Genomic DNA, 57,671 nt, shown 5'->3' with positions numbered 1-57,671 from the left:
GTGCCTTTCCAATACACTTCACCTGTATCATAATATTCTATCGTTGGTCCATCTTGCGCACCTCCTCTCCATTTTCCAACAATTCTAGGCTTGCCATTTGGGTAGTATTCCGTACATTTTCCAAACATCTGATTGTTGATACGGCCACAACGGTCTAAACCGATCAAGGCCAATTTTGAGCCAGATTCTATAAAACCTCCAAATAATTTTGGTTTTAAATTGGCTTCCACAATTTTGTCCTCTTCCTTCACATCTACGAACTTCGACAGAAAATGATCACCGTTATAATTATACATGTACGATTCGTAAATTGGCGTAGATCCCATGTATCCGTACCCATTTGCGTAATGCGTTCTACCAACTTCTTTCAAGGCTGAAGCGGTGCCCACAAATTGAATGTTACACATAATTAAATACCTCCCCGGCTTCATTTGCTTAAAAGTGAAATTTCCATTTTCATCCGTAAGTGCTTCTAGTCGATAGCTAAATGCTTCTTCCGTCATCACAATGGCAAAATCGGGGTTCGCTTTCTTCATATCATGATAGCGCGAAACGTAATCCGTCACGGGAAAAAGCAAGACTTTTGTTCCCTTTTTAGGTTTGTATTTTGCGGCAGCAACGCCAGAATTTTCACGGGTAAATGCTTCACCAGTAATGGTGGTCTTCCCCAATTCTAATTTTTTAATGGCATCATTTTTATCGAACCAAAGTTGGGGGTACAAAGCATTTTGAGCCACCATATTTCCCGATAAAAATACAGTGATTGCAACTAAAAATACGGTATTCAATTTTTTCATCATTTAAATTTGTGTTTATTTTAAAGTATATTCATGAAGTAGGTGTTTTTTATCGCCTAACCAATCTCAATGACTTAAAGTAAAAATAGATAAATTTTGCAACACTCCCCATAATTAACGAAAAATTGAAACTATTATTTTTGAAACTAGGGGGAAATGTAAATATTTTGCAAATTATTATAAATGGTGTATAACCCTTTTCGAATGAAGTATTTTAATCGATTTCGTTCAAATAAATTCTCGCAAAAGTCGACTTTTTAAAAAATACTTTCTGATTAAAAAACAGCCTTTTATTTTCTGGAAATCCGCTTCTCAAGCGGAAATAGTTTTAGTCGAAGAAACCATCGGCAAAGTCTCCGTGTTTCAAACGGAACGAAAATGCAGAAGCATACACCAATTTCAAAGAAACCTACAACACCGATATTGAAATCCTTTCTCCGAAAAATTTTAGGCATTTTTTGGTGGAGTGAAAAATGGGTTGCGAAAGGAGAGTGTGCAAGGTTTTCATTTTAAATACGCTTCAAAAGTAGAATTTTTTCTTGATATTTTAATAATTAAAAAATGAAATAAATACAAGTACATATTTTGAATAATAAAAAACTATCTAAAATTTGAGTATTAAATGATTAGATTTTTTCATTTTGCAAAATGATTTTTAAATATACTTATTTATAAAATGTTTTCCCACAAAAAAACTCCCAAATTTCTTTGGGAGTTTCTATTTAAGCTCAGTTCTTTTTAGTTCTGATTATCTTCTTGGCGTGGGCCGTTGTTTTCCGGTCGGTCATCTCTTCGCTGAGGTCTGTCGCCTTGCGGACGGTCTCCTCTCGGTCGGTCGTTATTGTACTGTGGTCGGTCACCTTGTGGACGATCTCCCTGTGGTCTTTCTTCACGAGCCGGTCGGTCCAACAAAACTTTTCTCGAAAGTTTCATTTTCTTACGGTCATCAAATCCCATGAATTTCACTTCTACCATATCGCCTTCGTTGTAAGGCACTTTATCCAAACGTGCCCATTCGATTTCTGAGATGTGAAGCAAACCTTCGGTTCCTTTTGCAATTGCTACGAATGCGCCGAAATCCATTACTTTCACAACTTTACCGTTGTACACACTTCCAACTACAGGCACGAAACAAATTTCGTTAATTGCTGCAATGGTTGCGTCGATATTTTGTCTGTTCACCCCGGAAATTTCGATTCTTCCGATCTCGCCAATTTCTTCAATCGCGATAACCGTTTCGAAATCTTTCTGCATTTGCTGAATAATTTTTCCTCCAGGTCCGATGATCGCTCCGATGAAGTCTTTGGAGATTTCCAATACTTCCATTTTCGGTGCGTGTGGTTTTACATCCGGTCTTGGTGCGTCAAGGGTTTTCAACAATTCATTAAGGATATGCAATCTTCCGTCTTTCGCCTGGATTAATGCTTTTTCCATAATGTCCATGGAAAGGCCAGTTACTTTAATGTCCATTTGACACGCGGTGATTCCGTCTGCGGTTCCCGTTACTTTGAAGTCCATGTCTCCTAAGTGATCTTCGTCTCCTAAGATGTCAGAAAGTACGGTGAATTTACCTGATTTTGGATCAGTTACCAAGCCCATTGCAATCCCGGAAACTGGTTTTGAAATTTGTACACCAGCATCCATTAAGGCTAAAGTTCCCGCACAAACCGTCGCCATTGACGACGAACCGTTGGATTCTAAAATATCAGAAACGATACGGATGGTGTAAGGATTTTCGGTAGGGATCATTTTCTCTAAAGCTCTTTGCGCCAAATTTCCATGACCTACTTCTCTTCTTGAAGTTCCTCTTAAAGGTCTTGCTTCACCCGTTGAGAACGGTGGGAAGTTATAATGTAAGAAGAATTTTTGATCGTAGTTGATGGCCACCGTGTCCACCATGTTTGCATCTTTTACAGATCCTAAAGTTACTGCAGTCAAAGACTGAGTTTCTCCTCTTGTAAAGATGGCAGAACCGTGAGCTCCTGGTAAATAGTCAACTTCTGACCAGATTGGACGAATCGTTTCTGGAGTTCTTCCATCCAAACGGATTTTTTCGTTCAAAATCATCTGACGCATTGCTTCTTTTTCTACATCGTGGAAATAGATTTTTGCGTATGGAGTTACTGTTTCTAATTCTTCCTCAGAATACTGAGTTAAAAACTCCTCTAAAACAGCTTGGAAGTTTTCATGTCTTTCTTCTTTCGCAGAAGCAGTTTTTGCTACTTCGTAAACTTTATCATAAGTCGCTGCCCAAACTTTTTCGCGAATTTCTTCGTTGTGATCTTCGTGAGAATATTCTCTTTTTGGAAGAGATTTACCAACTCTCTCGGCTAATCTTTCTTGAGCTGCTACCTGAACTTTAATTTCTTCGTGTGCAAATTTAATGGCTTCGATCATTTCCTGTTCAGAAATTTCTTCCATTTCACCTTCTACCATTACGATAGAATCTTTTGTTGCACCAACCATAATATTCAAATCAGCTTTTGCTAGATTTTCCATACTTGGGTTAACTACTAATTGACCGTCGATTCTGGCAACAGTAACTTCAGACATTGGTCCGTTGAAAGGAATATCGGTAATTGCGATAGCTGCCGAAGCGGCTAATCCTGCCAAAGATTCTGGCATACACTCTTTATCATAAGAAATCAGGGAAATCATCACCTGAACTTCTGCATGGAAGTCGGATGGGAAAAGTGGACGCAAAACACGGTCAACCAATCTCATTGTTAAAATTTCTTCGTCAGAGGGCCTCGCCTCTCTTCTGAAAAAATTTCCCGGAATTTTTCCTGCGGAATAAAATTTCTCTCTGTAATCTACTGTTAATGGTAGAAAGTCAACACCTGGTTTGGCATCTTTACTGGCTACAACTGTTGCTAAAAGCATTGTTCCGCCCATTCTTACTACTACAGCACCATTAGCTTGTTTCGCTAATTTTCCTGTTTCGATGGTGATTTCTCTACCATCACTTAATTGAATTTTTTCAATAATTGCTTGTGGAGCATTCATAAAATTTGATCGTCTTTGGCACTCCGTATTGAGTGCGTTATTATTTAATGTATTTAAATTTTCGAGGGCAAATATACGGAAATTTCTTAAGTTTAAATGGTGACGAATTTGGCGGAAACATGATCGATAAGAATAGCCAATGGTTAGATTTTTTTTAAGAAAACAACGCTACGACTCCTTAAAAAGTTACTTATACCTTTGTAATAAAATTTCTAAATAAATAATTTCGGCATAAATTTGGTTCTGAAAATTAATGTAAACTATTTATTAACATTAAAATTTTAACATTATGGGAATTTTATGGACATTAATTATCGGTGCAATAGCAGGTTGGTTAGGTGCACAAATCTTTAAAGGCGGAAGTCTTGGATTAATCGGAAATATTATCGTTGGTATCGTAGGTGGTGCTATCGGATATTGGTTATTAGGAGGCAGACTTGGCGATGGCGTAGTCGGTGAAATCTTAACCGGAACCCTTGGTGCAATTGTTTTGTTGGCAGTGGTTAATTTATTTACGCGGGGAAAAGTATAATGTATTTTTACTCTTTGAATGAAGCTTTAAGCTTGAAAATAAAAAACGTTCTGAAATTTTTCAGAACGTTTTTAGGTTTACCAGCCACCGCCACCGCCACCGCCGCCGCCGCCGCCGGAGAATCCGCCACCACCAGAGCCACTTCCGGAACTGGAAGGCTGGGTTGATGAACTCGCAATGGATTGTGAGAGTGATGAGGTTAAGGTATTGGCGAAATTCATGTTCATCATCGAACCGCCTACATACCAGTTAGAATGGTACTGTTGGTTTGCCAGCGAAGAGGCTTTCAACATGCTTTGAAATTTTTCTCCCCAAATTTTATCAACGCCTAAAACCATGGCATACGGCAACATGGCCTCAAAAACCTGTGGAGTCATTTTGGGTGGATTGTGAAATTGCAAAGTTTTTTCTTCTGCGGTTCCTAAATACATTCTAAACCCTTCAATAAGTGATTGGGTTTCTAGTTTTTCTGGCGTTGGTTGTTTGATAAGATATTGGTAAAGAACCATCCCGATGGAGGATAAAATCAAAAAACTAAAACAGGCATAGAAATTAAGATTCTCTTGTATAGGGTTGTCTAAAGTGGCTATGGCAATAAAAAGTATGATTAATCCTATCGCAAAAAGGCCATATAACCATCTGATCCACTTGTACCTCGCAAATGCCAAAGAAAAGATAATTGACGTTACGGTAAGGACGATAAACAGACCGATCCCAATTCCAAAGTAGGTTTCGTTATAGGAAAGTTGATAACTTAAATACAATCCACCGATATAAAGCAATAAAATAATTAAAATTGGAAGAATGAGTTTGGTGGAATTATTTCCCTTTTTCAAGAAACCATCGTGCTGAAATCTTAAACTTGCCTTGAAATCATTAACTGCATATTCAATTTTTGAATTGTATTTTCCATCAAAAGAAACCGTGGTTGATTGGTTTGAAAACAATTTATTCATCAGGTTAATTTCTTCTTTGGGCAAAGTTTGATCTTGCTCTTTGATTTTTTCTAAAGTATATTCTTTACCACCGAAAATTCCTAAAATTCGTTTGTCATCTTCAATGATTTTAATAAAACCTTTAACAGCCAAACTGACAATCGCTGCGGTAATCATCTTTTCAGAATAATACTCATTGTCTAAATACCCCAAAGAAGCCGGTGATAAATCCTTCGGTGAATTAAACTGCGGATAAACCACTGGTTTTTGTGGATCAATCCCGTATTTCTGCCAACTAGAATAAAAATAACCGAACAAACCGAGAATTGCGGTGATTAATACCGCCAAAATTCCGTATTTTTCTAAGAGTCCCGGTGGCGGTGGCGGAGTGAAAATTCCTTTTTTAAAACCAACAGCGATGGTTAGTCCTTCATTAGACCCTAAATTTTTTGCAGCCCATTCAATCGTGTTTTTAGACAAGGCCGTACCGGTACAATTGGAGGTGTTTGCGCCGTAACTGCCGGTATAGCAAGATTTCTGCGTGATTTCTGCGTTTTCGGGTAAGGTTACTTTCGCTGAAATCTGATCGACCGGAAAATTCCATAAGGTTCCGTTGACATTCCAGTAAAATTCATCATAATCTTTAAAAAATCCAATTTGATCAGATGTTTTATAAGTCAGTTCATATTCATAAACACCAGGATTAAGAATAAGATCCTTACTCCCGAAATAAATGGCGTAATCAGCATTGGTGTTTTCGGTATGATATTCTTCTTTAGCGCCATTTTTCAGCACCGAAATTACCTCGTACTTAATTCTTATTTTCTTTCCATTAACATTCCGCCACAGAGGAAGTGAGCGAAAAATTCCTCTTTTGATATTCAAGCCTTCTGCATACACCTTGATTTTTTCGGTAATCGTCGTTTCAGCATCTTTCGAAATGACGATATCTGAATGGAAAGATAAAATATGTTCATAATTGGGCATTTCAGAACCGCTAGAATTCACATCCTGTGTAAATCCAATACTGAAAACCAGCAGGAAAAACCCTATCAACAGCCGTTTCATTCGGTTAGAATTTTATACTCGGAACCGCTCGCTCAGCGATGTTATCCAATTCGAAAAATGCAGATTTAGTAAATTTGAACATGTTTGCAAGGATATTGCTGGGGAATGTTTCCACCAAAATATTATTTTCGCGAACGGTGCCATTATAGTACCTTCTCGATTTTTCAATATCGCCTTCCAGCGCTGAAAGCTCTCCCTGCAGTTGTAGGAAATTGGTATTGGCTTTTAAATCAGGATATTGCTCGGCAACAGCATTTAGATTCATCATTGCTTGATTCAGATTTTTTTCTGCTGCTTCTTTTTCCTGAATACCATCTGCATTCATGGCGGCAGCTCTAGCTCTGGTCACGCTTTCAAAAGTTTCTCGCTCGTGAGTTGCATACCCTTTTACTGTTTCTACTAAATTTGGAATTAAGTCGTGTCTTTTTTTCAACATTACATCGATGCTGCTCCATGCTTCCTGTACCATCGTTCGTAATTTTACCAAGCGATTGTAGATTGAAATTCCGTAAAAAAATAAGACGGCAATTACTGCCAGGATAATTAATGAAACCATAATTTTAGATTTTGATTGTTAGTTTTTAAATGGGCTTAATTTAATGTACTATAATAAGTGATTAAACCAACTGGAAAGTTACAAATATTAGGATGAATAATCAAAGAGGAAAATAAACTATCTTTGCAAAAAATTTTTGTGCTCGAAAAGTTCGAGTAACCCATTAATAATATCATTATTAAATAAAATTTTATGTCGAATATTGTCGCCATAGTAGGACGTCCCAATGTTGGGAAATCCACCCTTTTTAACCGTTTTCTCGAAAGAAGAGAAGCCATCGTAGATTCAACCGCCGGAGTTACCAGGGACCGTCACTACGGAAAATCTGATTGGAATGGAGTTGAATTTACCGTCATAGATACTGGGGGTTATGAGGTTGATACAGAAGATGCATTTCAAGGAGAAATTATCAAACAGGTTGAACTAGCCGTTGACGAAGCCACGTCAATCATCTTTATGCTTAATGTTGCTGAGGGTTTAACAGATACCGATATTGAAATTCACGAAATGTTACGTCGTTCGAATAAGCCAGTGTACATCGTAGTTAACAAAGCAGATTCTGCAAAAGAAGAATTGGCTGCAACTGAATTCTACCAGTTAGGAATTCCAAAATATTACACCATGTCTTCTGCAACAGGTTCCGGAACCGGAGAGTTGCTCGATGATATCGTTAAGGATTTCCCCACAACCGAGTACAAAGATCCTTTCGAAGGTTTACCAAAAATCACTATTGCAGGAAGACCAAACGTAGGAAAATCTACTTTAACCAACGCTCTTTTAGACAAGGAACAAAATATTGTAACCGATGTTGCTGGCACAACCCGCGATTCAATTCAAACTTTATACAATAAATTCGGTCACGAGTTTGTTTTAGTTGATACCGCAGGAATGCGTCGTAAAGCCAAAGTAAAAGAAGATTTAGAATTTTATTCGGTTATGCGATCTGTTCGTTCTATTGAGTACTCTGATATTGTGATTATCATGGTTGATGCTACGTTAGGATGGGAATCTCAGGATATGAATATTTTCGGACTGGCTCAGAAAAACAGAAAAGGAATTGTAATCGTGGTGAACAAGTGGGATTTGGTTGAGAAAGAAACCAATACAACCCGTGATTTTGAAGCGAGAATTAAAGAAAAAATTGGTCAGTTTACCGATATTCCAATTCTATTCATATCGGCTTTAACAAAACAGAGAATTCTGAAAACCGTAGAAGTTGCCATGGAGGTATACCAAAACAGAGCGAAGAAAATTAAAACTTCTAAGTTGAATGAGATTATGCTGCCTGTTTTTGAGCAGACGCCACCGCCAGCCTTGAAAGGGAAATATGTTAAAATAAAATATTGTGTACAATTGCCAACGCCAAGTCCACAGTTTGTATTCTTCTGTAATTTACCGCAATATGTGAAAGAAGCATACAAGAGATTTACGGAAAACCAACTTCGAAAGCATTTCGGATTTACCGGAGTTCCTATTGAAATTTATTTTAGACAAAAATAAGTTGATTTGATGAGGGGTCGATTTGTTAATTTGCTGATTTAATTATTAAACGAAGACAAATGGAAAAGAGAAAAGAAATTTTGGAGCGTAAAAGAAAATTTGTAATTGCAAATCAATTATTGAAATCTGGAACTTCTATAGGCCCAAATTTTTTTGAGTCTCAAAGTGCGGAAAGCAGAGCGGATTTATTCGTCAATTAAAAATTGCGCATAAGGTAGCTAAGAAGACTGAGTATAGGCTTTTGCGGTGTGAAAAATCATCAAGTTATCCTTTTAATTAAAATTTGAAAATCTCATTGTTGCGTATTCAGAAGCTTTTGTCAAAAATCATCACTCCTTCGAAAATTAATAAATAAGTTACAGATATTTAATATCGTCGCATCATCACATCTAAAATCATCACATCAATATTATGATTACAATTCTTTCCAACCAATTCTCTTTAGTTAACACTTGGATTAATGAACTACGAAATGTAGAGATTCAAACTGACCGATTAAGATTCCGCCGAAATATGGAACGTATCGGCGAAATTGCCGCCTTTGAAATCAGCAAAGGTTTTGAAACTGAAGAAATTGAAATCACCACGCCTTTAGATCAAATTAAAGTGAAAGAAGTTGCAATACAACCTGTAATTACGACGATTCTAAGAGCGGGAGTTCCTTTGTTTCAAGGGATTTTAAATTATCTCGACAAAGCGGATTGTGGTTTCGTCGCTGCCTACCGAAAGCATGATGCCAACGATTATTTCTCCATCAAACAGGAATATTTGACATGTCCAAGCATCGATGGAAGACCTTTAATCGTGGCGGATCCAATGTTGGCAACTGGTGCAAGTTTAATAGAAGCCATCAAAGATTTACTCAATCACGGAAAACCTACACAACTTCATATTGTCGCAGCGATTGCTTCGCAACAAGGTGTAGACACCATTCAAAAAGCATATCCAGAAGCAAAAATCTGGGTCGGCGTTATCGATGAGAAACTCACTTCAAAAGGCTACATCACACCAGGTTTAGGCGATGCCGGTGATTTGTCCTACGGCGAAAAATTGCAGAGATAGCGACAATTTTAAAATACAAAAATATCCTTCTTTTCAGAGGGATATTTTTTTTGTAGAAATTATTAACATCTAACATTTAACATCTAAAAATTAATCCATCGCCATGACCAAAACACTCACTTGGTTGTTTCCCGATTTTAAAATTTCCCAAGCAACGGCGTTCATGGTGTTGCCGGTGGTGAAAACATCATCAATCAATAGAATGTGCTGATTTGTAATTTCATTGGTGATGGAGAATAAATTTTCGTTAAAAATCCGTTGCGCTCTGCTTTTTTTTGCCTGGGCTTTTTTGTAGAAATTTCTTTTGATTAAAGTGTGGTCGCTTGGGATTTTAAGTTCTTTTGAAAGCGAATCTGCAAAAAGATGCAGTTGATTATAACCCCGTTCTTTCTCTTTTTTAGGATGAAGCGGAACAGTCACCAAAAGGTCGATATGTAAGGAGTTGAAATCTATTTTTTCCAAAGTCCACTTCGCTATAATTTTCCCGATTTTTTCCCGACTTCCGTATTTTAGTTGGTGAATAATCTTTTGACTGGTACTTTCTTCTTCAAACTGCATCAAAGCAAAAGCATACTGGAGTGGAAAAAGCAATCGGCATTTTTCGCTTAAAAGATTGCTTTCTGAATAATGGTGATGCGTAAAATGAATCTGATTAAAACACAGCTCACAAACCACTTCATCCGCCTGTATAATTCGGTTGCATTCTAAACAGCGATTCGGGAAAAGTAAATCCACCAAAAACATATTGCATTTGTTTAGTGAAAGTTACACATTAGTTTTCGTAAAACAACAAAGACATAAAAGTCTTTGTTGCTAAAAATTACAAATGAAAGACCGTAGTACTATTAATTTAAAAATCTGTAAATTTTCCTTTGTGAACAAAAAAATAGTTCTCCCGCAATCTTTTGTGACTTTATGCTAAAAAAATGACTCTAAATTCTAAAGCACTTCCTTCCGTATAATCTGAATTGAACGCTTCATATTCTCATTAAAGATCTGTTTTTCAAGTCGCGAAGGTGGTGCTTGTCGAACTTCACAGTCAGCAATACTGCAAAACTCACACGTTACGCCAACAGAAACCGTTTTAATTTGGTCGCTTTTCGCGAATTTAATTTTCTTTATTGCAGTTGAATTTAATAGAATTCCGATGCAATAACTACGGTTGGTTCCATCAGAAAATGGATTTTTCTGCGAGGTAGAAATGACCAAATAGGTTAATCCAGTATCTTTATAATGAGAAATTTGCGCTTCGGTGAGCTTTTCATTTTCCTTTAGATTGCTTAAGTTTTTCACCGCAATCCAACGTCGGCAATAATGTTCACTCGTTGAATTTGCGTGCGGAGCTTGTTGTTGATTAAGGTGTAATTCCTTTAAAATCTGAATTTTATCTGAATGTTTTTTCTTCGTAAAACAAAGATAAAACAAATCTTTAATTCCCAATTCTTGTGGTAAAATATTGGTCAATCGGTAATAAAATGTTTCCGGTGAATTGGTAAATTCTTCAATTAAATTTTCAAAAAGGATAGGATTCCACTGGTCATTTTGGAAAAAATCACTCAGCCTTTGTGTTAAAGTTTCCTTCCGAATCAACAACGATCCGGCAAAATAGGCCGCATAATAATTATTTAAAAGTTCCTCAAAACTTGTAAAATCTAACCAAGAATAGGTGTTCGGACGAGGATTAAGATTTAAATTTGTAAATGCAATTTCTTTCGCGAGGATAAAGGTTTTTTGATCTTCATCTAAAAGTTCATTTAATAAAAGCAGTTTCTTTTCTGGAATAAATAGCGAGCGTAATTTTCCGGACGCACCGTATTGTTCCAAATCCAAAGACCGAATTTTATACTGAAATTGATTTTCTAATATCTTCTGGAATTCCGCGGAATGAGGTTTTTCAGACAGCTTATTTTCTTCGATATAACGCTTTGCTTTCTCTTCGATTTCGGGAAAGTAATTATCATGCAATTCCTGAAAACTTCGGATCACCGCAAAATAAAACCGCTCTTTGCTCAGGTTATAATTCTTCGAAATTTCAATCAAAGTATTGATAAAAGCGGTCACCTTTTTCGGTGCCTCACTGATAATGCTGATCAGATTATTCTTGTTAATGCCAAAAAGATCAAGTGGGATTTCTTTAAAAAAATCAGACTGTAAAATCTCGGTAATGGGCGCTAAACTTTTGTCAAGTTTGGTGGAAACCAAATCATCATAAGAACAATTTAAAGCCGTTGCAAGTTGAGCGATTTTATCATGTTTCGGATACTTTTTACCATTTTCAATTTCATTCAAATAAGATTTTGAAACACCGGTAATCGTCGCCAAATCCTGCAGAGAGAAACTTTTCTTTTGCCGAAACTGCTTCATTTTCAATCCAAAAATGGTTTTTATAAAATCACTGTCGCTTGCCATTAATAAAAAATTAATTTATACTATTTCTAAATAAATCGTGAAATCCGATGAATACAAAGGTAAATAAAAATAAGCGATTGTTCGCATAATAATATTTAAAATAAATTTGCGAACGTTCGCTGGTAGTGAAAGTTTTTTGTTTATGTTTGCAATACCAAATCATTAAAGGTTATAGCATATGGAAACGGCAATTCAATTTCAAATTCTTCCGCAAGAGCAATACAGCGATATTTTTATTCCAGATTTAGTGACTTTTTTAACCGAACTTCATGCACGATTTAATCAGGATAGAATCGCACTTCTTCAATCCAGAACCATGAAACAAGTGGAATTTGATCACCGTCAACTCCCGAAATTCTCTCCGGAAACAGTAGAAATCAGAAACGGAAATTGGGTGTGCAACCCTTTGCCACAAGATTTGCTCGACCGCCGAGTAGAAATTACCGGACCGGTGGAAAGAAAAATGGTTATCAATGCTTTAAATTCTGGATCTTCAACTTTCATGGCAGATTTTGAGGATAGCAATTCGCCGACTTGGGTCAATTGCTTGGATGGGCAAAGAAACCTCTCAGACGCCATCAACAAAACCATCAGTTTTGAAAATGAAAAAGGTAAAAAATATGAATTGGGCGAAAACTTAGCCACGCTTTTAGTTCGTCCTCGAGGATTACATCTAGAAGAAAAAAATATTGAATTGAATGGTGAAAAAGCTTCTGCCTCTTTAATTGATTTTGGAATCTTTTTCTTCAGAAATGCTAAAAAGTTAGTTGAAAACGGAAGCGGACCTTATTTTTATTTACCAAAATTAGAATATTACCAAGAAGCAAAATGGTGGAATGAGGTTTTTAAATTCGCACAGGATTACGTTGGAATTCCGCAAGGAACCATTAAAGCAACCGTCCTGATCGAAACCATTACCGCTGCTTTTCAACTCGATGAAATTTTATTTGAATTAAAAGAACACAGTTCGGGTCTTAATTGCGGACGATGGGATTATATTTTTTCCTACATCAAAAAATTCAGAAATCTACCCGAGTTTTTAGTTCCAGACCGCGATCAAGTCACCATGACGACGCCGTTTATGAGTGCCTATTCGAAAAGAGTTATTCAGGTGTGTCACAAAAGAAATGTTCACGCAATGGGCGGAATGGCGGCTCAAATTCCCGTAAAAAATAACGAAGTAGAAAACGAAATTGCTTATGCAAAAGTTCGTGCCGACAAAGAACGCGAAGTGAAAAATGGCCACGATGGAACTTGGGTCGCTCATCCAGGTCTGGTTTCTGTAGCCAAAAAAATCTTCGATGAATTGATGCCGACTCCAAATCAAATTGATAAAAAATTTGAGGACTATCATATTTCTGAAGAAAATCTTCTTGAAATTCCAAAAGGAACCATCACCGAAAATGGCGTTCGAAAAAATATTAATGTCGGAATTCTCTACCTCGAATCGTGGTTAATGGGAGTTGGTGCTGCGGCTTTGTACAACTTAATGGAGGATGCAGCCACCGCAGAAATCTCTAGAACTCAAATCTGGCAATGGCTTAAAAATGAAGCAAAACTCGATGACAACAGAACATTAATGCCCGAAATGGTGTTGACGTGGCAGGAAGAAGAATTGGAAAAAATAAAAATTTATGTAGGCGAAGAACGCTTTAAAAATGGAAAATTCCAGTTGGCTACCGAACTCTTTGATGACCTCATTCTCAATGACAATTTTGCAGAATTTCTGACTTTAAAAGCGTATCAGTTTATTTAAGAGTCAGGGAAAAGAGCCAAGGAAAAAATAAAAAGAGCCAAGGACGTTGAATGGTCAATAGTGAATGGTGAATTTTCACTTTCATTAAATGACAAAGTAATAATATCAAATCCATTGCTGAGTGAAACGCCTTTGCGAACGTAATATTTGAAGAATATAATTTGAAAAATCTTTGCGTCCATTGCGTTAAATTATGTCCTATAATCTAAAATCTATAATCTAAAATCCACAATCTAAAACCTCAAAATATGAACAAGCAAGAACACCTCCAGCAACTGGAAAAAGAATGGTTAGAAAGCCCAAGATGGAAGGGAATTACAAGACCCTATTCCGCAGAAAAAGTATTGAAACTTCGAGGATCTTATAAACTCGATTATACCATCGCAAAACTGATGTCAGAAAAATTATGGAAGCAATTAAACGCCCAGGATTTCGTGGCAGGTTTGGGTGCATTGACCGGAAACCAAGCCGTACAGGAAGTTGATGCCGGCTTAGAAGCAATCTATCTTTCAGGTTGGCAAGTCGCTGCCGATGCTAATTTAAGTGGAGAAATGTATCCTGATCAAAGTTTGTATCCGGCGAATTCAGTGCCTTCCGTGGTGAAAAGAATCAATAATGCGTTGTTGCGTGCGGATCAAATTCAAACCGTCAATAATGTTGATGAAGCCAACCGAAAAGAATATTTGGTTCCGATTGTTGCCGATGCAGAAGCCGGTTTTGGTGGAAACTTAAACGCATTCGAATTGATGAAACAAATGATTGAAGCCGGTGCCGCCGGAGTTCACTTCGAGGATCAATTGTCTTCCGCTAAAAAATGCGGACATTTGGGTGGAAAAGTCTTGGTTCCGACTCAGGAAGCCATCAACAAATTAATTGCCGCACGTTTAGCAGCCGATGTTTGTGGCGTTCCAACACTTTTGGTCGCCAGAACTGATGCCGATGCGGCCGATTTGTTAACCTCAGATATCGACCCAAGAGATCATAAATTCGTGACTGGAAAAAGAACAAACGAAGGTTTTTATGAAGTGAAAAATGGAGTAGAGCAGGGCATCGACAGGGGTTTGGCTTATGCGCCGTACGCCGATTTGATTTGGATGGAAACTTCAAATCCGGATTTGGATTACGCCCGCAAATTCGCCGAAGGAATCCACGCGAAATTCCCCGGAAAAATGCTCGCTTACAACTGTTCGCCATCGTTTAATTGGGCTGCAAAATTATCAGTTCCCGAAATGGAAACCTTCCGCGAAGAATTAGCCGCGATGGGTTACAAATTCCAATTCATCACTTTGGCTGGCTTCCACGCTTTAAATACCTCCATGTTTGAGTTGGCTTTGGCCTACAAAAAACGCGGAATGGCAGGATATAGTGAATTACAGGAAAGAGAATTCGCCTTACAAAAAGAAGGTTTCCGCGCAGTGAAACACCAAAACTTTGTTGGAACCTCCTACTTTGATGAAGTACAAACCGTCGTAACCGACGGAACGTCTTCTACGAATGCCTTGGCTGGTTCTACCGAAGCGGAACAGTTTCATTGATTGAGATATTAGAGTTTTAGCCATTAGATAGTAGACTTTTTAATGCGAAAATTCTCAGAACTCCAATCTGAAAATCTCTAGTCTATTTTATAAATTGTTAGGAAGTCCTCTCCATTTTTTTGGGGAGGATTTTTTTTTGGGCGTGTCTTTCGCAGCCGCCTTTCCCACCAATGAAAGACCGCGCTTTCCGTTGCGATCTTTTTTTGGTTGCGGCGGCTTCGCCGCCGCAACCAAAAAAAGGATCTCCACTTCAATCGCTCACGCAAAGTCCCGCCTCTTACTGACCTCGAATTTCAAAAAAAACTTTATCACCCTTTGGCAAGCAATGTGACTTTGCACTCGTAATTTTATAAAAAATGAAGAGAAAATTTTCCGTGTTTACGTTAAAATAATTCTGCATTATAATTTCACAACAAAAATCAATCTCAAAAAAGTTTAAACTTTCCTTATCTTTGCCCCATGATACGCATTACCAAAATTTTTACTTTCGAAACTGCCCACGTTCTTTACAACTACGACGGCAAATGCAAAAATATGCATGGGCATTCCTACAAACTTTTTGTGACTGTAAAAGGAACTCCGATCAATGATTTAGATCATCCGAAAAATGGAATGGTCGTCGATTTTGGCGATATTAAAAATATTGTAAAATCAGAAATTATCGACCTTTGGGATCATGCTGTTTTGGTTAATGAACTTTCGCCACATCAAATACTCGGACGAGATTTAGAAGACAAAGGCCACAAAGTAATTTTTTGTAAATACCAGCCGACCTGCGAAAATATGCTCTACGAAATCGCAGAGAAAATTAAAAACCAACTTCCGGAAACGGTTTCATTGGCTTACCTGAAACTCCACGAAACTGAAAACTCTTACGGCGAATGGTTCGCAGAAGATCAAAATTAATTCCGAGATTAAATAATTTGAAAATATGTAAATTCACGTAATTCGAAAAATTCGTGTAATTCACAAAAAGAATATGAAAATCACTTTAGAAGAAAACAAAAAAGTCTATTTCGCTTCCGATCAGCATTTTGGAGCACCTACACCCAAAGAAAGTAAGGTTCGGGAAGAAAAATTCATCACTTGGCTCGATGAAATAAAAACCGATGCCCAAGTTTTATTTCTCATGGGCGATTTGTTTGATTTCTGGCATGAATGGAATCACGTTATTCCAAAAGGATACGTTCGCGTATTGGGAAAACTGGCGGAGTTAAAAGATTCCGGAGTTGAATTATTCATGTTCGTTGGGAATCATGATCTGTGGATGAAAAATTATTTCGAAGACGAAATTGGCTGCACGGTTTATTTTGATAAACAGTATTTTGAAATCAATGGAAAGAACTTTCTACTTGCTCACGGCGATGGTTTGGGTCCTGGTGATAAAGGCTATAAAAGAATGAAAAAACTGTTTACCAATCCTGTTGCGCAATGGGCTTTTAAATGGTTGCACCCCGATATTGCCATGAAAATAGCCATCTATTTTTCGACCAAAAATAAAATGATTTCCGGTGAAGAAGACAAAGCGTTTTTGGGTGAAGACAAAGAGTTTCTGATCATTTACTCCAAGGAAAAACTCAAAACTGAGCAGATTGATTATTTTATTTACGGCCATCGACATTTGCCAATGGTTTTGGATTTAGAAAACGGAAAAGCCAAGTACATCAACCTTGGCGACTGGATTTCTTACTTTACTTACGGGGAATTTCAAACTGAATTTAAATTGAAAAGTTATTCCAAGTAACTTTTAACGGCACTATTATTGACAAAAAAAATTAACAAAATGTTCATCTCAGTTGGTGACTTATTTTTTATCAATCAACTTTAATTACTCAATTAATTCTTATGAGAAATTTAACTTTCGCTTTCTTTTTTGCTTTAATCTCTTCTTTATCTTTTGGTCAGAAAAAAGAAGTAACCTATCAATTATCCAGTCACATTTTAGATGTGTCCAAGGGAATGCCTGCTCGTGGGGTTATTATTAAACTTGAAAAATTCGACGAAAAAACCAAAGTCTGGTCTTTCGTTGAAGATAAAGTTACGGACAAAAATGGTCGTGTTCCAGATTTTTTATCGAACGATAAATCCAACTTAGGAATTTATAAATTGACGTATATGACGAGCGATTATTTTAAAAAGATTAACGAGGAAAGTTTTTATCCTTGGATTGAAGTAGTGTTTCAATTGAAAGATAGCGAACATTATCACGTTCCGATTACGCTCTCTGCTTACGGTTATTCCACATACAGAGGGAACTAGAAAAAGTTTTTTCTGCAATTAAAATTTTTATGCGGAATTCTAAATTTAATTTTGAATCCCGCTTTTCTTTTGAGACTTTTACCTCATCAAAAATGAACGAACTATTTAACATAAAAACAGAAACCGATTTCCAGCAGAAATGCCTGGAAACCTTCAACTATCAATATCAAAATAGTGAGGTTTATCGGAAGTTTGTTGATTATTTAAACATCGATCCAAACGAAATTCAAGTTGTAGAAAAAATTCCTTTTCTGCCGATTGAAATGTTTAAAAACCATACAATTTTGGATCAGACAAAATCAACGGAATTATTTTTCGAAAGTTCCGGAACTACGCAATTGAATCTCTCCAAACATTGGATTGCCGATGAAAAATTGTATCAACACAGTATTCAGAAAAGCTTTGCACAGTTTATAGGAAATGCGGAAGATTATATTTTCCTTGGCTTATTGCCCAGTTATCTCGAAAAAAAACATTCGTCGTTAATTTATATGGTTGATTTTCTAATGACGAAATCTGCCAAACCAGAAAATGGTTATTTTCTGTATAATCATCAAGATTTGTTTGAATTGTTAACCCAACTTTCAACCGAAAATAAAAAAGTGATTCTGTTTGGGGTTTCTTTTGCGCTTTTAGATTTTTTGGATTTTGCTGAAAAAAATCGCCATATCATCGAATCATCAGAGCAACTCATCATCGTAGAAACTGGTGGAATGAAAGGCAGAAAAGACGAAATGACCAAAGATGAACTTTTAAATATATTTCAACAAGGTTTCCGAACCGACAAAATTTATTCTGAATATTCGATGACCGAATTACTTTCGCAAGCGTATTCTTTGGGTCAGAATATTTACGTAAGTCCTAACTGGATGCGCATTCTCATTAGAAATACCGAAGATCCTTTTTCCTATGTTGAAGATGGGAGAAATGGTGCCATCAATATTATCGATTTGGCGAATCGGCATTCCTGTAGTTTTATTGCCACGCAGGATTTGGGCCGGATGCTGGTAAATCCGGAGATTCCTCGCGAGGCTCGGAATGACAAAAGAGTTTTGTCGAATCCGTTTCAGGTTTTGGGAAGGATCGATCATTCCGATATTCGGGGTTGCAGTTTGTTGGTTTCTTAATTCATAATTTTTATGCTAAAAGTTGAAGAGTTAACCTATAATTATATTTCGAAATTTTGCGATTTTGAAAGGGATTTGGTTTTGACGAATCACTTTCATTCCGATTGGGAGGCCGACATTTTAATTATTGGTGAAGATGGATTTAGTCATGAGCTGGAAATTAAATTTTCTAAAGCCGACTTTAAAAATGATTTCAAAAAGCAATATGAAAATCAGAAAACCAAAGAGAAATTTCTGAAACATGATAAAATTTCTTGTGGTGATTATCCCTGTAATCAGTTTAGTTTTCTTTTACCACAAGGAATGATCGACGCTGAAACCATTCCCAAACATTGCGGCATTATCGAGTTTTATCACAATCCTGATTCTTGGATCACCACTTTTACTGAAATCAGAATACCTTCCAAAGTGCACGATGATTCGTTCTGGCAATTTTTTGATAAAGAGGCGATGTTGAAAATTATGGCTCGAAATCTTTATTTTAAAAAATTGGAATTGAAAGGCAAATTTGAAGAATTAATTTTACCACCAAAATTTTTGAGAAAAAATAAACCGCCTCAAATCTGAAGCGGTTTAGATTATATTTAATTAACCTACGTGTGGTTTTTCAATTAAGAAGTTGTGTACAATTGCTGCTGCTACACCACCTAAAACCGGTACGACTAAAAATAACCACAATTGAGAAAGTGCTGCTCCACCTGCGAAAATTGCTGGTCCGATACTTCTTGCTGGGTTTACAGAAACACCAGTTACTTTTATTCCCACAATATGGATCAGCACTAAAGTTAAACCAATCGCTAATCCTGCAAAACCACCATGAATATTTTTTGTAGAAGTAGATCCCAAAATAACCAATAGAAAGATAAAAGTAAATACAAATTCTGCTACAATTGCTGCAGTCATATTGTATTCTCCTAAATATCCTGCACCAAAACCATTAGATCCAAAAGCGTATTCTCCCAAAACTGGTGTATTTACTTGGTTTGTAAATATTAAATATAAAATTGCAGTTCCCAAAATTGCACCTGCAATTTGAGAAACAACATACATTCCCGCTTCTTTTGCTTTCATTCGTCCTGCAGCAAACATTGCGACAGAAATTGCGGGATTTATGTGACAACCAGAGATATGTCCAATTGCATAAGCCATTGCTACTACGCTTAATCCGAAAGCGAAAGCGATACCAAGAAGTCCAACTCCGGTAGTTCCGTCTGCACCAGCGATTACTGCCGCGCCACATCCCATAAGAACCAATACCATTGTTCCGAGCATTTCTGCTACCATTTTTGAAGTCATTGTTACATTCATATTTTTATAATTTACATTGTTAAATGCTGCAAATTAAGTATTTACTTGGAATTGCAGTATAGATATTTATCTACAACCACTGATAATAGAGAAAATATTACATTTGTACTAATATTACAAAATGAAGTTCAAAAAATATAAAATTATCTTCTGGTCGGTCGGTATTTTGGTTCTGCTTTTTCTGGCCTATTTTCTTTATCAGATGACTCAAAGTGAGTCCATTAATTCGATGATGACGCTACTGATGTTGGTATTGGGTTTATTTCTCGGTGGAATTATTGCCTTTTTGGCCTCTAATAAATTGAGTTCTGGTCCAGCTGTTATTCATGAAAGCTCCCATACCATCGCTGAAAGTATGCGAAAGGTTTTCAAGGTGGTTTCTGCAGAAGGGCACTTTAATGAAATTTATAATTACGAAGAAACCACCAAAATTTTTAATTTTATTCCCTCAAAAAAGAAAGCTTTAGTAATTGTTCAGGCAAAAGTTTTGGTGGGTTACGATTTTGAAAAATTCAAGTGGGAATTTGATGAGGTGAATAAAACAGTAAAATTGTTGAATTTTCCTGCGCCACAAATCCTTTCGACTGAAACTGATTATAAATATTATAACATCGAAGAACAATTTTTCAATCTTTTCAGTAAAGATGATTTGGCTAAAATTCAGCAAAACGGAAAACGGCAGGTGATTGAAGCAGCAAAAAAATCACACCTTCCAGAGGTTGCTGCAGAACAAATGCGAACCTTATTGACCGAGCTTTTGGCTGGAAAGAATTTTGTGCTGGAAAATGCAAATATCATTTCGGAAAGTAAAAATCAAATTGAATACAATCCTTTAAATAGAACTGATCGTTCGCAAGCTAAATCTACTTTATAATAAAGTTAAAACAAATAAGTTGAAGCTTTTTGACGAACTTTTACTAAATTTACGTTCTTAAAATAATTTAAAATGAAATATTTTTACACCCTTTTTCTCGCTTTACTACTGCCGTTTTTTGCAGTTGCACAGCAAACGATTACCTATGCTGTAAATCCAACAACCTTTGAAGAAACAGAAGCTATTACGGTAACTTTTACCGTCAATGAAAATAGTTTTGGGGTCGCTACTAGCCATGCTTTATATCTTTGGGCTTGGTCGGTTGATTCCAGTGCGATAAGTGCTGATTCGCCAACAAATGGAACCTGGACAGTATCAAATGCAGTAAATAAATTGACTTATGTGTCGAGTTCTGCTGGCATGGGAACCTACACCTATACCATGAACACTGTAAAATCTTTTTACGGAAACCGTGCAAATCCTCTTGCAAAAATTGGATTTCTAGTAAAAACACTGAGTGGAAGTGTTAAGTCTCAAGATATTTTACTGAATGTTGGTAAATTCCAATTTAATTTAACCAACCCTACACAAGGTAGCACCAATATTGTTTCTACAGGAACAGTTTTAAATATTACGGGAACCTCATCATTACCAGCAAACTTTGTCGTAAAAGCAAATGGGACACCGGTTTATACCAGTTCAGCTGCTTCTACTGCGCTGAATTTCCCGTATACTGTTACGCAAGATGCTGCAATGGAAGTGGTTGCAACAGATGCAGTTGGCGGAACGGTAGTGACTAAAAGTTTTACCGTTGCGCTTTCAATACCTGTACAAACCGCAGCTATTCCTGCGTACATGAGACAAGGGATCTCCTATGATCCAGCTGATCCAACCAAAGTAGGTTTGGCAATTTACGCGCCCTTAAAGCAATTTGTTCACGTGATCGGTAGTTTTAATAATTGGTCGGTCAATGGAAATTTTTTGATGAAAAGAGATACTGCAAATCCAGATTTGTATTGGTTAGAAGTCTCAGGACTTACGGCACAGCAAGTCTACACCTTCCAATATAGAATGTCTGATGGTGTTAAAGTTGCAGATCCTTTTTCAACCTTAGTTTTGTCGCCAGATGATGATCCGTGGATTAACCAATATGGAAATGTTTACCCGAATCTACCAGCTTATCCTGCGGGGCAAAGCTTTGATGTTTCTGTCATTCAAACCGCTAAACCAGCGTATAACTGGACGGTTACCAATTTCACTAAACCCGCTAAAGAAAACTTAATCGTCTACGAATTATTGGTAAGAGATTTTACCACTGAAAAAACATGGCAGTCACTGATTGATAAAATTTCTTATTTAAAATCTTTGAATATTAATGCGGTAGAACTTATGCCAGTAATGGAATTTGATGGAAATAATTCTTGGGGTTATAATACAGGATTCCACTACGCTTTAGATAAAACTTATGGAACGCCGGAGAAATTCAAAGAATTTATCGATGTATGCCATCAAAACGGAATTGCTGTTATTCTGGATATTGCTTTAAATCATGCCACCGGCCGAAGTCCGCTTGCTAGAATGTGGATGATTGATCCAGATGGCGATGGTTACGGTAACCCTGCGGCGAACAGCCCTTATTTTAATCAAGTTGCAAAACATTCTTACAGTGTATTTAATGATTTCAACCATTCAACCTCGGCTACTAAATATTATGTAGAAAGAGTTTTGGAGCAATGGATTAATGAATATAAAGTCGATGGTTTCCGTTGGGATTTAACCAAAGGTTTTACCCAGAATTGCACCTCTGGTAATGATTCCTGCACCAATGGATATCAGCAGGATCGTGTGGATATTCTAAAAGCATATGCTGATAAACAATGGAGTTATGATCCCACTTCTTATATTATTTTTGAACATTTAGGAACAGATGCAGAAGAAGCACAGTGGGCCAACTATAAAATTGCAGAAGGAAAAGGAGTGATGATGTGGGACAAACAAACCACACCGTACAACCAGAATACCATGGGTTACGCAACAGACAGTAACTTTAATAGAGTCAAATATAGTGCTCATGGTTTTACCGACAGAAGAGCGGTAAGTTATGGTGAAAGCCATGATGAAGAACGATTGATGTACAAAAACATCACCTTTGGAACTTCGAGTGGTGCTTATGATGTGAAAAATCTGGCAACTGCACTGGAACGACAAAAAGCATATGGCGCTGTTTTCTTAACTGTTCCAGGGCCGAAAATGATTTGGCAGTTTGCAGAATTAGGTTTTGATAAAAGTATTTATACCTGCGAAAATGGCACCGTAAATACGGAAAATGATACCATTCCAGGAGATTGTAAGTTGGATAAAAAACCCTCTGCCTTTGGACTCGCTTATGATGTTGATACGTCCAGGAAATCTGTTTATGAGGTCTGGGCAAAAATTTTAGCGTTAAGATTGTCCAATGATGTTTTCAATACCAAAACATTCACCGTTGAATCAGGAAACTTAATGCCCAGAATCTATATCAGCAATGCAGCTACTGCCAGCACGTTGAAAAATGTTGTGGTCTTGGCCAACTTTACCCTGACGGCTCAAAATATTGTTCCTGACTTTCCTTATACCGGAAATTGGGTAAATCTGATGGACAACAATTCACTTTCTGTCACAAGCACTACGGCACCGATTACGATCGAAGCGGGCGGATTTAGAATCTTTGGTAATGCAGCCGCTTTAGGAACAGATGAAATCGTTGGAAATAAAAATGCAGTTTCTTTACGATTAACCCAAAATCCGGTTAGTAATGGATCGGCAACAGTTCGGTATACCCACGCTAAAAATGGAACGCTCGCTATTTATGACCTAGCAGGTACTTTGGTGAAAACCGTAAAAGTATCGAAAGATAGTGGTGATGATACTATTTCTATCAACGGATTAAAAGCCGGAATTTATTTAATTCAATTGAAATCTGAAAAAGGAGTTGCAGTCACAAAAATGATTGTGAAATAATCTTCCTTTAACAAATAATGTAGAACGGTTCGCAGAATATGCGAACCGTTCTTTTGTTCCAGATTTTTATTTTGAAATACATTCAAACATTAATAGGAAAATACTTTAGCCCGTTTATAGATTGAGCACTTCTTTTGTTTTTAGCCAAAACTCAGCAGATCAATCAGCCTGATCTTTAATAATGAAAATCTTTCGGAGTATGTTCAATGTAATCTGCCAAGACTTTCTTCTGCTGCTCATTTCCCATTTCTACTAGTTTTTGATATTGGGACGTATTTCGCAAATAAATTTTTTGGGTTATTTTATTACTGTTCACTACTATTTTTGGAAAAACAGAAAATGGTTTTACAGGCTTTGGAATTTTAAGACGCATATTAATTTCCTCATCCAATAAAAACCAGTTCATACTTTGATGCAGATTTTTCAACATTTGTCTTTGAAAAGCATATTTATAGATGGTGTTTTCTAAATTCTCCTGCAGCAGGGCTTTTGCTAATTGGGCCGAATCTTCATCGCCTTCAGCCTGAATGGTGCTCCACCAATAAAATTGTTCCACCGCTTGTTGTCGGTTTTCTGGTAAAAAATGGGCGGGGATTCCTAAAAGATATCCAATATATTTCCAAAGGTGAAAAAGGCCTGTCTCTTCCTCGGCAGAAATAATTATTCCTAATTTTTTTAATCCTTGCATGAAGACTAAAGAAAAACCGGTGTAGGTGGCAATCATATCCCAATGATTAATCGGTTCGCCCCAGTTCTGATCATCCCAATGTTCTGTCTTTTCTTTAATTTTCAAACGGGCGTAGGAATGCATTAACCGGGTTCTTATAATTAACTGGTAGGCTTCTGAATTAATTTTTAAAGCATCTTGCCTGGTGACATTCACCCAGAATTCTAAGGTATCTTTTAGCCGTTTTACCGCTCCTTTTTTTAAGGCTCCTGTAAGAATGAGTGGTTTGCCAATGTAGGCGAAATCGTAGCCACCCATTAAACTGAAATCACGCAGAATCATGAGACCGTTTGCCCCAGTTCTCATACAGAATCTTGCTCCATCATTGGCTACTTTTTCATCAAACCAAGGCGGGATTTCTTGTAGTTGAAGAAATAGTTTTTTGACACTTTCTGGTGCAGGCTCATTTTCAGAAATCGCTTTTTTAGAATATTGTTGAATGATCGCACTCGCTTCTTTATAGTTAAGTTTCAGATAGGTTTCCAATACCGCGTTATCGCCCAATTGATCGATTTGATGGTAGAGTGGGGCGTAATGTTGAAAGGTTTTAAAATCTGGTTGAATGGCTGCCCAATCCATTAATTCTTTTCCGTTTCCTTTTTCCCAGAAATTTTTGAAATGGGTGGCGTTTTGAAATTTTGGTGTCATTGTTTCTTAATCTCTATAAATATGAAATAATTTTTAACCCAAGGGACGCTTTTTTTAATTACACTTTAAAATTACGGTCACAATGGCGCTCAGCGTCAATGAATCTTTGATTTTGCTTAGCAAAGGGAATCTTATTTGTTTTAAAAAAAATTTAAAGTTTCTTGTAGGTTAATTTACGGATTTCTTTCTACAATTTTCAAGCCGATTGTTTTTTTGTTATAACTGCCCCGCAATAGGGATAGAAGTGGAAATCCCGGAAAAGAGGCGCGAGCGAAGCGAGCGCCGAATCGAGGAATTGTAACGGAGAGCCCGACCCGAGCATCGCGGTTGCTAAGTCCCTCTCTTTTGGAGAGGGACTTAGGGTGAGGACAGCGAGGGAATTGCCCAAATTACCGGTATAAAAAAACCTCCCGAAAATTCGAGAGGTTCAATATTTTGATTACTGAGATTCTGACTACAATGAAGCTGAGTGTACCAACAAATCAGCTAATTTGTTAGAGTAACCCATTTCATTATCATACCAAGAAACGATTTTTACGAATTGTGGAGATAACATGATTCCCGCATCTTTGTCGAATACTGATGTTCTTTTTTCACCAACGAAATCCTGAGAAACAACTGCATCTTCCGTATATCCCAAAATTCCTTTTAGTTCGCCTTCGGAAGCCGCTTTCATTGCTTGGCAGATTTCTTCATAAGAAGTTGGTTTTTCTAATCTTACCGTTAAGTCAACTACAGAAACGTCTGCTGTTGGCACTCTGAAAGACATTCCAGTTAATTTTCCGTTCAAAGAAGGAATAACTTTTCCTACTGCTTTTGCAGCACCTGTAGAAGAAGGGATGATGTTGTTCAAGGCAGAACGCCCACCTCTCCAGTCTTTCATAGAAGGACCGTCAACTGTTTTTTGAGTCGCAGTTGTCGCGTGAACAGTGGTCATTAAACCTTCCACAATTCCGAAGTTATCATGCATTACTTTGGCAATCGGTGCCAAACAGTTGGTTGTACAAGATGCGTTAGAGAAAATTTTGATATCGTCTGTTAATTCTTTGTGGTTCACACCCATTACAAACATTGGCGTATCATCTTTGGAGGGAGCCGAAAGAACGACTTTCTTAGCACCAGCGTTGATGTGCGCTTGCGCAGTATCTTTAGAAAGGAATAAACCCGTAGATTCTACGATGTAATCTGCGCCTATTTCATTCCATTTTAGGTTGTTAGGATCTCTTTCAGCGGTAACTCTGATTTTTTTACCGTTTACAATAAGGTCATTTCCTTCTACAGAAATTTCTCCATTAAATTGCCCGTGTACAGAATCATACTTTAGCATATACGCCATATATTCGGCATTGATAAGGTCGTTGATTCCTACAACTTCGATGTTTTCTCTTTCGGCCATTGCTCTGAAAACAAGACGACCAATTCTACCGAATCCGTTGATTCCTACTTTGATTGTTGACATAATTTTTATTTTAAAATTAGATTTGTTATTGTATTTAAATGGACAGAATTTCTGATATTTTCAGTAAATCCTGATCGATTTCATTGTGTTTTTTTACGGCTTCTTCAATAAGTGTATAGACCATTCTGTTGGATTGCATTCCGACCATTACATTCGTTTTTCCGTCCATTAGGCCGATTACCGCGCCATAACCTAGTCGACTTGCCAGCACGCGGTCTGCGCAACTTGGCGAGCCACCTCGTTGGATATGACCTAAAACTGCTACCCGGATATCATAATCTGGGAAACCTGCTTTGGTCGCTTTGGCAATGTCGTAAATGCTTCCTAATTTCTCGCCTTCTGCAACCACGACAATACTCGAAGCTTTTCCAGCTTTTTCGGCTCTTTCAAAAGTAGCAAAAAGTTCTTCAATACTGTCTTTTTTTTCTGGAATTAAAATACCAATCGCACCGGTCGCCAAACCACTGTTTAGTGCGATAAATCCAGCATCACGTCCCATTACTTCCACAAAAAATATTCTGTTGTGAGAAGTGGCGGTATCTCTAATTTTATCGAGTGCTTCCATCGCCGTATTCAAAGCGGTATCGTATCCAATGGTATTATCGGTGCCGAAAATATCGTTATCAATAGTTCCTGGAACACCGATTACTTGTATTCCGTATTCTTCACAGAAAATCTTTGCTCCTTTGAAAGTACCGTCTCCACCAATGCAAACCATACCGTCGATACCGTATTTCTGACAGTTTTCAAAAGCTTTTTTTCTTCCTGCTGCTGTTTTAAATTCTAAGGAACGGGCCGACTTTAGAATCGTTCCACCTTCCGTAATAATATTTTTAACGGATCGAGGTCCCATTTTGGTAAAATCATCATTAATTAAACCATTAAAACCTTCTCTTACTCCGTAACATTCTATTTTGTAGTGACTTGCAGTTCTTACCACTGCTCGTAACGCTGCATTCATTCCAGGTGCATCTCCACCGGACGTGAGAACAACAATCTTTTTCACTGCGCTTTCTTCCATAGTTTAAAATTTCAGCACAAATTTACGAAATCTCTATCAATTATGTAAGGCTTTAGGTAATGAGATTTACCCGATTTCGAAATTATGATTAATTTCATTTTTCATCATTAATGAAGGAGTATTCATTTTTTTTCTTTCATTTTAAAAATCTTAAATTTGCACGATGTTGAGAAATAAGAAAAATCAGAATTTTTTAGCCTCGCTTTTTGCGTCGGTCTATATTTTCGTGGCTTTATTTTCTCAGAGTTTTCACGAGCACGGTAGTGGAGAGGTTTTCAAAGATTTCCATTTTACCAAAGCCGACAAAACGATTACAAGTTCATCTGAAGTCGCTCATTATGCAGATTGTTTGTCCTGTCATGTTTTGCACCAAGGAAAATATGTGACTTCTCCGGATTTCTCCTTTTCATTTTTTGCAACTAAAGATTTTCAGGTCGAAATTTTTAGGACAGAAAAAACTTTTATGCCGCTCGCACTTTTCAATTTTGCGGTTCGCGGTCCACCTTTACCTTTCATTTAAGTACACTTTTTTCGAATGAATATTAAAAAATTGATTTTCAGTTTTTTACTATTTCTATTTTTAATTATTCTTAAACTTAATTTAAATGAAATTTATTTTAAATAGCATCGTACTCTTTTTCGGATTGGTTTTTACGCAAGCACAAACCACTTTTACAATCAAAGGAAAAGTAATCGATTATCACGACAAAGTTCCCTTAAAACAAGCAAAAATAACCATCGGAACTGCTACACAGATTTCAGATGCCAAGGGAAACTTTATTTTTAAAGCCTTACCAAAAGGAAATTATACACTGGTCGCCAACCATATCGATTGTGACCCAATTACGCAGGAAATCAACATTAATAAAGATATGGAGATTACCCTTCAACTTGAGCACCATATTGAAGATATTGAAACCATCACGCTTCACGGAGCGCATAAAAACACCAATTCTTTGATTGTAAAATCTTTGGATCGAAGCGACATCGACCGAAATTCAACCGAGAATTTAGGAAATATTTTGTCCAATATTTCGGGTGTTGGTGCGTTGAAAAGTGGGAATAATATTGCAAAACCCATTATCCACGGACTGTATGGGAGCAGAGTTCCGATCATCAATAACGGCGTGAAAATGGCCGAACAAGAATGGGGTGTTGAACATGCACCAAATGTCGACGTCAACCAGTTTGATCACGTGGATGTGATTAAAGGAGCTTCCGCTTTAAAATACGGAAGCGATGCCATCGGTGGCGTAGTGGTCTTGGAACCTGCCGTTTACAAACGAAAAGATACGATTCAGGGAAATGTAAATCTTTCCGGAATTTCTAATGGTCAGGGAATAGGATTAGGAATTCATCTGTTGAAAACTTGGGAGAACGGCTGGGCGATAAAAACAACGGGTGGATTTAAAAAATTGGGTGATTTAAAAACGCCTGATTACCACTTGATGAATACTGGGCTCCAAACTCAATCCTTCAGTTTTACGGTGCAAAATAACACTTTCTTACAGGGGATTTCTTTTGATTATAGCGTGACTGATTCGGAAATCGGGATTTACAGAGGTTCTGATTTGGGAAATTTAGAAGATTTTTATAAAGCTTTAACTTCAGATTTTCCTATTTACGAAAGAGATTTTTCTTATCAAATTAATAATCCGAAACAAGAGGTACAACATCATATTGCCAAGATCTCGGCTTTTAAAAGATTTGAGAATTTAGGAAAAGTTTCCGTTGATTATAACTTTCAATACAATCACAGAAAAGAATATGATGTGCGAAGAGGGGAACTTGCGCAAATTCCATCGTTGGATTTAGAATTATTCACAAATCAATTGAACATCAACAATTTTATCGAGCGTGAATTTTGGAGTTTAGAAACGGGAATCGATTTGAAATACCAGTTTAATTATTCCACGCCAAAAACACAGGCGAGAAGACTGGTGCCAAATTATGCGCAATATGCGGGTGGGATATATTCGGTCATTAAATATAAGTTAAGTCCGAAGTTGACTGCAGAAGCGGGACTTCGTTATGATATTGCAAAATATGAAGTCAAAAAATGGTATGATTTAAGCACTTGGGAAAATCTGTACGCAGCGACTTTTCCGCAATTTTATGTGAAGACCGAGGGGAATCGTGTTTTTGCGAAACCCAATTTAACGTTCAAAAACCTATCATTTAATGCCGGTTTAGATTTTCAACCTACTTCCTCTTTTGATATAAAACTTAACTATGCAAAAGTGGGAAGAACACCAAATATCGCAGAACTTTTTGCAGATGGCTTGCATCATTCTGCCGCGATTATTGAAGTCGGAAATATGGGCATGAAAAATGAAGATGGAAATCAATTTAATTTGAATATCGAGGGAAAAGTAAATGTTTTGGATGGTTTGCGGGTTACGGTAAACCCTTATTTATTAATAACTAAAAACTTCATCACCGAAATCCCGACGGGAATTCAGAATACCATTCGTGGGGTCTTCCCGGTGTGGTCTTACCGCCAGATTAAGGCGAAAATGTACGGTTTTGATGCCGACGCTGCGCTGAAATTCAACCGTTATTTTGAGTATAGAGGTACTTTTTCTTATGTAAATGGTCAGGATGAAACCAATGATCAACCTTTAATAATGATGGTTCCAACCAATTTGACCAATAGTCTGGAGTTTAAAAAAGTGGACTGGAGGAATTTTTATTTTAAAGTTCAGCAGCAAACATTTTTGCATCAGAAAAGATTTCCGGTCTATAATCCGACCATCCCTATTTTCGAAAACGGACTTGATGTTGAGAAAACATTAGATCTTTCTACGCCGCCACCAACGTATACCTTGTGGAGTTTACAAACCGGGTTCGACTTTAATAAACATTTTTCAGCAGGTGTAAATGTGACCAATCTTTTCGATACCAATTACAAAGAGTACCTGAACAGAATGCGTTATTTTTCGTCTGAAATGGGCAGAAATATTATTTTCAATATTAAATACAACTTTTAAATTTTCAAAAAATGAAAACTTTAATTCAATTAAAATATACCATCGTTTTATTAATAATGGTTTTTGCAATAAGCTGCAGCCGCGCTGATGAAGATGAAGATGTTCTTTCGCAAGAAGATATTTCAAATATCATTCTGAATGTGAAAGATGATGCCACCGGACTTACGAACACCTATAATTACACCGTTAATTCTGCCACGAACCCAGAAATTAAACTTATCGATGGAAAAAAATATACGGTTAGCGCCGTGTTTCTTAACGGAAATGAAGATGAAACCGAAAGCATCAAAGAGGCGAAAGATGAACACTTTCTTTTATTCAAGTTTCAAAACGCAACGATCAATTTAGAAAGGGTTGATGATGAAACTTCTACCCGAACCGATGGTTACAAAGTCGGTTTAATCACCAAATGGACGGTTATTAAAACAAAAATTGGACCCAATCCTGAACTTGTTTTAACCGTAATTCACGATCCAGTCGCTGTGAGTGAAGCCCAAAACGGAAGCGAATTCGGCTCGGTAATCGGTGGTGAAACCGATGCGATGGCAACGTATAGTTTGGCTAATTAAACACATCCCCCAAGAAAAAAAGAGAAATGATGAAGTTTATTTCCCTTTTAAAATATTCAAAAAAAATTTCCTATTTTTGCAACCTAAATTTTCAATAAATTACAATGAACGTTACAGCGACCAACCACGATGAAGTAAGTGCGTTACTTACAGTTACATTAGATAAGTCAGATTATAAGGAGAAAGTTGAAAAGCAATTGCACAACTATGCAAAAAATGCGCAAGTTCCTGGTTTTAGAAAAGGGAAAGTGCCATTGAGCATGATTAGAAAACAATACGAAGCAGGAATTGCTTTCGAAGAAATCAACAAACAAGTATCAGACGCCCTGAACAATTATGTTACCGATAAAAAGTTGAGATTGGTAGGTCAGCCAGTTCCGCAACCTGTTGAGGAATTAGACCACAATGCTGAGCAACTTTCAGTTGGTTTTGAAGTAGGTTACGAACCAGAATTCAGCATTGATTTAGCGAAATACGAAGCACCTCATTTCAAAGTAGAAGCATCGGAGAAAGAAATCAACCAAAGTATTGAGAATATGCAGAAGCGTTTTGCAGAGCAAGTTCCTCAAGAAGAAATCGCTGAAGATTCTACTGTAGCTTTGGAAATTAGCCAGGTGGTAGAAGAAGGAGCAGAAGGTGAGCACAACCACGCTCCAAAAAACATCACCATCGATGCGACCAGAAAAGCAGCATTTGACTTGGTGAAATCTTTGAAAAAAGAGGAATCTGTAAAAGTTTCTAAAGCTGATCTGGAGAACAATGAAGAATTAACCAAAGAATTAAGCTTTAGCAAAGAAGAAGTTGAACATTTACACCACGACCAAATTGAGGTTACGGTTAAGGATTTCTTCGGCTTGAACTTGGCAGAATTAAACCAAGACTTATTCGACAAAGTTTATGGCGAAGGTACGATCACGTCGGAAGAGGAGTTGAAAGAAAAAGTAAAAACGGAATTGGATGAGTATTTCCAACAAAATGCAGATGTTCATTTCGTAAATAAAGTTTTGGCTCAAATCAATGAAAAAGAAGAAGTAAAACTTCCGGAAACGTTCTTGGTAAAATGGTTAATGTTCAGCAATGAACATGTAACTTCCGAAGAGCAGGCAAAAGAAATCTTGGAAGCAGAAAAAAATCAGTTGAAATATCAAATCCTCGAAGGAAAATTGATGAATGACAACGACATCAAATTAGATTATGCTGATGTTTTAGCGCAAGCTGAACAATTGGTTCGAAATCAATTGGCGATGTACGGAATTCACCATTTGCCGGATGAAGAAGTACAGAAATATGCAGCCGATATGTTGAAAGACCAAGAACAAGTTCGCCAGATTTCCGGTGAAGTTGGAATGGCTAAATTAAAAGATGTAATCCTTGAAAAAGCAACTAAAAAAGAAACCAAAATTTCTCACGATGAGTTTTTGGAAGAATTGAAAAAGTAATTTTTATTTAGTAAATATAGAATCCGTTTCGTTAAATTACGAAACGGATTTTTTTTTAAACCTGTTTAAATTTTCTGAAAATTAATTTTCACAGTCGCTAAAGGGTGAAGTTGTAATGGGCTTTTATGAGATTGCACATCCATAAAGACCGGAAGAAGAAGAAATTTTCTTTTTTTTAGTAGATTGATACAGTCCTAATAAACATTAAAGTTCAGTGCGCATCAGGATCTTATTTCGCATTCTAATTTTAATTAGGGATCTTTAATTAAAATTAACTAATATTTAACATGGGTTTAAAGAAATAATTTTTATTTTTAGCCCATCAAAAAAGTACTATGAAGAAAATTTTATTAGGGTTCACACTCGTCGTGATGAGCATGGGAACCGTATTTGCGCAAAATATTCCGGTAGACCCTGCGGTAAGAACAGGAACACTATCCAACGGAATGAAGTATTACATCAAAAAAAATACGAAACCAGAAAAGAAAGTTGAATTTCGCTTGGCGATCAATGTGGGTTCTATTTTAGAAGATGATAATCAAAGAGGTCTTGCTCACTTTATGGAGCATATGAACTTCAATGGAACCAAAAACTTTCCCGACAACAAACTCGTTGACTTTTTACAGTCGATCGGTGTTAAATTTGGTCAGCATTTAAATGCCTACACCAGTTTTGATGAAACCGTGTATATGTTACCCGTTCCTCTAGATAAACCAGGAAATCTTGATGCAGGATTAAAAGTGATGGAAGACTGGGCTTTTAACGCGACATTAAGCGATGCTGAAATCAACAAAGAAAGAGGCGTAGTTTTAGAAGAACTTCGGATCGGTTTGGGTCCAGACAAAAGAATGATGGATCAGTATTTACCGAAATATTTATACAAATCGCATTATGCAGACCGTTTACCAATCGGTAAAAAAGAAATTCTAGAAAACTTTAAACCCGATGTGATAAGAAAATTCCATAAAGATTGGTACCGCCCGAACTTAATGGCTTTGGTGGTTGTTGGTGATATTAATGTGGATGAGGTTGAAAAGAAAATTAAAGCCAACTTTAGTTCTTACAAAAACCCAACGAACGAAAGACCAAGACAGAATTTTGATTTACCGAACCACAAAGAAACCTTGGTAGCGATTGAAAGCGATCCCGATGCAACCAATTCCCGTGTGCAGTTCATTATGAAAGATGCTGGTAAATCTCAGCCGGATGTAACCGTGGCGCAGTACAACCAAAGTATGGTAAAAAACTTAGCGGCAACGATGATCAACAACCGTTTGATGGAAATGGTCAACTCAAACAATCCTCCTTTTACCTACGGAGCAGTTTATCACGGCGGAACCTATGCCAGAGGAAAAGAAGCTTTTCAAGGAATGGCTTTAACCAAAGACGGAAAACAACTGGATGGGTTGAAAGTCCTTTTAGAAGAAGTAGAACGTGCGAACAAATTCGGATTTACGGCCGTAGAACTTGAAAGAGCAAAAGCTCAAATCCTTTCTAATTTAGAAAAAACCTATAACAACCGTGATAAGACCGACAGTGAAATGTTGGTGGGCGAGTATGTAAACAGTTTCCTGGAGCAAGAACCTATTCCAGGAATTGCATGGGAATATCAGCAGACCAAAAGTTTCTTACCTTCAGTAAGCTTAGAACAAGTGAACAGCATTGTAAAAAATTATGTAAAAGATGATAGTAAAGTAATCGTAATTACGGGTCCAAAAAAAGACGGTTTGGTGCAACCAACAGAAAACCAGGTTTTGAAGGTGATGGATGAAGTTAAATTGGCCAAGTTAACGCCATACGAAGAAAAAGCGAATATTGCGAATCTGTTGAAGCCCTTCAAATCAACGGGAAAAATAGTTAAAACAGAAACTGATGCTAAATTAGGAACTACGACTTTAACTTTGAATAACGGAGTGAAAGTGACCTACAAGAAAACCGATTTTAAAGAAGATGAAATCGTATTTACGGCCAGAAGTTTAGGGGGAAGCTCTTTGGCTTCTGATGCAGATTTTGTTAAAGCCCAATTCGTTTTTCCTGCACTTGCAGAAGCCGGCGTTAATGGTTTTTCTAAAACCGATATTACCAATTATTTGGCAGGCAAGCAAGTGAGCGTTTCGCCTTTCATCGGTAATTTAACCGAAGGGGTAAATGGTAAAACAACCAATAAAGATCTAGGAACGGCACTGGAATTAATTTACTCTTATTTTACGGGGTTAAATTACGATCCAGCTTCATTCACGGCTTACAAAGATAAACAGTCTGCGATGACCGCAAATATGCTTTCTAATCCGCAGTTCTACTTTTCTAATGAATATTCAAAATTCTTACAGCAAAAAAATCCACGATTTACCAATATTATTCCTTTAACGGAAGATTGGGAAAAAGCAGATTATAAAAAAGCCTACGACATTTATAAAGAAAAATTCGCAAATGCCGGAAACTTCCATTTCTATTTCGTCGGAAATCTCGATGAAAATAAGATGAAGGAGTTTGCAACCCAATATTTAGGAAACCTACCATCTAAAGGAAAAGCAACTTCCTTTAAAGATAGTGGATACCGCCCACTCACCGGAACTTTTAATAAAGTTTACAAAAAAGGGAAGGATCCGAAAAGTTTAGTGGTGATCAGTTTTGCTGGCGAAGCACCTTATAATGAAAAAGATGATTTAGCGTTGAGCGCTCTGGGCGAAGTAGCAACCATTAAAGTGATTGAAAAACTTCGTGAAGACGAAAGTGGAATTTATGGTGGTGGCGCCCGAGGGGGAATGACCAAAGTTCCGTACGGAATGTATCAATTCAGTCTGCAGTTCCCATGTGGACCAGAAAATGTAGATAAATTGACCAAAAGTGCTATTGTAGAGCTCCAGAAATTTATTGATAAAGGTCCGGAACAAAAAGATCTAGATAAATTTAAAGAAGGAGAATTAAATGATGACAGAACCCAACTGAAAGAAAATTCGTATTGGTTAAGCAATCTTGCCAATTACCAGTTAGAAGGTGGTGACCGCTATGAAATCTTGAATTATGAAGCAAAAGTGAAAGCGCTTACCGTAAAAGATCTTCAAAATGTGGCCAAGAAATTTTTAGCGAAAGATAGAATCGTAGCGACCCTGATGCCAGAAGATGGTTGGGAAGCCAGCGTGAAGAAAGAAGAGAAAGTTGTAGCTGCTCCTGCGGCAATTACACCAACAGAAGTTATTAATAATTATATGGCGGCTCTGGGTGGAAAAGCCAAATTGGAAGCGGTGAAATCCATTAAATCAAGTGCAACCATGAACATGGCGGGTATGGAAATTAAAGTGATTGAAAAGAAAATGGGCAACAAATCCAAATCTATCCAAAGTGTGATGGGTCAAGAGTCGGTAACTGTTTTTGATGGGGTAAAAGGCTACGCCATGCAAGGTGGACAAAAGATCGATTTACCGGCTACCGCAACGGATAAAATGAAAGATGCTAAATTATTTAATGCTTTATCAATGACTGCCGCAGATTACACTTCGGTTGAAAAAGGAGCTGTGGATGGTAAAGAAGCGTTCATTCTTTCTGGAAAAGATGGGAAATCCTATTTCGACATCAATTCAGGATTATTGCTGAAATCAACCTCTGCGCAAGGCGATATGACCATAACAGAATACATGACCGTAGACGGAATTAAAGTTCCTAAAACCATGAAAATTTCTGCCATGGGACAAAACATCGATATGGTGGTTACGGAATTTGTTCTAAACAAAGATGTTTCCGACGCTGACTTTAAATAATTAAAATTTATCTAAAAAGTAAATCCGTCTCGTAATTCGCGAGACGGATTTTTTTTGCAAATTATTTTTAAGAACCGTATTCAATTTTCCATTCATCGGCAGCATCACATAATGTTTGGTAAAATTCTTCACCATATTTACGGATTAGTGGCGTTTTTACAAATTTGTAGATGGGAACTTTTAATTCGCGACCCAATGTACAAGCATCACTGCAGATTTCCCATTTATGGTAATTCAAGGCGGTAAAAGTGCGGTATTCATCAACCCGAATAGGATAGAGGTGACAAGAAATCGGTTTCTGCCAATCAACTGCACCATCTTCGTAGGCTTTCTCAATTCCACATTTGGTGATGCCTTTTTCGTCAAAAATCACGTAAGCACATTCTTTGCCCTCAACCATGGGCGTCACAAAATCATTATCGCTGGGATCAATCGCCCAAGTTCCTTGTTTTTCAATGGCTGCTACCCCTTCTGGCCGAAGGTAGGGTTTAACCTGATCGAAAATTCTTTCGAGGATCAAGGTCTCACTTTTATCTAACGGCGCTCCTACATCACCTTCTACACAGCAGGCACCTTTGCATTTACTGAGGTTACATACGAATTCTTCAGAAAAGATATCTTCAGAAATTAATTTATCGTCAATTTGAATCATGTTGTTTATTAAAAGAAATTAAAATAACTAGAGAGTTTAAAAATAAGAAGTGAAATAATGACCAACCATAAACCAAGCTCTTGCAGCCAATATTTTTTAAAAAAACGAAGCATTCTGCTTATAATGATAGAGGATGGTAGCGCCAATAAAAGCAGGTACTCAAAGGTTTTACCCATATATAGAATGATGGTAATAAGCTGTGCCAATGCAAAAACCAGGATAAAAGTATATTTGAATCTGCTGGTCGGACTTTTTTTGTTAAAGTTCATAAAATGATCCCATACCGAATAAATCAAAAACAGGGCTACTGGACTTAGCCACAACAGATGATCTAAATGGGGTTGAATTTTAAACTCATGGAAAGGAAAATAAGCTGGATTCCAGGAGTTCATTCCCAGGAAGTAGGCAATTCCGAAATAAGTAAGCGCAACCAAAGACATCCCGAAAAATAACCTAAAAATGTGTAGTCTGATGTGGTCGGAAGTTCCTATAATATGAAAGATTACGAAAATCGACATCGGCCAGGTGGTCGGCAGGAAGATGAAATTAAGCGCTAAAATTGCACCTACTAAAATATACGAGGAGTTGCGAATGGATCGATCATCATTGGTTAAAAGCAAAAGAATTATAGAATTGGTGAAAAGCGACACGGCGATTCCAATATCCAAATCACCAGGGTATAAGGCGAAAATAAAAATGGTATATAAAAACAAAGGCAAATGCGTATGATAATTCAGTGCAATTGCATTAAAACAGAAGTATCCTAAGGAAACACCGCCAAAAGTAATTATTGCTGAAATCAAACCTAATGTATTGAATTCTAGTAAATTAAAGCTAATTACGATTAAAAGAAGAATCCCAATGTACACCGGAACTGAAAAAATATTGCTTTCTTTTGAAAGTAATCGAAACATTTTTTATAAATTTGTGCAAAGTTAATTTAAAAAAGGAAAATAATGACGTCTTTCTGGTTATTCTTAAGCGACCTCTTTATGTGGTCATACGGATTATTCGATTTTGCAGCGAATGAGCTCAATTGGATTTTGTTTATTGCAGCAGTAGCAATTTTCGGTTATTGGTGTTACGTTTTGGTAAGCACTTTGGGCGGTAACAAAGACAAGGCGTATTTCTCGCCAACGGAAGGTCATCATCCTTATTACGACCCGGCAATTCATAAGAAAGAAAGTAAATAATTGATATCCCGTTTACAATAAAAATCCCGAAGCTGTGTAAGTTTCGGGATTTTCTGTTTTTTTTATTTGTTCTTAATGAATCGGTATTACCAAGACAGGAATTGGCGAACGCCTCGTGAGTTCTTTCGTTAGACTTCCCACAAAAACATCGTACATATTGCTGCGCCCGTGCGAACCCATTACAATATATCCGGCATTTTTAATTTTCGCATATTCCAAAATAATATCGCCGGCAACGCCTTGCTTTAGTAAGTGCTCACAATCTACACCTTGTGCAATGATTCGCTGTTCCAATGAATTTAATTGGGCTAATTCCTGCTTAATTTCATTTTGCTCAACCTCCGGGAAATACTGAAACCCCATATCACCAATCGCAAAACCGATATCAGATGGTGCCACGTGGATCAAACATATTTTTCCGTTGGTTTCTTTCGCAAATTTCAGCGCACCTTCAAGCAATTTGTCGGTCGCTTCTGAAAAATCTACGGGTAAAATAATATTTATCATGATCTTAAATTTTGTTCCTTAAAGTTACTACTATTTACTGACATCGTGAAGAACTAAATTATTGAATTCTCAACTCCAAAACTTTCTGGTCTACTAAGAACGCTTCCAAAATATCATTCTCTTCTATTTTTCCCACGCCTTTGGGAGTTCCGGTAAAGATTAAATCGCCAACCTTCAGCGTAAAGTATTGCGATACAAATGCAATTATTTTTTCTGCCGAGAAAATCATCATCGATGTATTTCCATCTTGAACTTTCTCTTTATTTTTAAGTAAACTAAAGTTGAGGTTTTCTAAATTAAAATCTTCTTTCGAAAAAAAATCAGAGAGAACTGCACTGCCATCAAATCCTTTGGCCAATTCCCAGGGAAGACCTTTTTCCTTTAATTTACTTTGTAAATCTCTGGCGGTGAAATCAATTCCCAAACCAATTTCTTCATAGTGTTTATCGGCATTTTTTTCTAAAATATATTTTCCGCCTTTCGAAATTTTCAGTACGACTTCTAATTCATAGTGAACGTCATCAGAAAATTCTGGAATATAAAAATCGCTTCCTTTCAACACTGCGGTATCGGGTTTCATAAAAATTACGGGACTTTCTGGGATTTCATTTCCCAATTCTTTGGCATGTTCTGCGTAATTTCTGCCGATGCAAATGATTTTCATAGATTTTTTTTAATAATTACAAGTAAAAGCACTTTGTACAACCAACATGGTACATTGTACATCTTTTAAAACTTACTTTTCAACTGAATTCCCGTCAAAACTTTTTTCGTATAAAGCGGAAAATCAGCATTTTGAATCCAGCCGTAATACCCCAAATCTTTCTGAAAAACTTCTTTTACTCTTTGGCCTTTATATTTTCCAAAACTGAAAACTTCTTTTTCATCTTTATCAAAACCAATAAATCCAGCCAAATCTGCAAATTTATGATGCGAAGATATCTCACTTAAACCCGCAATATCATTTGGTAAATCATCATAATGTCCCACCTGAGCATCTAAAACTTCGAAAGTTGCTAGAACGTCTGCCTCTGCGGAATGGGCGTTTTCTAATTCTTTTTTACAGTAAAACTGATAAGCCGCCGTGAGATTCCTAGGTTCCATTTTATGAAAAATTGTTTGCGCATCAACCAATTTGAATTTACTTAAATCGAAATCTAATCCTGCTCTTAAGAGTTCTTCAGCCAAAAGCGGAACATCAAAACGGTTAGAATTAAAACCTCCTAAATCAGTTCCAGCAATCATATCCATTACTTTTGAGGCGATTTCTTTGAAAGTGGGAGCGTCTTTTACTTTTTCATCGGTAATCCCATGAATCGCAGAAGATTCAGCAGGGATAGGCATTCCCGGATTAACCAGCCAGGTTTTGCTTTCGCGAGAAGCATCGGGATTGACTTTCAGAATAGAAATTTCTACGATTCGATCTTTGGCAACTTGAACGCCTGTGGTTTCTAAATCAAAGACACATAGCGGTTTATGGAGTTTTAAATTCATTTTTTGTTTTATTTTTTGTAGAGACAAGTCGCAACTTGTCTGCATTTATTTACAGTTAAAGTTATTTCAATTGTTTTTGAAATAGAATCGAAATTAAAATATAAAAGACAATTACCAGCGGAATTCCCACAATCCCGAAAATGATTAAAATAATAAACCCACCAATCAACAACGCTAATTTTGGATAATTATCTTTAATTTTCATTGATTTAAATTTCAACGCGATCATCTTAATGGGAGAGATTAAAAGCCAAGAACTTAAAATGGTAATTAAAAGTAGAACTACGAGCGTTTCAGAATAAACATTAATAAAATAATATTTTTCGCTGAGCACATAATATAATCCAAAAATTAGAATGGTATTTGATGGTGTATTTAGACCTTTGAAATAATACGTTTGTTCGTCATCTAAATTAAAAATTGCCAATCTTAAACAAGAAAAAACGGTAATCAATAAGCCGATATACTTAAATTCAAATGGTAAATCTATTCCCAGTATTTGATTTCCAAAAGGTTCTAATGCTTTGTACATGGCAATTCCCGGAAGTAAACCAAACGTAACCATATCTGCAAGACTGTCCAATTGCGCGCCCAAATTAGAATCTGTTTTCATCGCTCTTGCTACAAAACCATCTAAAAAATCCAGAATTAATGATACGATGATGCAAATTGCGGTAATTTCATAATTTCCTTTTATCAATTCTATTACACCAATACTCCCAGAAAATAAATTTCCTAAAGTAAAAGCGTTTGCCAGGTTTTTTTGTACAAAATTCATAAGTACAAAAGTAAGGTTTTTATTAAAATTAAGTTCTGGATTTTTACAAACGAATAGCGTTTTAATTAAAGTTCTAAAATAATGTAAATTTGCATCATTAATTTTGAACTTATTATTCATGAAAGAATTTAGATTACAGGAAATTGTTGTTTTGCTTTATCGAATATTCCTGGCCTTTTTTTTCTATCAGATCGCTCGTTTGCTCTTTTGGTTTTTCAATAAAAATTTAATTCCAGTTGACAGTTTTTCAGAATACTTGAATTTAGCCTACCGCGGAATTGCCTTTGATACCACCGCAATTCTCTATGTGAATTCACTTTTTATTTTGCTGAGTTTGATTCCGATCATCATTAATACCAAGAAAACGTTTCAGAAGTTTTTATTCTACCTGTATTTCATTACCAACGGAATTTCATTTGGAATGAATTTTGGCGATTTTGTGTATTTTAAATTTTCGCAGGCACGATTAACCACAGCCGCAATGAATGTTGCGCAGCACGAAAGTAATATTGGTAAGGTTTTTTTAGTATCGATTGCAGAACATCCGATTGTGGTTATTTGGTTTGTGATTTCAATGATTCTTTGGGTTTTGTTTTATAAAAGAGTAAAAGTTTTACCGAGCAAACCAGAAAAATTAATTCCCTATTTTATTTCTTCGATCATAACTTTATGTATAACCGCCTTATTGGTTGTAGGTGGGATAAGAGGTGATTTTAAACATTCTACGAGGCCGATTAATTTGGTCGATGCCAACCGACATGTTACCAAACCGGCGCAAGCAAATGTGGTGCTGAATAGTGTTTTTTCTTTTTTCAGAACGATGAACACCAATAATTTTCAAGAAGTTCATTTTGTAGAGGAAAGTTTTATTAATGAAAATATTCATCCGTATAAATTATACACCCGCCAATTGGTTGAGCCAAAACCGAACGTTGTTATTATCATCCTAGAAAGTTTTAGCAAAGAATACTCGGGTGCTTTTAATAAAAATACCGCGATTAAAGATTTTGTTTCCTATACGCCATTTTTTGACAGTTTGGCTACCCACAGTTTAATTGCGACCAATGCCTTTGCCAATGGGCGACAATCTATTCACGGCATGAGTTCAATTTTAGCTGGAATACCAACTTTAAAAGATGCCTTTACCAGTTCGCCGTTTTCCAATCAGAAAATTCAGTCTATTGTTTCGGTTTCTAATGAAATGGGTTACGATACTTCCTTCTTTCATGGTGCACCAAATGGATCGATGGGCTTTCTGGGTTTCGGAAATATTTTGGGTTTCAAACATTACTACGGTAAAACAGAATATAACAATGATGATGATTTTGATGGAATGTGGGGAATTTGGGACGAGCCATTTTTTCAATACTTTGCGAAAACTTTAAATCAGAAGAAAAGTCCTTTTATGGCCACTTTGTTTTCGGTTTCCTCTCATCATCCTTTTAAAGTTCCGGAAAAGTATCAGGGTAAATTTAAAAAAGGACCACTCGAAATGCATGAACCCATTGGTTATACCGATTTTGCCTTGAAAGAATTCTTCAAAACGGCCCAGAAAATGCCTTGGTTTAACAATACGATTTTTGTTTTTGTAGCCGATCATACCAATCAGGTCGCGTATCGGGAATATGAAAAATCAATGAACCGGTTTGCAGTTCCGATCCTATTTTATTCGCCAAATCCAAAATATAATTTGAAAGGAGAAGTTACAGAACCTGCCCAACAAATGGATATTTATCCTACGCTGGTAGATTTAATGGGGTATAATAAAAAAATCAGAAGTTGGGGTAGAAGTTTGGTTTCAGATAAAAAGGAAGCGTATATGATTATTAATTCTGATTCCATTAATGAACAGTTTATGATTGGGAATTACATCTATTTATTTAATGGAAAAGAAGTAACAGGAATTTATGCAATTGCAGACAAAGGTTTGGAGAAAAACCTCATTAACAAAGAAAAAAATCCCGAAATAGAAAAAGGAATTTTGCTAAGCAAAGCTTGGTATCAGGATTATATGAATCGCGTAATCAATCGGAAGTTGAATTAATTTCACTCTTTTTATTAAACTATTGTTTAATTTTTAAAGCTTTGGCAGCACTTTTGTCTACTATGATATGAATAGTTAAAAATTTGGTGTTTAACTTTTTTTAATTACTTTTATCAAACCAAAAATTAAAACAATTTTAAAATGAAAAAAATACTTTTCAGTTTTGTTGCCTTATTATTCGCAACACTTTCTTATGCCCAAATCGAAGGAAAATGGAAAACCATCGATGATGAAACCGGACAAGCTAAATCTATTGTAGAAATTACCAAAAAATCTGATGGTAAATATTACGGTAAAGTAGTTCAGCTTTTGATTAAGCCAGTAAATCCAAACTGTACCGATTGTAAAGATGATCGCAAAAACAAACCAATCTTAGGAATGGAAGTGATTAGAGGAATGAAAAAAGAGGGTTCTGAATTTACTGGTGGAACCATTACCGACCCGAAAACCGGAAAAACTTACAAATGTAATATTACCCGTGAAGGTGATACATTGAATGTAAGAGGTTACGTTGGTTTCTCATTAATCGGAAGAACTCAAACTTGGCACGCCGTAAAATAGTTTTCCAAATAAAAACTTGATATAAAGCATCTTTTCGAAGATGCTTTTTTAATGGAGTCTATAAGGTAATTTGCGAAAAAATCTTTACTTTTGTACTTTAATTTTTTAATAAATCATGAAAGAATATACTTTTAGAGAAGTGATTGCACAGGCAATGAGTGAAGAAATGCGAAAAGATGAATCCATTTTTTTAATTGGGGAAGAGGTCGCAGAATACAATGGTGCCTACAAAGCTTCTAAAGGAATGCTCGATGAATTCGGCGCCAAGAGAGTGATTGATACCCCAATTGCTGAACTTGGATTCTCTGGAATCGCAATCGGAGCTGCCATGAACGGCAACCGACCAATTGTAGAATATATGACTTTCAACTTTGCTTTGGTAGGAATCGATCAGATTATTAATAATGCAGCCAAAATACGCCAGATGAGTGGTGGACAATGGAGTTGTCCCATCGTTTTCCGTGGTCCAACAGGCTCTGCAGGTCAACTCGGAGCGACCCACTCGCAGGCTTTAGAATCTTGGTTCGCCAATACTCCAGGTTTAAAAGTTGTTGTTCCATCTAATCCTTATGATGCAAAAGGTTTATTAAAAACCGCCATTCAAGATAACGACCCTGTAATTTTCATGGAGTCAGAACAAATGTATGGCGACAAAATGGAAATTCCAGAAGAAGAATACTATATCCCCATCGGAAAAGCCGATATTAAAAGAGCTGGAACCGATGTGACCCTCGTTTCTTTTGGTAAAATTATGAAGATGGCGCTTCAGGCGGCTGAAGATTTAGAAAAAGAAGGAATTTCAGTTGAAGTAATTGATTTAAGAACCGTTCGGCCTTTGGATTACGATACCGTTTTAGAATCGGTTAAGAAAACAAACCGATTGGTAATTTTAGAAGAAGCCTGGCCGCTGGGTTCTATTGCGACAGAGATTACCTATATGGTTCAGCAAAAAGCCTTCGATTATCTTGATGCACCCATTAAGAGAATCACCACGCCAGATGCTCCTGCGCCTTATTCAGCGCCACTTTTTGCAGACTGGTTCCCGAAATTGGAGAAAGTAAAAGAAGAAATTAAAAACGCTTTATACATCAAATCTTAATAGATAAAAACTCTCGAAAGAGAGTTTTTTCATTTATAAATAGTTTCAAATTCCGCCTGAGAATAATTTACCTTTGACGAAATTTTTTATAATTAATGTCACAGACTATTTCATCTCATTTTGATACCAAGAAACTTACCGCAATGGGAGTTTTGGTTTCCCTCGGAATCGTTTTCGGAGACATCGGTACTTCACCGCTTTATGTAATGAAAGCCATTGTGAATGCCCGACATGGCACAGGGAATTTGCCATTTGATGAATACATCGAAGGTGCACTTTCTTGTATCATCTGGACTTTGACCATGCAAACTACTTTTAAATATGTAGTGATCGCTTTGAGAGCCGACAATAAAGGGGAAGGTGGCATTTTATCACTTTACTCTTTGGTGAAGAAACTCAAAAAGAAATGGTTATATGTCGTGGCGATTATTGGCGCTTCCACCTTGGTTGCCGACAGTATTATTACACCATCCTTAACCGTAATGTCTGCCGTAGAAGGACTGAAGATATTTTCGCCTAATACCCCCGTGGTTGCCATTACCATTGTGATTTTAGCAATAGTTTTTATTGTGCAACAATTCGGTACCGCGTCCATCGGTAAACTCTTTGGCCCAGTGATGGTTCTCTGGTTCTTGGTTTTAGGGATTTTTGGCTCAATTCACATTGTAGATCATGTCGAAATTTTAAAATCATTTAATCCCTATTACGCTTACCAGTTGATTACCCATTCACCCAGTGCAATTGTCATTATGGGGGCGGTTTTCCTATGTACAACTGGTGCAGAAGCCCTATATTCTGATTTGGGACATTGTGGTAAACAAAATATCCGTGTGAGTTGGATTTTTGTAAAAATCATGTTAATTTTAAATTATCTGGGTCAAGGAGCCTGGTTGCTCGATAATGAGCTAAGTGTTTCACAAGGAATCAATCCAATTTTTGGAATTATGCCGGAATGGGCAATTCTACCCGGTGTCATTTTAGCTACGGCAGCTGCTATTATTGCAAGTCAGTCGGTGATTACAGGTTCATTTACCATGTTCTCAGAGGCCATGTCGGTGAGCTTCTGGCCAAATCAACAAATAGATTACCCTTCGGGAGTGAAAGGTCAGATGTATATTCCAAGAATTAACTGGGGTTTAATGTTTCTCTGTTTCATCGTCGTCATTTATTTCCAAAAATCAGAAGCCATGGAAGCGGCCTATGGTTTAACAATCACCATCACGATGTTAATGACCACTACGTTATTATTCTTTTGGTTGAGTAGAAACAAAGCCACCCGAGTTTTTGCCCTTGGATTTGTAGCGGTTTATCTTTTCATCGAATTAGGATTTTTCTATGCGAATGTCATCAAGTTTTTTGATGGTGGTTGGCTGACAATGGTCCTTGGCGGTTTTATCGCAGTCTGTATGTACGCTTGGTATAATGGTCGATTGATCAAAGGAAAGTTCCTGAAATTCGTGAAGCTCGACAAATATGTGCCTGTCATCAAAGAACTAAAACTTGATGAAACCATTCCGAAATACGCAACCAATCTTGCTTTCTTAAGCCGCTCCAAAAGACAGGATGAAGTGGAAGCCAAGATCATTTATTCCATTATCAGAAAACAACCCAAAAGAGCAGATCACTATTTTATTCTTAATATCACCAATCAGGAAGATCCTTATACCTTTAATTATACCATTGATGAAATAATGCCCGGCACTATTTACCGAATTAATTTCATGCTCGGTTTTAAAATAGACCGAAGAATAAATGATTATTTTGATCAGGTCTTACAAGATATGATGGAAGAAGGAAGTATTCCGAATCGAAGCAGTCATCCTTCTCTACGGCATTATAATGTACCACCAGATTTAAAATATGTGATTATTGATAACACTTACATCAATGATACTTTGTTGACGGTCAAAGAAAAAATCACGTTGAATATTTACAATTTTGTTAAATATATCGGGAGTGATGATTTCAAAGCCTGGGGAATTTCAGCACATAATGTGGTGGTAGAATCCGCGCCTTTGTTGGATCAAAAAAGCAATAGCGATAAAATTCGGCAGGTTAATTTTCATCGGTATGATTCCTAGATGAGTGTGGAGTGAAGAAACGACCGTGAACCAGCATTAAGAAAAAATTCGGTAAATTTGCATATAATTATTTTTAATGGACGCTAAACAAAAGGAACTCAATATTTCAACCATCAAGGAGGTTTTAAGACAATATCTTCAGCAGAAAGGCTTTCGAAATACGCCAGAACGCTACACGATTTTAGAAGAAATCTACAATATGGAGCATCACTTCAATGTAGATGATCTCTATCTTTTGATGATGCAGAAAAAATACCACGTTTCCAAAGCGACCATTTACAATACCATCGAAATTTTTTTAGATGCAGGCCTTATTAGAAAACACCAGTTTGGTGAAAAAACCCTAACGTCTTCCTCTTACGAAAAGTCTTATTTTGACAAACAACACGATCATTTGGTGCTTTATAAAACCGATTCTGATAAAGAAATTCAGGAAATTATCGAGTTTTGTGATCCCCGAATTCAAGGAATAAAAGAGTCTATTGAAGCAGCATTTGGCGTAAATATTGATTCGCATTCACTTTATTTTTACGGAACCAAAAAGGATTAATGAAAAAACTTCTTGTTTTTTTTCTTCTCGTCAGTGCCCATGTTTTTGCGCAGATCAATACCCAACCGAAGCAGGATTTGGTGAAAGATCCTTTTTTTAATACCCCACAAAAAAACGCACCCGCTGAAAAAGTAAAATTAATTCACTCCGATTTTTTTCAAAAAGTTATCGATAAATACCAAGGCAATCCTTACTTCTCTGGCAATGTACAATTCGCCCACCAAGGATCGGTCTTAACTGCAGATGAGGTTATTTTTTACCAAGAACAAAATTTTGTAAAAGCCATTGGTAATGTGAAACTGCAAAATGCCGACGGCTCCGTAATTACCTCCGGTGAAATGGAATACGACGGAAATACCCAAAAAGGAATCGCCCGAAAAAAAGTTTTATTAATAGATCCTGGCCAGACCATCGAAACAGAAACACTGTATTATGATCGAATTTCCAATAAAGCCTATTTCAACACGGGCGGAACCATCACCAAAGATGGAAACGTAATGTACACCAAATCTGCAACCTATGACTTAAACAGCAGATTAATTGATTTCACTGGAAATGTAAAAATTGATAATGCAGACTATACCGTTGAAGGCGTGAATATCGTCCAAAATCAAAACAATAACACAGCAACCTTTAATGGAGCCACCACCATTACCAACAAAAAAAATCCAGCCAATTTAATTTATACCGAAAAGGGAACCTATAATATGAACTCCAAGGAAGTCTATTTAAAGAAAAATTCCCGGATTCATTACAACGGAAAAATCCTAACTGGTGATGATTTGTATTTCAATCAGCTATCGGGTTTTGGAACCGGAAAAGGAAATGTTACTTTACGAGATCCCCTGGAAAAACGCTATATGAAAGGTGGTTACGGCGAAATCTACGAGAAGAAAGATTCCGCAATGATGACGGATAAACCCTACGCCGTTAAAATTTTAGAAAAAGATTCCATGTATTTTTCTGCCGATCGAATCTTAGCGTACCAAAAGGTCGATGAAATTAATCCACTCAAGAAAAAAAGTTTCCTTCGTGCCTACCGAAAAGCCAGAATGTTCAAATCAAACATTCAGCTCAGAGCCGATTCCTTGCGTTTTAATGAAACCGATGGAATCATGCATCTCAACGGAAAGCCCATCGCTTGGAGCGGAGAAAAACAAGTAACAGGCGATAAAATAGAAGCCTATTTCGATACCGAAAATGAGTACATCGACTCCTTGCGCGTCATCGGAAATGCGTTTGCCATTTCCAAAGCAGATTCCCTAAATTTAAAAGACGAGTTTAACCAAGTCAAAGGCAAGCTGATGACGGTGTATTATAAAAATAACGAGATAACCCTGGCAAAAGTAATCGGCAACGCACAGGCAATTACCTACGCAGACGATCAAAACGAAAAAACCAAAGAAGTAGAGCGAATCGGCGTTTCACTTTCCACTTGCGGTACAATCGAGGCCGAATTTGAAGGGCGTAAAGTGCAGATTATTTCCTGTAATATTGGCGCAAATACCGAGATTTATCCCATGAGTTTAATCTCACGCGAACAACGATTCTTTCCCGACTTTAATTGGAATACCAAAGATCGACTGCGAACCTGGCAGGATATTTTTGTAGAATCACCCGACTACGAAGAAACAAAATATGAAGCAGATGATGCTCTTTATAATGCCGCTCAGAAAGTAATTGACGAGCAAAAAGCCAAAGAAGAAGCCAAGAAACCGAAAAGGGTTCGGAAATAAATTTTTTATTTGGGCGCCTTAATCCATCCTCCGTTCCCGCTTTTTTTCTTCCACGATGTTCCAGAAAAAAGAGCTCCACTCAGGCTGGGGCGCAACGGGGAGTTTTTAATTTAATTTTGATTTTATGCAAACAGATTTTTTTAAATACCAAGCACAAACCACCCAATTTGCTGCCGGTTTTGAAGTTGAAAAAGCATCGGGCTCCTATATCTACGGCAAAAACGGTCAGAAATATCTGGATTTTGTAGCCGGAGTTTCGGCCAATACTTTAGGACACTCACATCCCAAAATTGTAGAAGCCATTAAAACACAAGCGGAAAAATACCTGCATGTGATGGTTTACGGCGAATATGCGCAAGAAATGCCCGTAAAATTATGCCGGCTTTTAGCCGAAGCAACCGCCGAACCTTTAGAAATGACCTATCTCGTGAACTCTGGTGCAGAGGCGATTGACGGCGCTTTAAAATTAGCAAAACGTTATACCGGTCGCGAAGAGATTATTTCCATGACCAATTCTTACCACGGAAATACACATGGTGCTTTATCGGTTTCTGGGAATGAATACCACAAGCGTGAGTTTCGGCCGCTTTTACCGATGGTGGGTTTTATTGAGTTTAATAATCAACAGGATTTTTCTAAGATCACCGAAAAAACAGCTTGCGTTTTAGCAGAAACCATTCAGGGAGCAGCGGGATTTTTAGTTCCAGATTCTGACTATTTTTGTAATTTAAAGAAAAGGTGTGAAGAAGTCGGAGCCTTATTAATTTTAGATGAAATACAACCGGGATTTGGTCGTACAGGAAAACTCTTCGCGTTCGAGCATTTTGGAATGGTTCCCGATATTTTGGTCATGGGAAAAGGAATGGGCGGCGGTGTGCCCGTTGGTGCATTTATGAGTTCCAAAACAATCATGCACAGTCTTTCACATTCACCTAAGTTGGGTCACATTACGACATTCGGAGGAAATCCCTTGATTGCGGCGGCGAGTTATGCCACTTTGCAAGAAGTGATTGATAGTGGTTTGATGGCGCAGATTCAGGAGAAGGAAAATTTATTCCGTGAGTTACTGGTTCATCCGAAAATTATAAACGTCAACGGTAAAGGTTTGATGTTGGCGGTAAATCTGGGTTCACCCGATTATACCTTGCAGGTTGCCAAGCGCTGCATGGAAAAAGGTCTCATTGTTTTCTGGCAGTTGTACCGAAATGAGTATTTAAGAATTTCGCCACCGCTTACCATTTCGCCCGATGAAATTAGAGAAGGTTGCGCCATCATTTTAGAGGTGTTGAACGGCCATTAAAAATCTTGAAAATAGAAAATAAATTTTATTTTAGCCCTGATGGGAACGGCATCCCGCGATGATATATGTCATGATTTTGGCGAGGGATTTATATCATCGCGGATATAGTGGACAGCGGGACGGGTTTTGTGTAATTGCTGTTCCTTTGTTGCTCCTAAGAAGCAATAAGTATTTCGTGAAATATGTTGCGTATATTAGAAATTAATTTATATATTGCGAGACATTAAAAAAAGGTAATAATATGGCGAAAACGAAAGTGCAATACGAATTTCCAATGCACTGTCAGTCAGAGATTTTGTATGAATATATGGCGAGCGCAGAGGGACTTTCTGAGTGGTTTGCAGATGATGTGGTGGAAAAAGGAGACGACTTTTATTTCAGTTGGAGCAACGGACCCGAAGAGAAAGCAACGTTGATTCGGTATAAACCGGAAAGTTTTGTGCGTTTTCGTTGGGAAGAAGATGAAGGAACCAAGAATTATTTTGAAATGACCATCGTTATTGATGATATTACCGATGATTTGGCGCTGAATGTGACCGACTTTTGTGACAGTGGCGATGAAGAAGAAAATCGCTTGTATTGGGAAAATTTAATCGAAAATTTAAAATTAAAATTAGGCGCATCCTAATTTTTTTAATCTAAATATAAAGATGAACGATTTATCGTTCATTTTTTATTGCTAAAATGCTGACTATTGTGAAACGATCTTTTGCTTCTGAGGATTTTCAACCTCAAAACCGTGCTTTTTTATATGGTGATGCGGTTCAAGTTTCTTTTTTTATCCGCAATGCTCACTTGATTATGGCGGAAGAGTGTTATTTTTATTTAATGGCCTCGATGCGCAAAATGAGAATGGCAATTCCACTTTCTTACACCTTGGAATTTTTTCAGAATTTGTTTGCTGAAAAAGTGATACAGGAAGATGTTCAAAACGGAATTATACAGTTCTTTGTCTATCGAAATACCGATGAAAATTCTTTGTCCAAAAGTGGCATTTCTTTTTATTTCGAAGTAGATTTGATTGATGATATTTTGCAAATACAACAAGATTTTGAAATCGATTTAATCAAGGAGATTAATGTTAATACGCATGTTTTAAGCGGAATTCATGTGCATTCTCCGGAAAATATTTATGCAGAAATTTACGCGAAAGAAAATGATTTAGACGACGTTATATTCTTAAATCCCAACAAGAGAATTGCCCGAAGTATTTACGGAAATCTATTATTCTTGGAAGGGAAAACGATTAAGATTCCTAAGACGAGCGAAGGCGCTTATATTTCGCCGCTTCTAGAGAATTTCATAAACTTTGTTCATAAAAATAACTTAGCCCAAATTCAAGAAACCGAAATGATTGCATTTGAATCGCAGAAAGCAGCGGAAGTTTTGATGATTTCGGATCTAAAAGGAATTTTTTCAGTCACTAAAATTCGCAACAAAAATTTTGAAAGTGCGCGTTTTTCAGAAATGATTGCGCAGTGGCGCAGTGCTTTTGGCTAGAATTGACAAACCCAGTTAGCAACCTTAAAAGAAAGTCAGTAACCGGGTTTTTAGATTTTAATTAAAGTTATAACGCTAAATTTTTTTATAAATTATGCAGTGAATATTAAAGTTTTGTTAAAATTTTGATTGGGGTGGCGCGAGCGAAGCGAGCGCCAAAAAGAATGAAAGTTACTTTTTAAAAGTTCTTTAATTTTTGGTGTTGCAAAGGTGAATTTTACCTAAAACTTATTTGGTTTTTCACCTTAATTCATCGAAACGTCTTCCGGAGCATTGGCCCACAAAAGATATTCTCCACCTAAATTCTGCATGATGTTTTTCCACAATCCGTGATCGTTTGGCGAGGTATAATCTAAATTATAAACATCAACCGGCGTCCACATTTTCCGAAGAATTTCACCTTCTAATTGCTGAGCAGACCAACCTGAATAACCAGAAAATACTTTCACATCATTGATTGAAATTTGATGATCTAGAATAGAAGCAACAATGTTTTCTATATCCTCAGTAAGATAATATTCTTCATTTATTGCTAAATAATCAGCAGTAATTTTCTTGCCTTTGCAAATGAAAAATGTTTTATCATTTTCCACCGGTCCGCCTTCATATACAGCCACTTGGAAGCCGAAAATCTCCAGCAACCGAGAACTCATATTCTCATTTTTCTTATTGAGAATTAAGCCAAAAGCACCGTGCTCATTATGATCCACTATTAATACTACCGATCGAGAAAATATATCACCCGAAATATCGGGAGTGGAAATTAAAATTTTACCTTTGTAAGAATAATTCATTTGGTAGGTCGGGTTACATTAAAAAACCTTTGACCAAAAGTAATAAAAATTTAATGGAAAACCTGCACGACAAAAGAAAAATCTATAACCAAGCGGAACTTTTGGAAAGCCAAATCAAAGAAAATCCCATGGAACAATTTCGGGATTGGTTTTTAGAAGCTGAACAAAGTTCACAGATTTCCGAAGCAAACGCAATGGCGATTTCTACCCTTGAGAATGATGGCTGCCCACGAACCAGAATGGTTTTGCTAAAATCATACACCTGGGAAGGTTTTATTTTTTACACCAATTACGAGAGCAGAAAAGGGAAAGCCATCGAAAATAATCATAAAGCATGTCTTCATTTTTTCTGGCCGAATTTAGAACGCCAAATTATCATTAAGGCAGATTTAGAGAAATTGGCTGAAAATTTAAGCGATGGTTATTTTCATTCCCGCCCGAAAGGGAGTCAGTTGGGTGCAGCAGTTTCGCCACAAAGTCAGGTAATTCCGAATCGGCAATTTTTGGAAGAAAAGCTTCGGGATTTAGAAAAAGAATTTGAAAATAGAGAGGTTCCGCGTCCGGATCATTGGGGTGGTTATCTGGCTAAGCCCTACGAAATCGAATTCTGGCAAGGTCGACCTAATCGCTTACACGACAGGATTATCTACCAATTACAGGAAGATTACGATTGGCAAATTTCCCGGTTGGCGCCATAAAAAAAGTCCCGAATGATCGGGACTTCTGTATGATAATCAATAGATTATTTTTTCTTACCACCCATTACAGCATCTGCTAAATCAGAACCTGCTTTGAATTTTGCTACTGTTTTTGCAGCAATTTTGATTGGTTTTTTAGTTGCTGGGTTGATCCCTTGTCTTGCAGCTCTTTCAGCTACAGAGAAGGTTCCGAAACCTACTAAAGAAACTTTACCATCTTTCTTTTTTAAAGTATTGGTAACATTAGAAATAAAAGATTCAAGAGCAGCTTTTGCTGCAACTTTTGTAATGTTCGCATCTTTTGCGATAGCGTCGATTAATTCAGACTTGTTCATAATATTTATTAATTAAGGTTAGTTCTATTGTTAAAGCAAATATAAAACATTTTTCATATTGAGCAAATTTTTTGCAAATATTTAATCAATATTCAATGAATTTATTCAAATATAATGAAAATTATAATCTTAGACCAAGCGATTAATCATTGTTTGCAGCTTTTATTTTCTTACCAAACGCAATACATATCGTGAGTTAATAGAAAATCTAGCATGATACTTGTAATTGCGAATTATTGAATTTCACTCTTAATCTAAGTCAGTAATTCTTTATTATTGAAATAAAACGATTTTTCAACCCTGTTTTTTAATTATTCTTTAACTTCCCAGCAAATATTAATGATATGTTCAAAATTTATTTCACTGCTTTAATTAAAATAATTAAATTTGCGCCATGCTAATTGAAATTTTTAAATCGAAGATACACCGCGTCCGTGTTACCGAATCCGACCTTAATTATATAGGCAGCATCACTATTGATGAAGATTTATTGGAGGCTTCGGGCATTATCGTGGGTGAAAGAGTTTATATTGTGAATGTTAATAACGGCGAACGTTTCGATACCTATGCAATCAAAGGTAAAAGAAAATCAGGCGAAATTTGTTTGAATGGACCTGCCGCCAGAAGGGTGCAAAAAAATGATATTATTATCATTATGTCTTATGCTCAAATGACTCCCGAAGAAGCCAAAACATTTCAGCCAAAGATTATTTTCCCCAATGAGCAAACAAATCTTCTTACTTAATTCCTAAATATTTTCTGATTTTGGAACAGACCAAAAAACCGAATTCTCTTAAAACCTTTTTAACCATTGCAATTTCTCTGGCAATTGCCGCATTTTTTATGTGGTTAGCATTAAAGGGGATGGAGTTTAAAAAAATTGCCGGCTATTTTGCGAAAGCAAATTATCTTTGGGTATTTGTTGCTTCCATTTTTGGAGTGCTAGCATATTGGTTTCGAGCCATTCGCTGGAATCTTTTATTAGAGCCAATGGGCTATCAAATTTCGAATTCTAATTCTTTCTGGACCATTTCTTTTGGTTATTTAATGAATTTAACCATTCCGCGAAGCGGCGAATTGGCACGAGCAACAGCTTTATTTGGCGTTGAAAAAGTTCCGGTTGAAAAATCTTTTGGAACCATCATTTTAGAAAGAGTGGTAGATTTGATTTGCATGGTTGGTTTTCTAGGTCTTACTTTAATTTTTAAGTACAAAGCCTTCATTGCTTTCTATTCTTATATGACCGAAGAAAAAGGAAAGACCGAAACTTCAGGTTCAAATTCAAACCTTTATCTGTTTTTAGGGATTTTCATCGCTTTCGTAATTTTGCTTTTCATCTTTAGAAAAAAGTTAGAGCAGTTTGCAATCTATCAGAAAGTACTTCATTTGGGCAAAGGAATTTTCCATGGCCTTACATCGATCTTTAAATTAAAGCAGAAAGGAAAATTCTTATTTTATAGCATTGCCATTTGGGCATGTTACTATTTCGCAGCATATTTGGTCTGTTTTGCCTTGCCAGAAACGTCTAATTTTACTTTTGCAGATGGTTTCTTCATCATCGTGGTAGGAACTCTAGGGATGATGGTGCCGGCATCTGGTGGTATTGGCGCTTTTCATTTGGCCTTGAAATTTGGAATCATGGCCTTATTTCTTTCGCAGGGAAAAGATCCCGCAGAAGGAGGCGAAGTTGGCTTGTCTTACGCTTTTATCTCGCACACCATGCAATTGGTAATCATGTTGGTGATGGGCGCAATTTCAATTCCTATGTTGGCAAAAGCAAGAAATGCCGCGGTGAAGAATCAGAAAATCTAATTAAAAATCTTTTCATAAAAAAAAGGGTTTATTAAATTAGTAAACCCTTTTTTATTCTTATTAATGAGCCTTTTGCTTTAAACTCCAAACGCTCTTTTCAATAAACTTTCTACCTTGGGTTCGCTTCCTCGGAAGTTTTTGTACAGCTCCATCGGATCTTTTGTACCTCCTGCAGAAAGCAAGATTTTATATTTTGCCGCAATTTCTGGATTGAATATTCCGTTTTCTTTAAAATATTGAAAAGCATCTGCATCTAAAACTTCTGCCCATTTGTACGAGTAATATCCCGCCGAATAACCACCCTGGAAAATATGGGAAAAACTCGTACTCATCACCGTTTCAGGATTGCTCGGATACAGATTGGTTGCTTGTGTCTCTGCCACTTCAAAGGTTTTTATATCACCTACTTTTTCCGGTTGTGTATGATAGCCCATATCTAAAATTCCAAATCCGATTTGTCTTAACGTTTGATAACCTTCCATGAAATTTTTGGAATCTGAAATTTTATCAATTTTTTCATTCGGTAAAACCTCGCCGGTTTGATAATGCTTTGCGAAGGTTTTTAAAAAATCAGGTTCATAACAATAGTTTTCTAAAAACTGCGAGGGAAGTTCTACAAAATCCCACTTCACCGAAGTTCCCGAAAGATTCGGATAAGTAGTATTCGCCAAAACACCGTGCAAAGCGTGGCCGAATTCATGGAAAAGCGTCGTCACTTCCTGAAATGTCAATAAACTTGGCGTATTAGAAGTCGGTTTCGAAAAATTACAAACCACCGAAATATGCGGTCGGTTATTCTGCGCATTTTTAATGGATTGACTTTTAAAACTCGTCATCCAGGCGCCGGCTCTTTTACCTTTTCTTGGGAAATAATCAGCGTAGAGTAGGGCTTTGAATTTTCCGTCTTCGAAGATCTCATATGTTTTTACTTCATCGTGATATTTCTGGATTTCAGTCGTCTCTTTAAATTCTAAACCAAAGAGTGTTTTTGCCAAACCGAAAACAGCCTCCTGCACTTTCTCTAACTGAAAATAAGGTTTTAGCTCTTGATCATCGATATCGAATTTTTGCTTGCGTAATTTTTCAGCATAGAAAGTATGATCATAACTTTCCATTTCTTCGATTCCGTCTGCTTTTGCAAGTTTTTTTAATTCTTCGATTTCTTTTTCCGCGAAAGGTTTTGCCTTTTCTAAAAGTTCATTTAAAAATGATTGTACTTTTGCCGGAGATTTAGCCATTCTTTCTTCTAAAACATATTCTGCATAATTTTCGTAGCCTAAAAGTTTTGCTTTTTCCTGTTTCAGAGCAATAATATCTTTAATTAAATGCTGATTATCGAATTCATTATTTTGAAAGGATTTTTTACCGTTTGCTAAAGCGAGTTCTTTACGCAATTCCCGGTTTTCAGCGTAGGTCATCAGCGGAAGAAAGCTAGGATATTGCAAAGTTATAACGAAACCGTCCAGATTTCTCTCTTTGGCTTCTTCGCGATATTGTTGTAAAATCGCTTCTGGGATGCCAGCCAATTCTTTTTCGTTGGTGATGTGTTTAAAATAATTATTTGTTTCCGCCAAAACGTTTTGTCCAAATTGTAAAGATTTTTTCGAAAGTTCGATACTGATATTTTTAAATTTTTCTTTTTCAGCATCGTTTAACAAGGCGCCACTTCTTACAAAACCTTTATAAGTTTCTTTTAAAAGCATCTGCTGCTCTTCGTTTAAATCATATTTCTCTGCTTCGTCAAATACTTTTTTAATTCTTTCAAAAAGGGGTAAATTTTGAGAAATCTTCGCTGAAAACTCCGTCAAAAGTGGTGAAACTTCCTGGGCGATTTTCTGAATTTCGTCGTTGGTTTCAGCAGAATTCAAATTAAAGAAAATACCGGAAACCAGTTCCAATTGCTCCCCTGAAAAAGCCAAAGCCTCAATGGTATTTTCAAAATTGGGTTCGCTTTTATCAGTTACGATTTCGTCGATTTCGTTTTCAGAAATTGTTATGAGCTCCTGAAAAGCGGGAAGAAAATAATCCTCTTTAATTTCGGTGAATGGCGCAGATTGATATTTTGTTGTAAATGTTTGTAATAAGGGATTTTGCATGTTAAAAATTATATTTATCAAATTTACGAAAAATTAAAATTTTTGGCTTTTATTAATAGAAAAACCTGTTGTGCATTTAGCATAAATTAATTTTTGTTTTATTTATACTTCTTTTAAAAACGAAAAAATTCAGATACTGTATCATTGTAAAGGAAGTGATTTTAGA

Annotated in this window: 50 protein-coding genes (1 of these 50 running past the window's edge); 31 read left to right on the top strand and 19 right to left on the bottom strand. The window is 36.8% G+C overall.

Annotated features, from left to right (window positions below; genetic code table 11):
- Positions 1-800, bottom strand: partial view of a toxin-antitoxin system YwqK family antitoxin gene (locus tag QWY78_RS07995; protein WP_290218433.1) — the 5' portion only. 100 nt of this gene lie to the left of the window's left edge; only the first 800 of its 900 coding nucleotides appear in the window; its start codon is at positions 798-800; its stop codon lies beyond the left edge, outside the window.
- Positions 801-1,535: 735 nt separating this feature from the next.
- Positions 1,536-3,803, bottom strand: coding sequence for a polyribonucleotide nucleotidyltransferase (locus tag QWY78_RS07990; RefSeq protein WP_290218430.1), 2,268 nt, complete (start codon positions 3,801-3,803; stop codon positions 1,536-1,538).
- A gap of 289 nt (positions 3,804-4,092) precedes the next feature.
- Between QWY78_RS07990 and QWY78_RS07985 the strand changes: the two genes are divergently transcribed.
- Positions 4,093-4,335, top strand: coding sequence for a GlsB/YeaQ/YmgE family stress response membrane protein (locus tag QWY78_RS07985; RefSeq protein WP_290218427.1), 243 nt, complete (start codon positions 4,093-4,095; stop codon positions 4,333-4,335).
- A 77-nt stretch (positions 4,336-4,412) separates the two neighbouring features.
- Here QWY78_RS07985 and QWY78_RS07980 read toward each other — a convergent pair whose 3' ends face one another.
- Both QWY78_RS07980 and QWY78_RS07975 read right to left on the bottom strand, forming a co-directional pair.
- Positions 4,413-6,338: a DUF2207 domain-containing protein gene (locus QWY78_RS07980; protein WP_290218425.1), complete on the bottom strand. Its 1,926-nt coding sequence runs from the start codon at positions 6,336-6,338 to the stop codon at positions 4,413-4,415.
- Between the two features lie 4 nt (positions 6,339-6,342).
- Positions 6,343-6,894, bottom strand: coding sequence for a LemA family protein (locus QWY78_RS07975; protein WP_290218424.1), 552 nt, complete (start codon positions 6,892-6,894; stop codon positions 6,343-6,345).
- Positions 6,895-7,086: 192 nt separating this feature from the next.
- Between QWY78_RS07975 and der the strand changes: the two genes are divergently transcribed.
- The 3 genes from der to upp all read left to right on the top strand — a co-directional run bounded on the left by der (position 7,087) and on the right by upp (position 9,456).
- Complete coding sequence (gene der / locus QWY78_RS07970) at positions 7,087-8,394, top strand: ribosome biogenesis GTPase Der (protein WP_290218422.1); 1,308 nt, start codon at positions 7,087-7,089, stop codon at positions 8,392-8,394.
- Positions 8,395-8,453: 59 nt separating this feature from the next.
- Positions 8,454-8,594, top strand: a complete 141-nt coding sequence (locus QWY78_RS14855; protein ID WP_353960524.1) for a four helix bundle protein — start codon at positions 8,454-8,456, stop codon at positions 8,592-8,594.
- A gap of 211 nt (positions 8,595-8,805) precedes the next feature.
- Entirely contained in the window at positions 8,806-9,456 is a 651-nt protein-coding gene (gene upp / locus QWY78_RS07965; RefSeq protein ID WP_290218421.1) for a uracil phosphoribosyltransferase, read from the top strand.
- Positions 9,457-9,546: 90 nt separating this feature from the next.
- On the opposite strand, the gene QWY78_RS07960 is transcribed toward upp, so the two are convergent.
- Together QWY78_RS07960 and QWY78_RS07955 are read right to left on the bottom strand one after the other, a co-directional pair.
- Entirely contained in the window at positions 9,547-10,200 is a 654-nt protein-coding gene (locus tag QWY78_RS07960) for a ComF family protein (RefSeq protein ID WP_290218419.1), read from the bottom strand.
- A 195-nt stretch (positions 10,201-10,395) separates the two neighbouring features.
- Complete coding sequence (locus tag QWY78_RS07955) at positions 10,396-11,865, bottom strand: helix-turn-helix domain-containing protein (RefSeq protein WP_290218418.1); 1,470 nt, start codon at positions 11,863-11,865, stop codon at positions 10,396-10,398.
- A gap of 178 nt (positions 11,866-12,043) precedes the next feature.
- Between QWY78_RS07955 and aceB the strand changes: the two genes are divergently transcribed.
- The 7 genes from aceB (at position 12,044) to QWY78_RS07920 (ending at position 19,109) form a co-directional block, all read left to right on the top strand.
- Positions 12,044-13,621 (top strand): malate synthase A, encoded by a 1,578-nt coding sequence (gene aceB, locus QWY78_RS07950; RefSeq protein ID WP_290218416.1) that lies wholly within the window; start codon positions 12,044-12,046, stop codon positions 13,619-13,621.
- Between the two features lie 248 nt (positions 13,622-13,869).
- On the top strand, positions 13,870-15,156 hold the full coding sequence (aceA, locus tag QWY78_RS07945; protein ID WP_290218414.1) for an isocitrate lyase: 1,287 nt from the start codon (positions 13,870-13,872) through the stop codon (positions 15,154-15,156).
- 459 nt (positions 15,157-15,615) lie between these two features.
- Positions 15,616-16,062, top strand: coding sequence for a 6-pyruvoyl trahydropterin synthase family protein (locus tag QWY78_RS07940; RefSeq protein WP_290218411.1), 447 nt, complete (start codon positions 15,616-15,618; stop codon positions 16,060-16,062).
- A 73-nt stretch (positions 16,063-16,135) separates the two neighbouring features.
- Positions 16,136-16,900, top strand: coding sequence for a UDP-2,3-diacylglucosamine diphosphatase (locus QWY78_RS07935; protein WP_290218409.1), 765 nt, complete (start codon positions 16,136-16,138; stop codon positions 16,898-16,900).
- 101 nt (positions 16,901-17,001) lie between these two features.
- The gene (gene uraH / locus QWY78_RS07930; RefSeq protein WP_290218407.1) at positions 17,002-17,415 is read left to right on the top strand and encodes a hydroxyisourate hydrolase; all 414 of its coding nucleotides are present in this window, start codon (positions 17,002-17,004) and stop codon (positions 17,413-17,415) included.
- Between the two features lie 92 nt (positions 17,416-17,507).
- Positions 17,508-18,542 carry a LuxE/PaaK family acyltransferase gene (locus QWY78_RS07925; RefSeq protein ID WP_290218405.1) on the top strand — a complete coding sequence of 345 codons (1,035 nt, stop codon included), beginning with the start codon at positions 17,508-17,510 and terminating at the stop codon, positions 18,540-18,542.
- A gap of 12 nt (positions 18,543-18,554) precedes the next feature.
- The gene (locus QWY78_RS07920; protein ID WP_290218403.1) at positions 18,555-19,109 is read left to right on the top strand and encodes a hypothetical protein; all 555 of its coding nucleotides are present in this window, start codon (positions 18,555-18,557) and stop codon (positions 19,107-19,109) included.
- 21 nt (positions 19,110-19,130) lie between these two features.
- On the opposite strand, the gene aqpZ is transcribed toward QWY78_RS07920, so the two are convergent.
- A complete protein-coding gene (gene aqpZ / locus QWY78_RS07915; protein WP_353960523.1) occupies positions 19,131-19,850 on the bottom strand; it encodes an aquaporin Z in 720 nt (239 codons plus the stop codon).
- A gap of 121 nt (positions 19,851-19,971) precedes the next feature.
- Here aqpZ and QWY78_RS07910 point away from each other — a divergent pair, with 121 nt between their 5' ends.
- Both QWY78_RS07910 and QWY78_RS07905 read left to right on the top strand, forming a co-directional pair.
- Positions 19,972-20,724 (top strand): DUF4230 domain-containing protein, encoded by a 753-nt coding sequence (locus QWY78_RS07910; protein ID WP_290218400.1) that lies wholly within the window; start codon positions 19,972-19,974, stop codon positions 20,722-20,724.
- 72 nt (positions 20,725-20,796) lie between these two features.
- Positions 20,797-23,664, top strand: a complete 2,868-nt coding sequence (locus QWY78_RS07905; protein WP_290218398.1) for an alpha-amylase family glycosyl hydrolase — start codon at positions 20,797-20,799, stop codon at positions 23,662-23,664.
- 175 nt (positions 23,665-23,839) lie between these two features.
- Here QWY78_RS07905 and QWY78_RS07900 read toward each other — a convergent pair whose 3' ends face one another.
- The 3 genes from QWY78_RS07900 to pfkA form a co-directional block, all read right to left on the bottom strand.
- A complete protein-coding gene (locus QWY78_RS07900) occupies positions 23,840-24,649 on the bottom strand; it encodes an oxygenase MpaB family protein (protein WP_435389061.1) in 810 nt (269 codons plus the stop codon).
- Between the two features lie 844 nt (positions 24,650-25,493).
- A complete protein-coding gene (gene gap, locus QWY78_RS07895) occupies positions 25,494-26,498 on the bottom strand; it encodes a type I glyceraldehyde-3-phosphate dehydrogenase (RefSeq protein WP_290218393.1) in 1,005 nt (334 codons plus the stop codon).
- A gap of 34 nt (positions 26,499-26,532) precedes the next feature.
- On the bottom strand, positions 26,533-27,519 hold the full coding sequence (pfkA, locus tag QWY78_RS07890) for a 6-phosphofructokinase (RefSeq protein WP_290218392.1): 987 nt from the start codon (positions 27,517-27,519) through the stop codon (positions 26,533-26,535).
- Positions 27,520-27,682: 163 nt separating this feature from the next.
- Between pfkA and QWY78_RS07885 the strand changes: the two genes are divergently transcribed.
- The 5 genes from QWY78_RS07885 to QWY78_RS07865 all read left to right on the top strand — a co-directional run bounded on the left by QWY78_RS07885 (position 27,683) and on the right by QWY78_RS07865 (position 36,275).
- A complete protein-coding gene (locus QWY78_RS07885) occupies positions 27,683-28,039 on the top strand; it encodes a hypothetical protein (protein WP_290218390.1) in 357 nt (118 codons plus the stop codon).
- A gap of 85 nt (positions 28,040-28,124) precedes the next feature.
- Positions 28,125-30,509 (top strand): TonB-dependent receptor, encoded by a 2,385-nt coding sequence (locus QWY78_RS07880; RefSeq protein ID WP_290218387.1) that lies wholly within the window; start codon positions 28,125-28,127, stop codon positions 30,507-30,509.
- A gap of 11 nt (positions 30,510-30,520) precedes the next feature.
- Positions 30,521-31,078 carry a hypothetical protein gene (locus tag QWY78_RS07875; protein ID WP_290218383.1) on the top strand — a complete coding sequence of 186 codons (558 nt, stop codon included), beginning with the start codon at positions 30,521-30,523 and terminating at the stop codon, positions 31,076-31,078.
- Between the two features lie 104 nt (positions 31,079-31,182).
- On the top strand, positions 31,183-32,517 hold the full coding sequence (locus tag QWY78_RS07870) for a trigger factor (RefSeq protein ID WP_290218379.1): 1,335 nt from the start codon (positions 31,183-31,185) through the stop codon (positions 32,515-32,517).
- 335 nt (positions 32,518-32,852) lie between these two features.
- Complete coding sequence (locus tag QWY78_RS07865) at positions 32,853-36,275, top strand: M16 family metallopeptidase (RefSeq protein ID WP_290218376.1); 3,423 nt, start codon at positions 32,853-32,855, stop codon at positions 36,273-36,275.
- 67 nt (positions 36,276-36,342) lie between these two features.
- Here the strand turns inward: QWY78_RS07865 and QWY78_RS07860 are convergent, their stop codons facing one another.
- Both QWY78_RS07860 and QWY78_RS07855 read right to left on the bottom strand, forming a co-directional pair.
- Positions 36,343-36,927: a DUF3109 family protein gene (locus tag QWY78_RS07860; RefSeq protein ID WP_290218373.1), complete on the bottom strand. Its 585-nt coding sequence runs from the start codon at positions 36,925-36,927 to the stop codon at positions 36,343-36,345.
- Positions 36,928-36,935: 8 nt separating this feature from the next.
- Positions 36,936-37,841 carry a DUF6427 family protein gene (locus tag QWY78_RS07855; protein WP_290218369.1) on the bottom strand — a complete coding sequence of 302 codons (906 nt, stop codon included), beginning with the start codon at positions 37,839-37,841 and terminating at the stop codon, positions 36,936-36,938.
- Between the two features lie 42 nt (positions 37,842-37,883).
- Here QWY78_RS07855 and QWY78_RS07850 point away from each other — a divergent pair, with 42 nt between their 5' ends.
- Positions 37,884-38,120, top strand: a complete 237-nt coding sequence (locus QWY78_RS07850) for a hypothetical protein (RefSeq protein ID WP_290218366.1) — start codon at positions 37,884-37,886, stop codon at positions 38,118-38,120.
- Positions 38,121-38,192: 72 nt separating this feature from the next.
- On the opposite strand, the gene QWY78_RS07845 is transcribed toward QWY78_RS07850, so the two are convergent.
- The 4 genes from QWY78_RS07845 to QWY78_RS07830 form a co-directional block, all read right to left on the bottom strand.
- Positions 38,193-38,627: a universal stress protein gene (locus QWY78_RS07845; protein ID WP_290218362.1), complete on the bottom strand. Its 435-nt coding sequence runs from the start codon at positions 38,625-38,627 to the stop codon at positions 38,193-38,195.
- A gap of 58 nt (positions 38,628-38,685) precedes the next feature.
- On the bottom strand, positions 38,686-39,291 hold the full coding sequence (locus QWY78_RS07840) for a fumarylacetoacetate hydrolase family protein (protein ID WP_290218359.1): 606 nt from the start codon (positions 39,289-39,291) through the stop codon (positions 38,686-38,688).
- Positions 39,292-39,356: 65 nt separating this feature from the next.
- Entirely contained in the window at positions 39,357-40,121 is a 765-nt protein-coding gene (locus tag QWY78_RS07835; RefSeq protein ID WP_290218354.1) for a 3'-5' exonuclease, read from the bottom strand.
- A gap of 61 nt (positions 40,122-40,182) precedes the next feature.
- On the bottom strand, positions 40,183-40,899 hold the full coding sequence (locus QWY78_RS07830) for a CDP-alcohol phosphatidyltransferase family protein (protein WP_290218467.1): 717 nt from the start codon (positions 40,897-40,899) through the stop codon (positions 40,183-40,185).
- 118 nt (positions 40,900-41,017) lie between these two features.
- On the opposite strand from QWY78_RS07830, the gene QWY78_RS07825 reads away from it, so the two are divergent.
- The 9 genes from QWY78_RS07825 to QWY78_RS07785 all read left to right on the top strand — a co-directional run bounded on the left by QWY78_RS07825 (position 41,018) and on the right by QWY78_RS07785 (position 51,770).
- Complete coding sequence (locus tag QWY78_RS07825; protein ID WP_290218351.1) at positions 41,018-42,943, top strand: LTA synthase family protein; 1,926 nt, start codon at positions 41,018-41,020, stop codon at positions 42,941-42,943.
- 141 nt (positions 42,944-43,084) lie between these two features.
- Positions 43,085-43,504 carry a DUF2147 domain-containing protein gene (locus QWY78_RS07820; protein WP_290218348.1) on the top strand — a complete coding sequence of 140 codons (420 nt, stop codon included), beginning with the start codon at positions 43,085-43,087 and terminating at the stop codon, positions 43,502-43,504.
- 115 nt (positions 43,505-43,619) lie between these two features.
- Entirely contained in the window at positions 43,620-44,603 is a 984-nt protein-coding gene (locus QWY78_RS07815; RefSeq protein ID WP_290218345.1) for a pyruvate dehydrogenase complex E1 component subunit beta, read from the top strand.
- 95 nt (positions 44,604-44,698) lie between these two features.
- Positions 44,699-46,684, top strand: coding sequence for a KUP/HAK/KT family potassium transporter (locus tag QWY78_RS07810; protein WP_290218344.1), 1,986 nt, complete (start codon positions 44,699-44,701; stop codon positions 46,682-46,684).
- Positions 46,685-46,760: 76 nt separating this feature from the next.
- On the top strand, positions 46,761-47,234 hold the full coding sequence (locus QWY78_RS07805; protein ID WP_290218341.1) for a Fur family transcriptional regulator: 474 nt from the start codon (positions 46,761-46,763) through the stop codon (positions 47,232-47,234).
- Complete coding sequence (locus QWY78_RS07800) at positions 47,234-48,970, top strand: OstA-like protein (protein ID WP_290218338.1); 1,737 nt, start codon at positions 47,234-47,236, stop codon at positions 48,968-48,970. Before QWY78_RS07805 ends, QWY78_RS07800 begins: the two co-directional genes overlap by 1 nt.
- Before the next feature lie 124 nt (positions 48,971-49,094).
- Entirely contained in the window at positions 49,095-50,270 is a 1,176-nt protein-coding gene (locus QWY78_RS07795; protein WP_290218334.1) for an aspartate aminotransferase family protein, read from the top strand.
- A 241-nt stretch (positions 50,271-50,511) separates the two neighbouring features.
- The gene (locus QWY78_RS07790; protein WP_290218331.1) at positions 50,512-50,898 is read left to right on the top strand and encodes an START-like domain-containing protein; all 387 of its coding nucleotides are present in this window, start codon (positions 50,512-50,514) and stop codon (positions 50,896-50,898) included.
- Positions 50,899-50,954: 56 nt separating this feature from the next.
- The gene (locus QWY78_RS07785) at positions 50,955-51,770 is read left to right on the top strand and encodes an aminotransferase class IV (protein WP_435389060.1); all 816 of its coding nucleotides are present in this window, start codon (positions 50,955-50,957) and stop codon (positions 51,768-51,770) included.
- A gap of 245 nt (positions 51,771-52,015) precedes the next feature.
- On the opposite strand, the gene QWY78_RS07780 is transcribed toward QWY78_RS07785, so the two are convergent.
- Positions 52,016-52,564 carry a YqgE/AlgH family protein gene (locus tag QWY78_RS07780; RefSeq protein WP_290218326.1) on the bottom strand — a complete coding sequence of 183 codons (549 nt, stop codon included), beginning with the start codon at positions 52,562-52,564 and terminating at the stop codon, positions 52,016-52,018.
- Between the two features lie 53 nt (positions 52,565-52,617).
- Between QWY78_RS07780 and pdxH the strand changes: the two genes are divergently transcribed.
- A complete protein-coding gene (gene pdxH / locus QWY78_RS07775; protein ID WP_290218324.1) occupies positions 52,618-53,262 on the top strand; it encodes a pyridoxamine 5'-phosphate oxidase in 645 nt (214 codons plus the stop codon).
- Between the two features lie 44 nt (positions 53,263-53,306).
- Here pdxH and QWY78_RS07770 read toward each other — a convergent pair whose 3' ends face one another.
- Positions 53,307-53,597 carry an HU family DNA-binding protein gene (locus QWY78_RS07770; RefSeq protein ID WP_290218321.1) on the bottom strand — a complete coding sequence of 97 codons (291 nt, stop codon included), beginning with the start codon at positions 53,595-53,597 and terminating at the stop codon, positions 53,307-53,309.
- 394 nt (positions 53,598-53,991) lie between these two features.
- Between QWY78_RS07770 and panD the strand changes: the two genes are divergently transcribed.
- Positions 53,992-54,342 carry an aspartate 1-decarboxylase gene (gene panD / locus QWY78_RS07765; protein ID WP_290218319.1) on the top strand — a complete coding sequence of 117 codons (351 nt, stop codon included), beginning with the start codon at positions 53,992-53,994 and terminating at the stop codon, positions 54,340-54,342.
- Between the two features lie 20 nt (positions 54,343-54,362).
- Positions 54,363-55,409, top strand: a complete 1,047-nt coding sequence (locus QWY78_RS07760) for a lysylphosphatidylglycerol synthase transmembrane domain-containing protein (protein WP_290218317.1) — start codon at positions 54,363-54,365, stop codon at positions 55,407-55,409.
- Between the two features lie 77 nt (positions 55,410-55,486).
- Here QWY78_RS07760 and QWY78_RS07755 read toward each other — a convergent pair whose 3' ends face one another.
- Entirely contained in the window at positions 55,487-57,505 is a 2,019-nt protein-coding gene (locus tag QWY78_RS07755; RefSeq protein WP_290218315.1) for a M3 family metallopeptidase, read from the bottom strand.
- Between the last annotated feature and the right edge of the window lie 166 nt (positions 57,506-57,671).

Source organism: Kaistella yonginensis (genome assembly GCF_030409525.1).
Classification (GTDB): Bacteria; Bacteroidota; Bacteroidia; order Flavobacteriales; family Weeksellaceae; genus Kaistella; species Kaistella yonginensis.
Note: the sequence above shows the minus strand (reverse complement) of the source record. Positions and strands in the feature narration are given on the sequence as shown.

Bases quoted from the DNA above. Each gene is read 5' to 3' on its own strand.
- QWY78_RS07860 (WP_290218373.1), bottom strand. From the start codon at position 36,927: ATGATTCAAATTGACGATAAATTAATTTCTGAAGATATCTTTTCTGAA.
- QWY78_RS07805 (WP_290218341.1), top strand. From the start codon at position 46,761: ATGGACGCTAAACAAAAGGAACTCAATATTTCAACCATCAAGGAGGTT.
- QWY78_RS07755 (WP_290218315.1), bottom strand. From the start codon at position 57,505: ATGCAAAATCCCTTATTACAAACATTTACAACAAAATATCAATCTGCG.
- gap (WP_290218393.1), bottom strand. From the start codon at position 26,498: ATGTCAACAATCAAAGTAGGAATCAACGGATTCGGTAGAATTGGTCGT.
- uraH (WP_290218407.1), top strand. From the start codon at position 17,002: ATGAGAAATTTAACTTTCGCTTTCTTTTTTGCTTTAATCTCTTCTTTA.
- upp (WP_290218421.1), top strand. From the start codon at position 8,806: ATGATTACAATTCTTTCCAACCAATTCTCTTTAGTTAACACTTGGATT.
- QWY78_RS07955 (WP_290218418.1), bottom strand. From the start codon at position 11,865: ATGGCAAGCGACAGTGATTTTATAAAAACCATTTTTGGATTGAAAATG.
- QWY78_RS07905 (WP_290218398.1), top strand. From the start codon at position 20,797: ATGAAATATTTTTACACCCTTTTTCTCGCTTTACTACTGCCGTTTTTT.
- QWY78_RS07880 (WP_290218387.1), top strand. From the start codon at position 28,125: ATGAAATTTATTTTAAATAGCATCGTACTCTTTTTCGGATTGGTTTTT.
- QWY78_RS07780 (WP_290218326.1), bottom strand. From the start codon at position 52,564: ATGAATTATTCTTACAAAGGTAAAATTTTAATTTCCACTCCCGATATT.
- QWY78_RS07940 (WP_290218411.1), top strand. From the start codon at position 15,616: ATGATACGCATTACCAAAATTTTTACTTTCGAAACTGCCCACGTTCTT.
- QWY78_RS07935 (WP_290218409.1), top strand. From the start codon at position 16,136: ATGAAAATCACTTTAGAAGAAAACAAAAAAGTCTATTTCGCTTCCGAT.
- QWY78_RS07795 (WP_290218334.1), top strand. From the start codon at position 49,095: ATGCAAACAGATTTTTTTAAATACCAAGCACAAACCACCCAATTTGCT.
- QWY78_RS07790 (WP_290218331.1), top strand. From the start codon at position 50,512: ATGGCGAAAACGAAAGTGCAATACGAATTTCCAATGCACTGTCAGTCA.
- QWY78_RS07865 (WP_290218376.1), top strand. From the start codon at position 32,853: ATGAAGAAAATTTTATTAGGGTTCACACTCGTCGTGATGAGCATGGGA.
- QWY78_RS07825 (WP_290218351.1), top strand. From the start codon at position 41,018: ATGAAAGAATTTAGATTACAGGAAATTGTTGTTTTGCTTTATCGAATA.
- QWY78_RS07835 (WP_290218354.1), bottom strand. From the start codon at position 40,121: ATGAATTTAAAACTCCATAAACCGCTATGTGTCTTTGATTTAGAAACC.
- QWY78_RS07855 (WP_290218369.1), bottom strand. From the start codon at position 37,841: ATGTTTCGATTACTTTCAAAAGAAAGCAATATTTTTTCAGTTCCGGTG.
- pdxH (WP_290218324.1), top strand. From the start codon at position 52,618: ATGGAAAACCTGCACGACAAAAGAAAAATCTATAACCAAGCGGAACTT.
- aqpZ (WP_353960523.1), bottom strand. From the start codon at position 19,850: ATGAATGTAACAATGACTTCAAAAATGGTAGCAGAAATGCTCGGAACA.
- QWY78_RS07920 (WP_290218403.1), top strand. From the start codon at position 18,555: ATGCTAAAAGTTGAAGAGTTAACCTATAATTATATTTCGAAATTTTGC.
- QWY78_RS07785 (WP_435389060.1), top strand. From the start codon at position 50,955: ATGCTGACTATTGTGAAACGATCTTTTGCTTCTGAGGATTTTCAACCT.
- QWY78_RS07900 (WP_435389061.1), bottom strand. From the start codon at position 24,649: ATGGGTGGCTACGATTTCGCCTACATTGGCAAACCACTCATTCTTACA.
- QWY78_RS07850 (WP_290218366.1), top strand. From the start codon at position 37,884: ATGACGTCTTTCTGGTTATTCTTAAGCGACCTCTTTATGTGGTCATAC.
- QWY78_RS07910 (WP_290218400.1), top strand. From the start codon at position 19,972: ATGAAGTTCAAAAAATATAAAATTATCTTCTGGTCGGTCGGTATTTTG.
- QWY78_RS07990 (WP_290218430.1), bottom strand. From the start codon at position 3,803: ATGAATGCTCCACAAGCAATTATTGAAAAAATTCAATTAAGTGATGGT.
- QWY78_RS07980 (WP_290218425.1), bottom strand. From the start codon at position 6,338: ATGAAACGGCTGTTGATAGGGTTTTTCCTGCTGGTTTTCAGTATTGGA.
- QWY78_RS14855 (WP_353960524.1), top strand. From the start codon at position 8,454: ATGGAAAAGAGAAAAGAAATTTTGGAGCGTAAAAGAAAATTTGTAATT.
- QWY78_RS07840 (WP_290218359.1), bottom strand. From the start codon at position 39,291: ATGAAAATCATTTGCATCGGCAGAAATTACGCAGAACATGCCAAAGAA.
- pfkA (WP_290218392.1), bottom strand. From the start codon at position 27,519: ATGGAAGAAAGCGCAGTGAAAAAGATTGTTGTTCTCACGTCCGGTGGA.
- QWY78_RS07770 (WP_290218321.1), bottom strand. From the start codon at position 53,597: ATGAACAAGTCTGAATTAATCGACGCTATCGCAAAAGATGCGAACATT.
- QWY78_RS07820 (WP_290218348.1), top strand. From the start codon at position 43,085: ATGAAAAAAATACTTTTCAGTTTTGTTGCCTTATTATTCGCAACACTT.
- QWY78_RS07875 (WP_290218383.1), top strand. From the start codon at position 30,521: ATGAAAACTTTAATTCAATTAAAATATACCATCGTTTTATTAATAATG.
- QWY78_RS07960 (WP_290218419.1), bottom strand. From the start codon at position 10,200: ATGTTTTTGGTGGATTTACTTTTCCCGAATCGCTGTTTAGAATGCAAC.
- QWY78_RS07845 (WP_290218362.1), bottom strand. From the start codon at position 38,627: ATGATAAATATTATTTTACCCGTAGATTTTTCAGAAGCGACCGACAAA.
- QWY78_RS07985 (WP_290218427.1), top strand. From the start codon at position 4,093: ATGGGAATTTTATGGACATTAATTATCGGTGCAATAGCAGGTTGGTTA.
- QWY78_RS07870 (WP_290218379.1), top strand. From the start codon at position 31,183: ATGAACGTTACAGCGACCAACCACGATGAAGTAAGTGCGTTACTTACA.
- panD (WP_290218319.1), top strand. From the start codon at position 53,992: ATGCTAATTGAAATTTTTAAATCGAAGATACACCGCGTCCGTGTTACC.
- QWY78_RS07885 (WP_290218390.1), top strand. From the start codon at position 27,683: ATGTTGAGAAATAAGAAAAATCAGAATTTTTTAGCCTCGCTTTTTGCG.
- QWY78_RS07830 (WP_290218467.1), bottom strand. From the start codon at position 40,899: ATGAATTTTGTACAAAAAAACCTGGCAAACGCTTTTACTTTAGGAAAT.
- QWY78_RS07815 (WP_290218345.1), top strand. From the start codon at position 43,620: ATGAAAGAATATACTTTTAGAGAAGTGATTGCACAGGCAATGAGTGAA.
- QWY78_RS07800 (WP_290218338.1), top strand. From the start codon at position 47,234: ATGAAAAAACTTCTTGTTTTTTTTCTTCTCGTCAGTGCCCATGTTTTT.
- aceB (WP_290218416.1), top strand. From the start codon at position 12,044: ATGGAAACGGCAATTCAATTTCAAATTCTTCCGCAAGAGCAATACAGC.
- aceA (WP_290218414.1), top strand. From the start codon at position 13,870: ATGAACAAGCAAGAACACCTCCAGCAACTGGAAAAAGAATGGTTAGAA.
- der (WP_290218422.1), top strand. From the start codon at position 7,087: ATGTCGAATATTGTCGCCATAGTAGGACGTCCCAATGTTGGGAAATCC.
- QWY78_RS07975 (WP_290218424.1), bottom strand. From the start codon at position 6,894: ATGGTTTCATTAATTATCCTGGCAGTAATTGCCGTCTTATTTTTTTAC.
- QWY78_RS07810 (WP_290218344.1), top strand. From the start codon at position 44,699: ATGTCACAGACTATTTCATCTCATTTTGATACCAAGAAACTTACCGCA.
- QWY78_RS07925 (WP_290218405.1), top strand. From the start codon at position 17,508: ATGAACGAACTATTTAACATAAAAACAGAAACCGATTTCCAGCAGAAA.